Here is a 42,603-nt window from a genome sequence, read left to right on the forward strand (position 1 = left end):
AGCATCCATGCCCGGAACGATTGGGCACTTTCGTTTACGGTATGCCGGAGTTAAACAGCGAAGCCATAAAATCAGCAAAACACGTTGCCAGTCCAGGTTGTTTTGCCACAGGCATTGCAATGGGATTATTACCTTTGGCCGACGCCAACCTGTTAACCAACGCGAATATACGTACTGTTGCCATGACGGGCTCTTCCGGTTCAGGCGTTAAACCGCAAGCAGGCACTCACCATGCCGTTAGAGTTAATAATTTAAAAGCTTATAAAATATTACATCATCAGCACCGCGCAGAGATCGTACAAACGTTAAAGCAGGCAGGCGCTCAATCAATCTCGCTAGACTTTGTTCCGGTTTCTGCACCATTAGTTCGCGGCATTCTGGCCGTTTCACAAATTGACTTGCCGGCCGAACATGATCAAACCACTATTCAAGCAATTTATGAAAAGTATTATGCCAATCACAAACTAACAACCGTTCGCCCAGCCGGCGCACCAGCAGAAGTTGCGGCAGTTAGTGGTACAGCCCGAGTTGAAATTGGCATAGATACTCGCATAGATGAAGATACCAATAGCCGAACATTATGCATTACCAGTGCCATTGATAATTTAATTAAAGGTGGTGCGGGACAAGCAATTCAAAGTTTTAACCTGATGACAGGCAAACCAGCCCACTTTGGACTGGATAACCCTGGATTATGGCCTTAATCCCTTTATTTCGGATAAGACCAGATTTTATCAGGAGACAAAAATGCAAAAATCACAACCAGTTGCCGTCATCAAAGTGGGCGGAGATGTATTACTCGACCCTCAGGAGCTAACCGGATTATGCAGTAACATTGCCGACTTGTTTAACAACAATTGGCAAATCGTTGTATTGCATGGTGGTGGCCCCCAAGTTAATGCCTTACAGCAACTTCATGGTTTAACACCAAACAAAATAGGTGGACGTCGGATTACTTCCAGCGAAGATTTAGTCGTTGTAAAACAGGCAATTGCCGGAGAAGTTAATGTTAATCTTACCAGCGCATTGCTTGGCGCAGGCCTTCCAGCGTTTGGCTTTCACGGCGCATCAGGCCATTTAATTGGAGCCACCAAAAGACCCCCGACGCTAGTCTCTGGGCATGAAGACCAGGGCCCTATTGATTTTGGTGAAGTGGGAGACATTACTCAGGTTAACGTCAGTTTATTAAATGGTCTGTTAACACAAAATATTATTCCTGTTATCGCGACACTTGGGGTTTCCGATACAGGCAAAATATTTAATATTAATGCAGATACCACAGTCACCAAAATCGCCGAAGCACTCGATGCAGATTTGCTGCTGTTAACGACGGCTATAGGTGCAGTGTTTGAAGACTTACATAAGCCGGAAACTCGTATTCAAACGGTCAACCCTTCGCAGGCTCATGAGTTAATAGCCAAAGGCATTATTCAAGGCGGAATGATCCCCAAAGTTGAAGAGGCATTAGCTTCGTTAAAACATGGCGTTAAATCAATCGCTATTGTCTCAGGCAGACAACCAGGGGCGTTTATTGCGGTAGCAGAAGGAACTGGAGAGTTTGGAACAAAAATAATCAACTGATGATTATTTTAATAACCGTTTTGCAAGCCAAAGCATTTTATAACTTACCGTAACTAACCTTCAAACAGATTAACTTCCATCTTGTCATCAAGCTATTCGACAAGATGGGAGCTGATTACCAACAGCCTTAATTGATCATAGGCTTAACCTACAAAGGCTTAACATTTGATGGATTTGCACGACGCTGTGCCATTCGTTTTCTGATAGGATTGATCAAATAAAGTATCAAACCAATCCAAATAAAAATGAAACTTAATAGCTGTTTAATGCCAAGTGGTTCACCGTAATATTGTGTTGCCAGGATAAAGGTTAGTGATGGCGCAATAAATTGCAAAAAGCCCACACTATTCAATGGGATTCGTTTCGCTGCTGCTGCAAACCAGATTAGCGGTACAGCAGTAATAATACCACCACACACCAATAGCCAGTCAGTCGTGCCATTTGCCGATAAGAACTGCGCATGGCTCATACTCAGTGAATACAAAATAAACCCAGCGGCTAACGGAAACGCAAGCACCGTTTCAACCAATAATCCATTTAAAGCATCAACTTGCAGTTGCTTACGAATAAATCCATAAAGAGCAAAAGTTGTCGCCAGACTCAACGCAATCCAGGGTATTTCACCATAATTAATAATCTGATTCGCGACGCCGGCAACCACCGCAATTACAGCGGCCCATTGAAGGCGAGACAATTTTTCAGCAAGAAAAATAACACCCAGCAAAATCGACATAATCGGATTAATAAAATACCCAAGGCTCGTATCTAAAATTTGGTTATGGGTTACGGCCCAGGTAAAGATGTACCAATTGCTGGAAACCAATAGCGTTGAAGTAATTAAACCTAAAATCAAACGCTTATTTTTAAAAATTTTTACTAACTCAACTTTCTTGCCTAATACCAACATCAATAACAAGGTGACAGGCACACACCAAGCAATACGATGCGCTAAAATTTCATCAGCTTCAACATGCTGTAATGCTTTAAAATATATCGGTACAAGCCCCCACCAAATAAAGGCGCCAATACCCAAAAACCAACCACTGGTTTCATTTGTTGAATTCATTTACTACCTCTAGCCGCAAACTTGCTGACAAAATTATCCAAAGTGGTAATTCAGTACGCTTGTTTTAAATTAAGTGATTTCCAGGTTAAATGATTTATCGATTAAAACGTTGATTTTATCAACGTTCTTCTTAAATAAATAAAAGTTTCGAGAATTTAAAAATTATCCGGTCAAATAAGTCCCAGTTCCCAGTGCAATAAGCACATCATCTTTGCCGTGCAACTCCATTCTTACAACAGCTACCTTATTGCCACTTCTTAATAATCGGGCATTCGCATAAAAATGCTCTCCTCGCCCTGGCCTTAAGTAGTCGACTCGCAAATCAATGGTACTGACTTTCGCAAGTTTTCGTCCAACTTCCTCATCATTAGTCTGCAAATTTTTACTTAACATCGCTGCGGCAGCCATCGTGCCACCAACCACATCTAATGCCGTAGCAGTCACCCCACCGTGTAAAATACCATGTACAAAATTACCAACCAACTCAGGCTTTTTGGTAAAACTAATGCGACAAGCCTCTCGAGTTATCTGATCAAAATTAAAGCCAATTAACTGATGGAATGGTACTTTGTGATAAAAAACATGTGCCAATCGCTCGGTCAACTGACCAAATCGAATAAGCTCTTTTTCAGAAAAATCAGTTAATTGCTCATCATTCATCAGGGATTCATCTCAGTCAAATATCCTAAAAACCAGTTAAATTTGCCAATAACATTTTACTTAATAATTTTAAAGTCTTAATTTTCAAAGAGTTAAATTTTGGCAAAGTAATTGCTTTATCGTTTAACAGCAGACCGTTCTGCAATAATATGCTACCCATAAATTTTCCATTTTAGGCATATAAAATTTGTTGAATGGCATCAACGAACCTTTTTTAATAAACAATATCCTAACCATTAACAATTATCTGAAAAGTTTGTAATTATCAGTTTGGAGCATCGATGCAGTTAGCGCATATTCGAAACATTTGTCTATTAGGCTTACCCCTATTACTTATCCTTTCACTTTTTTGTTATCACAGCACGCTTTTCGCTCAGTCTGCTATTAATTTATGGCTCAATCAACAGCTTACAGCCAATTGGCGAGAGTACATTTATATTGTATCACTGACCGCTAATATCGGGTACTTTACCAATTTTATCGCCATAAAAATGTTATTTAAGCCCTATGAAAAAACGGCCTTTGGACATCAAGGTCTCATTCCTAAAAACCAACCTAAGCTGGCTCAAGCATTATCTGATACTTTGAGTGATCATTTTTTATCTTCAGCCCACTGGCAAGAATACCTGCATCAATCACAACTGATTACAAAGTCAACCCACTCATTACATCAGTATTGTCGAGATTGGTTGGAAAACCCAGCATCCTCAAAAGTTTTACAACAAATTAGCTATGAGCTACTTACCAATAATCAACAAACGGTTGAACAACTCTTAAAACAATTGCAAACCCATCTGGTACATCATCTTGCCCAAAAGATCGAGCCGCAACAATTACTGACGGAGGGATTTAATTGGCTGGAAAAACAATTTACCGAAAAGCCAGAGCAAATGGAGAACTTGATAGAGCCAATTATCAAGACAATCGCAGGTAATATACCGCGAATTTCCCGGCACTTGCTTGAAACCATTGATCACCATATCGAAAAGCAGGACACCTTCAAACGAAACTTTGCGAAAGCCGCGCGTTGGTCAATGAATTTATCTGAAAGTGATATCCAGGATTATCTGTTCCGCATGGTAGCCAGTTTCGAATTTAGACAAACACTATTTGAGGGTCTTCAATCACTGATTACTGAGTATCAAAAACGACAACTCAACAATCCTGCCCAATCGTCAGAATTTAAGTTAGAGCAACTAATCAACAAAATAATTAATTACCAATTGACCAAGGTAAGTATCAATGAGGTTTTAATTCATCAGCTCAATCAGTTTATTCGATCATCAAATTGCCGAGCGCTGTTAATTAAAATTATCGACACATTATTTCCCTGGTTAATAGCTCGGCTGAACCAGCCCGCAGTCGAAAAAAAGGTCTACCAGGCAATCATTAATGTTATTGAACATATTGATTTAAGGGAGTTGATTAAAGAAAAAGCCGCGGGGTTTTCGCCAGCCCAAATGGAGGGAATATTTCATCGTATGATAAAGGATCAGCTAATATTTATAGAATTACTTGGCGCATTGCTGGGTGCTCTATCAGGCTTAGCACTGATTAATCTCAAAGCATTTTTAACTTTTTCAGTCCTATTTGCCGCATACTATCTAGCCGATCGCTGGTTCACCTCGCGTCAGAACAAGGCCAGTTAACCATGTCAACTTGAATAGTCAAAATAAAAAGTTAACTCTAAAATCTGAGACAAAATACGCAACAGTCAGCGGATAAGCATCTAAAAGATACGCTCAAAAATTCATCAAACTGACATAAAAATATCACTATCCTGTCATATTGCTTTTTAAGACTAGTTTGTCCGAGATTATGTTTAAAAATCGCGGAAAACTTATATTGTCAATATAGCTAAAACAAATACTCGTTTTTTAAAACAGGTGAAAAATGATCAATGTAGATAACTTATTAACCGAACAGCTCCCCAAACTAGAGCAACGCCCTAAGCTAAAACGTACGCTTAGCCGGTTTGTAAAAAAGCTACTCCATGAACAGGAAATCAACCTCTTTTTAGAAGAAAATGCTCACTTGGGAGCAACGGAGTTTCTTGATAAAGCCATGCACTTACTCGGCTTAAGCTATTTGGTCGATAATTGGGAACTGGAAAATATTCCTACAGAAGGACGGGTTGTCATCATCGCTAACCACCCACTTGGCTCACTTGATGGCATTGCTTTACTGAAGCTCTTTAGTCAAGTACGTAGCGATATTAAAATAGTCACTAATGAGTTACTTAATCATCTATCGCCCTTAAAACCGTTTTTTTTACCGGTTAACAATATGAGTGGTGTAGCCCGAAAGTCACAATATACACTTATCGAAAACGCATTAAAAAATGAAGAAGCAGTAATATTTTTTCCTGCGGGAGAAGTTTCTCGATTTCGCTTGTCGGGTATTAAAGACTGCCAATGGCGCAGTGGCTTTTTACATTTGGCGCAAAGAACAAGCTCACCCATTTTACCCGTACATGTTGGCGGAAAAAACTCTCGATTCTTTTACGGTTTATCACTCATCTCAAAACCAATGAGCATCTTATTACTGGTAAAAGAAATGTTTCGCCACACAAAAATCACACTGCCCATCACTATTGGCGAAATCATTTCGAGTCAATCGATCCAAAATCTCCCATCAAATCACCGCATCACTGCACAGTTGTTCCGTAAGCACGTTTATGGATTAAAAAGTGGTGTTAAGAGAAAACTCGTCTTTGATACAGAAAAACCCATTGCCCACCCTCAATCACGTAAATCATTATGTGCCGAATTAAAAAGTTGTGAGCTACTCACTACTACACAAGATAATAAGCAAATATTTTTATTAAACAATCCCAAAGGAACAAGTCTACTAAGTGAAATAGGACGACTCAGAGAAGTTTCATTTCGTGCAGTTGGAGAGGGCACTGGTAAACGTATTGACATTGATGGGTATGATAACGATTACCAACATATTGTACTTTGGGATCCGCAAGCGCTAGAAGTCGTTGGTGCATACCGCGTAAGACAATCAAAAAATATTCCGTTAGAAAAACTTTATACCAGTACTCTATTCGACTACCAACCAAACTTTTCAAGTATTCAACAAAATGGATTGGAGCTTGGGCGTAGTTTTGTTCAGCCTCGTTACTGGGGGAAAAAAAGTCTTGACTATCTTTGGTTTGGCATTGGTGCTTACTTGGTTAAAAACCCAACTATTCGTTATCTATTTGGCCCGGTATCAATCAGTGCCGATTACAGTAAAGATCTAACCGAATGGCTAGTCTATTTTTATGGGCACTTTTATCAACCCGAGCACTTACTAGCAAAAGCAAAGCAGCCGTTTAATATTTCAAGTAATAGTACCCAGATTTTACAATCATCATTTAATGATAAAGATTTAAAGGAAGGCTTTAGAGATTTAAAACAACAGCTCAAGCGATTTGATAAAATGGTACCAACACTCTTTAAGCAATATTCCGAACTTTGCGAAGATGGAGGAGTAACATTCTCTGCTTTTAATGTCGATCCTGATTTTAATTATTGTGTTGATGGTTTAGTAATTGTTGATATTGATAAATTGCTTGCTAAAAAACGGGCGAAATATTTGTCAGTCACCGAAGTATAAAGTAAGCCTTTAGAAGATCAAAGCAGACAAAACTGTCTGCTTTATTATTAGTTTGATAATTACGCATTTTGTTGATTCAGTTGAATCAGTATCTTTAGATACATTAATGCCAGTACTCCCAAATCATTAATTGGTGCCCGCTCATTCGCTTGATGAATTCGGTGATTACATAAGCCAAGTTCAACCACCTGAGTACCTGTTTTTGCAAAAAAGCGCCCATCAGAAGTCCCACCAGCAGTAGACAATTTTGGTTTAAATCCTTGAGTTTGCAAAACGACTTGTTGAACGACTTCGCGCACCAAGGAGCGGCGCGTAATAAAGGGTTCAGCATCAATTTTCCATGTAGCCTCATAGGTCAATCCCGTTGCTGCAGATTTTTTCTCAATGTAATTTATCAATTTTTGAGCCGTTTGTTTGGGAGAATATCGAATATTAAAACAAATATTAACACTGGCAGGAGAAATATTTTCTGCCCCACTATCACATTGATATTTGACAACCTGAAAACTGCTCGCGGGGAAAAAACGACTAGGAAAATCCCATTGTTTGTTTTGAAATTTATAAACTATTTTACTCGCAGCTTTCACCGGGTTAATGATATGCTCCGGGTAACCAACGTGACCTTGCTTACCAATAAAGGTTAAATAACCAGTCAGCGACCCTCTTCGCCCAATTTTAATTGTATCACCAACTTGTTCATCACTACTTGGCTCACCCACTAATGCCCAACAGACCTTTTGCTGTTTTTTCTCTAGCTCAGCTACAACATGATTAACACCATCAATTGCATCGCCTTCCTCATCGCTAGTTAGTACCAAAGCAATATCGATATGCTTTTGCAGACCCAGTTTTTCAAATTGCTCAATTGCAACAACCATTGCAGCAACTGCAGTTTTCATATCGACAGAGCCACGCCCATATAAATACCCCTCTTTTTCGACAGGTTTAAATGGATCGGTATGCCAATTATTAATATCACCCGGCGGTACAACATCGATATGACCAACAAAACAAAAAACGGGTTTACCGTTATCAAAACTTGAATATAAATTGCTGACTTCGCCTTTATCCATGCGTTGATTATTCATACTGAGTTTTGTTAACCGGTTTTCAATTAAAGTTAAGCACTCTGCCTCTAATGGCGTAATCGAAGGCTTTTCTATCAACGCATGACTCAAACTAAGCGTAGCTTGTGTCAGTTCTCTGGCAGAAGGTAGATCAATCGATTCAATTTGTCCCTTTTTAAACGTACGAATTTTTTTGGTTAGTTTCATCATTTATTAACGGCTACAGAAATGCAAACTTAGCCAGCCTAGATGATTATTGTGACAATAATCTTACAAAAAGAAGTGATTTGTGACTTTATTTCTTCGAGTTAATATTTGCCCTACGGATGATACAATCTCATAAAAAAGTTACGTCATTGAAATTTAACGTTCATCACAAAAATAATTATCTCTGAATAAATCATTTTATGTCCTAAATAAATTCAGTTAGAATTTAAATTATGACTGCATAATGACAAAATCAATTAAACTGGTTTAAAGTGAGCTGCTAGCTATATGTATACTGTCTATGGTGATATCAAATCAGGCAACTGTTACAAAGTTTATCTTTTGATGAATTTATTACAGCTTGAATTTAAATGGCAACATGTAGATATTTTGAAGCAGGAAGCATCAACGGCTCAATTTAAAGCTATGAATGCTAATGCTAAAGTCCCTGTATTAAAAATACATCCTAATCAATATTTGTCAGAATCAAATGCGATTTTGAATTTTCTTGCTAATGGAACCAACTGGTTACCTCAAGATCCTTTCACTCGCGCCAAAATATTAGAATGGCAATTCTTTGAACAGTATAGCCATGAACCTTATATAGCTGTTGCACGATTTATTAATCAATACTTGGGATTACCCAAAGATCGTGAGGCTGAGTATGCCAGTAAACAGGCTGGAGGAAATAAGGCGCTCACTATTATGGAAGCCCATCTCAGTAAGCAGGATTATTTTGTTAACCAGCAATATACCATTGCAGATATCTCGCTATTTGCCTATACCCATGTTGCTCATGAAGGCGGGTTCAATTTGTCACAATATCCGGCAGTCGGCGCATGGATAAATAGAATTCAATCTCACCCATTTCACCAACCAATGGCATTAAAAACAACACACAATGATTGAACATCAATTAATCAATTCAGTGAAATACTGGATTGAGAAAACGATAATTGGCTATAATTTTTGCCCATTTGCGAAGAAAGAATTTGAAGCAAGGCGAATTCATTATGAGGTCGTCAATGATTACAACCTGGAAGAACAACTCCATGCCATAGTCAATGAATTCAAGCGATTAGATGCCAACTCAGAAATTGAGACGATAATACTTATTCTTCCCGTCGGCCTGGAAAGTTTTTTTGATTATTTAAATTTTCTGGATATTGCCAACGAACTCTTAGTAGAGCAAGGGTATGACGGAGTCTATCAGTTAGCTAGCTTTCATCCTGACTATTGTTTTGAAGGAACCCGCCAAGACGATGCAGAAAACTTTACTAATCGCTCTCCCTATCCTTTAGTACATATATTGAGGGAATCGACTGTCGAAAAAGCCATTGCTAAGTATCCCGATCCTGAAAAAATTCCTGAGCGAAATATTGCAGTAGCCCGGCAAGCGACCAAAGTACCTTTTTTAAAAATACTACAGGAAAGTAAAGATTACTCTGGCAATCATTGATCCATGATACAAGCCAGAGGATAAAAGATTTTCCCCATCAACCGATGGGGAATGATTAATCTTTGTTGTTATCTCAAGCCTTTTCCAGAGCTTGTGAAACATCCGCAATAATATCACTAATATTTTCAATACCAACAGATATCCGTATTAAATCTTCACTCACCCCAGCCGCCGCCAATTCTTGAGCATTCAATTGACGATGCGTTGTTGATGCAGGATGACAAGCTAAAGATTTAGCATCGCCAATGTTAACCAGTCGCAGTATCATTTGCAGGCTATCAATAAAACGAGCACAGGCTTCAATACCTCCTTTAATACCAAAACTCAATATACCTGAAGCTTGCCCCTGGGTGATAAGCTGACAGTTTTCATAATAAGGACTATCCGATAATGCCGCATAATTCACCCAGTCAACTTTTTCATGGTTTTGCAAAAAGGTAGCCAGTTCAAGCGCATTTTCGCAATGGCGCGCCATTCTCAGTCCCAATGTCTCTAGACCTTGTAAAATCTGGAAGGCATTCATCGGCGAAATAGCTGCACCAGTATTTCTTAGCGGAACCACTCGGCATCGCCCGATAAAGGCAGCAGGCCCCAGTGCTTCAGTATAAACGACGCCATGATAAGAAGGATCGGGCTCATTTAGCATTGGATATTTTGCCGCTTGTGCTACCCAATCAAACTGGCCTGAGTCAATGATTATCCCACCAATTGAAGTACCATGCCCACCAATGTATTTGGTGAGTGAATGAATCACAATATCTGCACCAAACTCGATGGGACGGCATAGATAAGGTGTTGCCACCGTATTATCAACGATTAACGGTAGGCCATGACGATGAGCGATTTCAGCTAATTTTTTAATGTTTACGATGTTGCCAGCAGGATTACCTATCGACTCACAAAAAACAGCTTTGGTTTGAGCATCGATTGCTTGCTCAAATCCATCAAAATCACCGGCATCTACCAGTTTGACTTGAATACCTTGATTCGGCAAAGAATGTGCAAATAAATTATAAGTACCACCATAGAGCTGACTGGTACTGACAATATTATCACCGACTCGGCAAATTGCCTGAATTGCATAAGTGATTGCTGCCATCCCCGAGGCCACAGCTAAGGCCCCAATTCCCCCTTCCATTGCAGCTAGGCGTTGCTCCAAAACATCGGTGGTCGGGTTCATAATTCGCGTATAAATATTACCAGGAACCTTCAAGTCAAACAGATCAGCACCATGCTGAGTATCATCAAATGTGAACGAAGTTGTCTGGTAAATTGGTACTGCCGCGGCTTTTGTTGTCGCTTCTGATTGATAGCCGTGATGAAGCGCTAGTGATTCAAGTTTCATTGTAACTCCCACAGTTTTAGTTGCTTTTTTTAATTAAGATTGATTGCTTTTGGTTACCAATACTGACGATATTACTCATCTTCAGTTTTAGCATATAGTTCAACGCCATTTCCTGAATCGATAGTCACATCGAAGACAATCGGCCGACAACAAACCTGGCAATCCTCAATATAGTTTTGTTGTGTCTCAGAACAATCCACCAATACCTCAATGATTTCCCAACAATAAGGACACTGAATCGATGTTTGCTGCTGAATGAAATCGTTCATTTTATGGTCTAAATTTTACATTTTCGAATAGCTCAACTTGAACATTAATTACGATTTAATTCAAGTGAATTACCAATCTACTTACTTAATAAAAAAGAATAAAGGCTATTTTTTTAACTTGCTCACAAATAAATAGTTTGCGATTTTATTGCAAAACCTTATTTTATTGATAATTGTCTGCAACTTTCTTACAGTTCAGATGGCAGATCTCGCACAAAATTCAACGGGTATTTCGCCTAGTGCTCCTCCTATATTTATATTTAAATAACCGCCTTAACGATTACCAGGGATGTTAATGGCACTCTCAATCATTTATACAAGAGCAGGTGTTGGCATCGAAGCTCCGCCAGTCACCGTCGAAACCCACCTGTCAAATGGTCTTCCAAGTTTGAATATTGTGGGATTGCCTGAGGCTGCCGTAAAAGAAAGTAAAGATCGAGTCAGAAGCGCATTAATCAATGCTCAATTTGAATTTCCAGCAAGACGCATCACCATTAATCTTGCACCAGCCGATCTCCCTAAAGAAGGTGGACGTTATGATTTGCCTATAGCTTTGGGCATTTTACTTGCTTCAGAGCAAATCCAAACAGATCAAATTCAGCAATTTGAATTTATGGGGGAATTGGCCTTATCAGGCAAACTTCGCCCGGTTAATGGCGTGTTGCCAGCGGCGTTAGCAGCCAAAAAGGTTCAACGGCGTTTACTGGTTCCCACTGCAAATTTAGTCGAGGCACAACTGGCAGGCGAAGAACATGCTATTGGATGTGACCACTTACTTAATGTGTGTGCTTTTTTACAGGGCAAAAAACAGCCAGCAGCTCTCCCTCAATCTGTTATTTCGAGTTCGCCTCCCCCCCATCCTGACTTACTCGATGTTAAAGGACAGTATGCCGCAAAACGAGCGTTAGAAGTTGCTGCAGCAGGCAGACATAACCTGCTGTTTATTGGTCCGCCCGGTACGGGTAAAACGATGTTGGCAACCCGGCTGGCAGGGATTCTACCCGAAATGACTGAACAAGAAGCGATTGAATCAGCAGCAATTACCTCTGTTAGTCACCAAGGGCTGGACACCGCTCACTGGCGTCAACGCCCTTTCAGGAGCCCGCATCACACCGCATCGGCAGCAGCGCTAGTGGGTGGCGGCAGTAACCCTAAACCGGGGGAAATATCTTTAGCCCATCATGGCGTACTATTTTTGGACGAATTGCCGGAATTCGATCGCAAGGTACTTGAGGTATTACGTGAACCACTTGAATCAGGCAATGTAACAATTTCTAGAGCCACCAGACAAGCAGAGTATCCTGCCAAATTTCAATTTTTAGCCGCTATGAATCCTTGTCCTTGCGGCCATTTTGGTAATCCCAAAGGGATATGCCGATGTACATCCGATAAAGTCAGACGTTATTTGCTCAAACTGTCAGGCCCGTTTATCGACCGAATAGACATGCATGTTGATGTACCTGCAATGACGCCTAACGAACTGAAAAAGGCACCAGTTAATAATACCGAGTCATCAAGTCAGGTCAGAAAACGAGTTGTTCATGCGATGCAAAAACAACTATCACGCAGTGGTAAAAGTAACGCTTTACTGACACCGCATGAGCTGGAAAAAGTAGTTAATTTTGCGTCAGGTGCGGAGTCATTTATCTTGTCAGTTCTCGAAAAATTACGTTTTTCAGCAAGAGCTTACCACCGCATTTTAAGAGTTTCTCGTACCATCGCAGACTTGGAAGATTCACTCGAAGTGACACAGCAACATCTCGCAGAAGCATTAAATTACAGAAGACTTGAAAGAATGATCAACCAAGTTGCGTAAATGTTCTATATTTAAATTTTGCTGCCAAACACAGGTTAGCAATCGATGAAAATTATATGAAAAAAGAGATACAAAACGGAAAGGAGCAGACAGAGATGGAAAGACTTTCACCATCAATATTAACCCCTGGAGATTACCAGTTCAGGCCAAACCCTTTTGTTCCCTGGATTGATGTAAAAGTGTTTAAAGAATCATCCAATGAAGATAGTGGCCTGCTGGTTAATTGGGCAGGAGAAATTATTGACGCTGATAAACTGGTTAATCGAGGCGAATGGAAACCTATTCAAAAACAACGCAGTAAGCCTTAAACCTTAACTTTTATTACTAACCTCTAAGAGATTTTAATTCGCAATACACTTGGTTAAATCCGCTCATTCGCCTAAAATGGCTCCTCAATCATCTTTTCAAATATAAAGTACTTCACTTTGTCAGTCGTCCGGTTAAATGAACAACAAAGCATGGCCGTCAAGCAGACTTCTTCTCCACTGCTTGTGTTGGCAGGTGCCGGTAGTGGTAAAACGGCTGTTATTACCCAGAAAATTGTTCATTTAATTACCCGCTGTGGTTATCAACCGAATCAAATAGCCGCTGTCACCTTTACCAATAAAGCGGCTAAAGAAATGAAAGCCAGAGTTGGTAAACTACTAGGAGACTCATCGGTTAAAGGGTTGATTGTTTCAACCTTCCACAATCTGGGGCTCAACATCATTCGTCGAGAACATCGCACAATAGGTATTCGTCAAAACTTTACCATCTTCGACGATCAGGACTCACTGGCGCTTATGCGCGAACTCTGTAAAAAGGATGTCGACGCAGACAAAAGTGAACTCATTGAAATACTTAATCGAATTTCGGCCTGGAAAAATGATCTCAAACTCCCCGATCAGGCGATAGCTCAGGCAAAAGATAATGATGAATTATTAGCCGCTAAACTCTATGAAGCCTATACACGTAGTTTAAAAGCCTACAATGCCGTTGATTTTGATGATCTGATTCTGGTACCAACATTATTATTTCAGCAAAACGAAACAATTCGCGAAAAGTGGCATCATCGGATCCGTTATTTATTGGTTGATGAATATCAGGACACCAACACAAGTCAGTATGAATTGGTTAAATTGCTGACAGGCAAACTTGGCAACTTTACAGTGGTAGGTGATGACGATCAGTCGATCTATTCCTGGCGTGGTGCTCAACCAAAGAATCTAGAGCTTTTACAAAAAGATTTTCCTAATTTAAAAGTGGTAAAACTCGAACAAAATTATCGCTCATGCGGCCGTATATTAAAATCAGCCAATGTGCTAATTGCTAATAACCCTCATTTATTTGACAAAAAACTCTGGTCCGATAAAAACTACGGAGAACCCATTCGAGTTCTGTCGGTAAAAGAAGATAACGATGAAGCAGAACGCGTCGTTAATGAAATCCTCTCAAGAAGAATCAAACAAAATTTAAAATATCGAGATTTCGCCATACTGTACCGTGGAAACCATCAATCACGGCTCATTGAACGCGCGCTGGTCATCAAGCAAGTCCCTTATAAAGTTAGTGGTAGTACTTCATTTTTTGCGCGTGCCGAAATCAAAGATATTATGGCATATCTCAAGTTACTGATAAATCCAGATGATGATAACGCATTTATCCGAATAGCCAATGTACCTCGCCGAGAAATTGGGGCAACAACGCTGGAAAAACTGGGTAGCTATGCCAATCAACGCGGCATAGGTATGTTTGCTGCGATTTTTGAGCTTGGCCTTGAAGAACATCTAACAGGCAAAGGTCTCAGTGCGGTGCGCCGATTTGGCCAGCTAATTGTCAAAGCCAGTGATAACTTAAAACGAGGCGATACCCTAGCAGTACTGAACGAATTATTGGCCTATATCGGTTATCATGGTTATTTATTCGAAACATCAAGCTCACCTAAAGCTGCAGAGTATCGTTGGAGCAATGTTGCCGAACTCCTCAAATGGATTGAAAAAGGTATCGAAGATAATGCGCAAGCAGAAGATCCCTTTGCCACAACAGTAACCAAAATTTGTTTACGAGAAATGCTTGATCGAAATAGCGAAGAAGAAAGTGAGCAAAACGAAGTGCAGCTTATGACACTTCATGCGTCTAAAGGTCTTGAATTTCCTCATGTTTATTTGCTAGGCATGGAAGAAGAGCTATTACCACATAAATCAAGTATTGAAGAAGACAACATTGAAGAAGAACGGCGCTTGGCTTATGTTGGTATTACTCGAGCAAAAGAAACCTTGTCGATTATGGTCGCTAAACAGCGCCAACGCTACGGCGAGATGATTAACTCGGTTCCGAGCCGATTTTTAGAAGAGATGCCTCAAGAAGATCTGGACTGGGAGGAAGATCGTCAACAGCTCAGCGATGATGAAAAACGTGAACGAGGTAAAAATAATCTGGCAAATCTGCGAAAAATGCTTTCTTCGTGATTTCCCTGCAAATAGTGCTGAGATATAATGTCCAGCTCAACAATGTGGGTTGAATGTTTAGTTTTGTCAACTTGCAGTACGATTTTCAGCGATTCGACAAAAGGTAAATGATTTTGAAATCAATTGAGCATTTAATGCAGCGTAATCAAAACTGGGCAAGCTCTATTAAAGAAAAGCACCCGGATTTTTTCCTTCAATTATCTGAACAACAATCCCCGGAATATTTATGGATCGGTTGCTCTGACAGCCGAGTTCCAGCCAATCAAATTATTGACTTACCCCCTGGTGAAGTTTTTGTTCATCGAAATATCGCCAATGTAGTCGTACATACCGACTTAAACTGTCTTTCTGTTATTCAATATGCGGTAGAAGTTCTTAAAATAAAGCATATTATTGTTTGCGGGCATTATGGTTGTGGTGGCGTTAAAGCTTCTATGGAAGATCAACAATATGGGTTAATTGATAATTGGCTACAACACATTAAGGATGTTCAACGAATTCACGCCAGTGAGTTAAAGTCGATTGAAAATGAAAATGAAAAGTTTAATCGTTTATGTGAATTAAATGTTATTGAGCAAGTAAAGCATGTCGCAAACACTGCAATTATTCAATACGCTTGGAAAAAAGGCTATGAGCTCAGTGTACACGGTTGGATTTACAGTATAAAAAATGGCGTAATTAGGGATTTAGATGTTACGCTTAGCGGACAGGAAGAACAAGTTTAAAAATTATAAACAACTGGCAAATGATTCGATTTGAATTGCTATTGAATCATTTGTTTAATTATATTTTCTGCTCAATCATAAATCGTTTAGCCAAATCGTTCTCTCTCGATTTTAAATAAATTTTGAGTGCCATTTTAAAATACAGACTTTTACCTGCCTAAAAACTGATTCAAGCAGCATTTCTAATAACCAAAATGAAAATTTTCTAAATTAGTCGAATGGCCACCTTCATACCATCGACTATCCAGTGTTGTTTTATTTCATTAAAAATAACTCTAGCAATTAATTTTTCTGAATTACCATTTTCATATTCAACATGCATATAACAAAAGTGATCATGTTGTTTTAAAAAATCAGCTAAAAAAACTGATTTTATTTTTTCTGTTTTATCCTGAACACGTCGTTTTGACCAGGACTTAGTCATAATTTCATAATCCATTTTATCGGACTTCTCCTTCAATATATTTAATAAAAAAACCTGCTAAAACGCAGAACAATATAATAAAATAGTAATTCTTGTGCAAAATTTAAAAGGCGAAGAAAAACTGGAAAAGTAAACTAATGGGGAAGCGCCTGCTTATCACATCATTCCTTTGAACAAACGGTTAAAATGATATCTTGATTAATTCTTTTAACCTTTGCTTTTAAACATTGTTTTTTAAAACCTTGAGGTAACGATAATTTTATCGCATTGACACTTTTTCTTAATAAGCTTTTATTCTAATAAATTTATTATTATAGAGTTACTATTTTTATACTTTGATTAAGTAATCGGCGATCAATATAGCTTAGTTGTTCATTCTTTGTCACGTTAATTTTAGTTTTTTACTAGCTGGTGAATCAAAGGTTAACCCCGCCTCATAAGAACCGCTCCCCAATATGATCATCGAATATCTTTCCTATATTGGCTTAAAACTGCTCGAAAAATAGGTAAAATTATCATTGAATAATATTCCCCTCAGCAGAACATATGAGTACAATCGCAAATATTATTTCAACATCAGGATATCAAGATATGGGTCGAGCTTTTCAAAATCGTAAAGAGTCGATGGCAAAAACATCAGATGCCAATGCCAAACTTTACAGTAAATACAGCCGCGAAATTTATGTCTGCGCAAAATCTGGCGGGCATGAGCCAGAGAGTAATCTGGCACTTAGAGGACTGATCGATAGAGCAAAAAAAGACCAGGTACCAACTCATGTCATCGAAAAGGCCATTGATAAAGCCAAAGGTGGTGCCGGTGAAGATTTTGCATTAGCGCGCTATGAAGGTTTTGGCCCAGGTAACTGTATGGTCATTATTGACTGTTTAACCGATAATCCCAATCGAACTTTTGGTGACGTGAGAGTTTGTTTCACCAAGACCAAGTGTAAAATCGGTGCGCAAGGAAGTGTGAGTCATATGTTTGATCATTGTGCTATCTTGGCATTTAAAGGTGATGATGAAGAAAAAGTGCTTGATGCGTTAATGGAAGCAGATATTGATGTCACCGACATTGAAAATGAAAATGAGCAAATCACCGTTTTTGCACCAAATACTGAATATTTTAAAGCCAAACAGGCATTGCTTGATGCGTTTGGGGAAATTGACTTTATCGTCGATGAAATTCAGTTTATCCCTCAAACAGAAACAGAAGTTAGTGGTGATGATGTAGCACTGTTTGAGAAGTTTACAGAAATGCTAAATGACTTGGACGATGTTCAAAACATTTACCACAATGCTAAAATCATTGACTAAAAATTTACCTCAGCAAAAAGGATTTTGCTGTGCACTCAAACAGATTTACTCTGCTTGAGTTTCTTGCCACTGCTGAACCATAGCCAAATCAAAAACCCAATCGTGAAATTGATCACCACGCTGTTCAACAGGCATACCGTCGCGAATCCAGCGTTCGACACAAGTGACGGTTACATCCATTAAATTAGCCAGAGTATCTTTACCAATAACTTTATCATCTATATGAAAATCACTAGAATGACTAACAAATGAACGGTTTTGTCGTCTTTTTGATTGCCGTAAAAAATTAGAACTTCTCATATTTAACTCGTCTGACCAAACTATTATTTTAACTATAGAACATTTAATACGAGTCGGTGAAAAAATAATAAATTTATCAGTTTTATTAATACGCTATTCTTGAATTTTATTCCAGAGCTTGGCAACCAATTGATATAAACTTTTCATTTTATTCAATTTTTCCAAATCGATTTTAATTCCATTTTTTTCAGAATAGTTAAGAATAAGATTATTCTGTCGCTCTTCATTTAATTCAAAATTAACACAGATACCCGCTAAATCAAAAAGTGGATCACCAACCGAGACGTACTCCCAGTCGATAACCGTCAATTTTTCGCCATACAATAAGTTGCCAGACGATAAATCATTATGACATAAACTTTTAGTTTTAAAGTCATGTGACAACAATAAAGCTTCTTCAAGAATACTATCGAGCCGGGATCGGCTTTCAGGCGAATGAGCCAGCGCTTTTCGATAATATTTATAAAGATGATTTTCAATATTTAAGGAAGGCAGCTCAATTTTGCAATGATGGAGTTGGCTTAAAAAAAGGCTCATTTGGTGAACAAATTCTGGCTCATCAAATAAATGCGCTTGTACTTCGTCACCAATAATCCAGTCAAATATTCGAATTTTTTTAGATTCATACCAACATTTTCTAAGCCAGTCTCTAATTTTATGCTGCTTGGTTAAAAACTGATTAACTGCCAAATAGCCATCTTCAGGCAATAGTGCATAGTTTTTTTCATTCACCACTTGAACAAATAAATAATGATTAGCAATTTTTAATTGATAATTATAATTGCTCAGTCCTCCAATCACTTTTTGCCAGTTTTGTTGATTACGAATATCTTGCTCAATTTCAGTCCGCGAAATATTCAATCGAAATTGATGTTTGATTAAATGAGTAACAACTTCAACAACCTGGCTCCAACAAATAGTGTTATGTAGCCACCAAACTGGTTGATTCAATTTGTTTTTCATATCGTTGTTTCCACTTTAACCAACCTATAAACGCTAAAAGAAGATAACTGACAAATAACACCGCAGTTAAAGCAAATCCTTTTTGCAAATAAATAAAAATAGAAACACTATCAATTACAATCCAGTAAATCCAGTTTTCAAGTACCTTTTTTGCAACCATGTAAGTTGTCGCGATAGCAAACCAGGTTGTTAATGAATCTAAATACGCAAAGTCCTGGTCAGTATAATTTTCTAAAAGCCAACCTGAGGCAATGACCAAAATCAAGATGCCTATAATTAATTTCAAATGCCACGAAACGGGCCACTTAATAATCGGTTTTATTATCTCGCCCTGTGTTTTGTATCGCCATTGATAATATCCATAAATAGCCATAACTAAATAATAAATATTTAAAACAGATTCCATGTATAAATTGACATCAAAAAATAAAACACTATAAATTGCCGTACTAAAAAATGCTGCGAGCCAACAGCCTATATGTTCTTTAATTGCTAGCAATAAATAAACAACCGCTAAAATAACCGCCACCCATTCAGCAATTGAGGTTGCTATTAATTGTTCAACAAATTGCTTAAAAAAATCACTCATGACTATTATGCTGGTAATAAAATTATAGTTCAGGCGTTAAATCATTATTTATAAACTTGGCCACAAAAACCTGATGGCCATAAGTAGCAAAGGAATATTCGATTGTTTCTGTGAGTAACGCCATCACTAATCGATAATCACCAAAGATTTGAGTGCTCATGGTATTTGTTATTACCCGAATATCTTTAGCCGCATTTAGCTTTTCAACAATATCTTGAATGATTGATAAAAACTTATCATCTAACGGGTATAAACTTAGCTCAACAGAAATTTTCATTTTAGTATTCCTCTCAATACTGACAATGGTGTCAAATCATATCAGCAGAAGTGACACCAAATTCATATGATGCTGTAAACTCAAAGCAGCCCACAACGCTTAATGCAATTTAACTTGCTGTTCTGTTAGTGGGCATTAGTTAGGCAATAGCAGATAAAATATTAATCAAACTCAATTTGTGCGCTAATTCCAATAACTCGAGGCGCAGCAAACTGATAGTAAGGCTCGACTTCGTAAAGTTTACGAGGGTCATTACCAAAACTGCCAAAGCCACGAGTTTGAATATCTTCATCGGTCAGATTATTCGCAAAAAGATTTACTTGCCAATTATCTTGCTGGTAGCTCACTCGTAAATTTAATAGTTGGTAGTTATCTGATTTTTCATTATGTCGATCTGAAAAATAAAACTCATCTTGTAAGACGACTTCGGGATTAATCATCCAGTTTTCATCTAAATAGAATCGACTGCCGAAAGTGATTTTGTAATCAGGTGAATGCGCTTGGGCGCGTCCATTTAAATCATAAGGAACTGGCGGCGTCGCTTCCAAATCGGCTAAAAAGTGGGTATAACTTAAATATTCGCCAAATTCAGCTTTTAACCAGCCAGCGGAAGCATAAGATTCAATATCATCAGTATGTCTCCACAACGCATCAATTTCTAATCCATAGCTGGTTGAAGATGCAGCATTACCAATATAATCAGTAAAACTACATGGACATGCGCCGCCTTCTTGCAGCAAACGGCCATCCGCCATCGAACGAACTAATGATTGCTTGGTTTGTACATCATCTCGATCTTGATAAAAAGTAGAAATTTGTAAGCGCAACTTTTCTTCTAACCAGTAGCCCTTAATGCCCATTTCGTAATTCCACATAAACTCAGTTTCAAACAACCGTTGATTATCGTTTAAATCACCACTGGCATTAAAACCACCTGCTTTGTAGCCGCGAGAAACCAGTCCGTAAAACATTTTACCTGGCGCATAATGATATTCAGCAGAAACTTTCATTCCCCAGAGATCCTCATCAGGGTGATATTCTGCCTGATTACTATCAGCATAGTCAGCATCACGACTTTCAAAACGACTACCAGCAGTAATCTTCCATTGATCATTTAAAGGAATTTTAACCTGGCCATATAGTGCGCGGTTTGTAGTTTCAAATTGACTGAAGAAATCTTCGCTCTGGTAAGTATATTCACGCTTCAAATCAACCTCTTGATCACGTTGATATACACCCAAGACCCAGGTTAAATCATTTTTTTGATCATATGCTGTCGATGAGTGCAGGCGAATATCAATGCTTTGATTTTTATTATCTCTGATATAATTATCAAAAGACGAATACCACCAGTCGAATCCCCATTCGTCAAAATCACATGCGGTGTTATCACAAATACCTGGGTGACTCCAGTCTTCATCGTAACCATATTCCAGTTCGGAATCAGCGACACTTAATACCGCTTCCAAGCGAAACTGTTGGTTTAACTGCCAATCAACGCTAAGTGCTCCGGCATCTGTTTGCTGACGATCATGGCCGGGCTTATCTGAGTAAGTATTACGATTAGCATCCAAACTAAAAGCATCATATCCATTATCAATATCAACCCAATAATAGTGTCCTTTAATCGTTAAATCTTCAGCCGGTTTGAAAACCAATTGGCCTTTAAAGGCCGACTCTTCAAAGTTATTAGTATTGTCGCGATTTAAAAAGCTATTCTTCATATAACCATCACTTTGATAGTCTTCAAAGGCGGCGCGAAAAGCGAATTCTTCGGTTAAGGAATTACTGATAACACCCGATATTTTACGGCCATTATAATCTTCAAATCGAGCACCTAACTTAGCGTAAAATTCGCTTTCTGGTGAATGAGAAACAATATTGATCAAACCAGCCAAACCATTGGCACCATACAATGTCCCTTGTGGCCCACGCAGAATTTCTACCTGCTGAATATCGAGTAAAGTTGCCGCTGAAGCAATACCGGTTAAATCAATCCCATCAACTACAACACCGACGGAATAATTAACTGGCTCAGCAAACTCACTGCGCTCACCGATTCCTCTAATTTGTACAAAACGTCCTCTCGATGCACCGGTCGCAATATTGACATTCGGTGCTAAGTGAATCAAATCTGCAAAGTGGTTAGCTTGTTGTCTTTCAATCATTTTGCTGTCAATTAACGCGATACTACCAGGCAGAGTCAACAGATTTTCATCTGAGAGTTCAGCGGTAATAACCAGCAAATTTTCTGCCGTCGAGTCGTCTAAAGAATTGCTATCATTACTGGTAAGCGAGTCGGCCGCTTGCGTAACACTGACGATTGTCCCCAATAACATTGCGCTGCTTAGCTTAACAGCTTTTCGCTGTTGAAATTGATTAAGTACTTTCAATGCATTGCTCCAAAATAGTTGTATTGACATTTAGTCTAAAAAGCCGGCCAGTTGACGTTGTAGCGCAGGATGAAGGTAACAAAAGATAGGTTGGCCAATATGGGCCATAATGGTCAAAATCATTTGCACGCCTGTCCCTACGCCGGTATTAACCGGATCAGGTTCAAAGGGTCTGACAGTAAAACAGTGCGGAGCAAACCTTGATGTGTAACCTAACAAATAATAATGATAAAAATCAGTATTTTAAGTGGTAATTTAACACCCGCAACCAACTGAAATCTCAGGTCTTTTAGACCTCCCCTCAGGATTTGGGTGCATTATAACCAAGTCAGATAGGCAAACCTAGTACAAATCGATCTATCCGGTATTGAGCGCTCAATTTCACCACGTTATGGTGAACACCAGTAAGCCTGATTGATTAAACGGTTTAATTCAGCAAGATTGAATGGCTTACAGTATTATTCAGGTAATTCTTGCTTGTATTTCATTTTTTACATAAATATGGCTACGCGCAGCTTATAATCTAGGTTAAAATTCAGAGTTTGAATTTTAACAAAGCGCATTATCTTAATAGTAATTGGTTAATTTGCACTCAAAGCTGATGCTAATAAAACCACTACATACGAACGACGGTTTGCGTCTCGTATCGGATAGTAGCCTTGAAATTAAATCAAATAAATTAATCAATCACCAATAACCGACAAGAGACCGACTGAATCATGAGTACAGAAGCCCCAAAACCGGCCAACTTTATTCGTAATATTATTACTGCTGATCTGGAATCAGGTAAACACCAGTCGGTTCAAACACGTTTCCCCCCTGAACCAAACGGTTTTTTACATGTTGGTCATGCAAAGTCAATCTGTATTAATTTTGGATTAGCCGAAGAATTTAATGGCAAATGTAATTTGCGTTTCGACGACACCAATCCGGCTAAAGAAGAAACAGCTTATGCTGAGGCAATCGCAGAAGATGTCAGCTGGCTTGGTTTTCAATGGGCTGGGGAAATTCATCATGCGGCGGATTATTTTGACGAATTATATGCTTTTGCCGAAGAGCTAATTAATAAAGGACTGGCTTATGTTGATGAGTTATCGGCCGATGAAATGCGCAGTTATCGTGGCACATTAACCCAACCTGGCAAAGACAGCCCTTATCGAGATCGACCAATTGCAGAAAATCTCGATCTATTTGCGCGCATGAAAGCAGGTGAGTTTGCTGATGGAACGATGGCTTTACGCGCCAAAATCAATATGCAATCACCCAATATGAATATGCGCGATCCGGTTATCTATCGTATTAAAAGGCAGCATCATATTCGAACGGGCGACAAATGGTGCATCTATCCTACTTACGATTTCACTCATTGTATCTCGGACGCACTCGAAGGCATTACGCACTCTTTATGTACTTTGGAGTTTGAAGATCACCGCCCCCTTTATGACTGGGTATTAGATAACATCACAATAGCCTGTCATCCTCAACAAATTGAGTTCTCCCGACTAAATCTGGAACATACCGTTACCAGCAAACGCAAGCTCAACCAATTAGTCACTGATGGTCTGGTAAATGGATGGGACGATCCGCGTATGCCAACAATTTCAGGTATGCGTCGTCGCGGTTATACACCAGCAGCCATTCGTGATTTTGTTGTACGTACAGGTGTCACCAAAAAAGTACACACTGTCGAAATGAGCTTACTGGAAAATTCAGTACGCGAAGATTTAGGAGAAACCGCGCCCCGAGCGATGGCGGTATTAAAGCCGTTAAAAGTGACAATAACCAACTACCCAGAAAATAAAGTCGAAGAACTGTCAGCACCCAATCACCCGCAAGATGAATCAATGGGTAATCGTTCATTATTTTTTACTAAAACCGTATTCATTGATGAAGAGGATTTTCGAGAGTCTGCCAACAAAAAATATAAACGACTGGTGTTAGGCAAAAGTGTACGCTTACGCAACGCTTATGTTATTACTTGCGATGAAATGATTAAAGATGAACAAGGCAACATCACTGAATTACTTTGTCATTATGACCCTGACACTCTCGGCAAAAATCCCGAAGGCTATAAGCCTAAAGGCGTTATTCACTGGGTTTCGGAAAGTCACTCTAAAACCGCAGAGATCCGTTTATATGATCGTCTGTTTAATGTTCCAAACCCTGGTTCGGCAGAAGATTTTCTAACAACAATTAATCCCGAGTCATTACAAGTGATTAGTAATGCGAAGGTAGAAATGAGCTTGGCAGAAGCTCAACCGGAACAAACATTTCAGTTTGAGCGAGAGGGTTATTTTTGCGCCGATCGCTATGAGCACCAAAAAGATAAACTGGTATTCAATCGCACAGTTACTTTACGTGACAGTTGGGCAAAAATTGAAGCGAAAGTAGCCAACAATGATTAATTGTTATGGTATGTAAGCATGAATAATTTAATTTATTCATTGAAAAACTAACCTGTTTAACAGCCTTTACTTGAAAAGAGTGACAACAATTTAATTTTGAGTAAGGGCTTTTAAAGTTAGCGGGGTAATTGAGTTACTATTCTCTATTAAAAATAGACAATCCAATTGGTGTTTTAATTTGCATACCTTAAGGTGAATTTTATTCTTTTCCAAGTAATTTCTTATTGGCCAAACTTAAGAAATTTTGGTACTTTACCAGCTTCAATCCAGTGACCACTGTCAGACCAATTACGTTGATTTCTGCACTTCTCTTCTCATACTTCTCTTCTCATACTTCTCTTTCGAACCTAGTGAGCTGAACCCGGTTGGCTTTATTTGTAGATGTTGTCAATTTCGAATTAATTTTCGATATGATACTTTTGAATTAGAATCGTATGAATAATTTTTCATATCATATTGTTTAGTCAACAACAAATAAGCCAAAACATTATTTTCTCTATTTTTTAATTTTTAAATTGCGTGTTCGCTCACACTAAATAAAATTCACTTCATGAATTTGTCATAATACTTCTTTGAAATTTTATTAATTTAAGAGATAAATTCACTCCCCTGTCACAAATTTAAGCAACAGTAGCCTCCAGATATCCGTTTGGTTCTCAGTCATTTTTCTGGAGATGTATATGAAATTTTCATTAATAACGAGTTTAGTGCTTGGTGCATTGGGCTCAACAACACTTACTGCAGCCCCGCAGGATTTATTTATATCTGAATATATTGAAGGTAGTAGCAACAATAAAGCATTGGAAATTGCCAACTTATCTGGTAGCAGTATTGATTTAAGTCATTATCAGATTCGCATGTATTTTAACGGCAAGACAACCGCTGGTTTAAGTATCAACTTAAGCGGCACGTTACCTTCTGGTGAAGTTTATGTTTTAGCGCACGCCAGTGCCAATAGCAGTATTTTAGCCGTTGCCGATCAAACACAAGGTTCAGGTTGGTTCAATGGTGATGATGCCGTTGTACTAACTCGTGGCAATGCAGTCATAGATAGCATTGGGCAAATTGGTGTTGACCCAGGCAGTCAATGGGGAAGCGGTTTAACCAGCACACAAAATAATACTTTGCGACGTAGTCTCAATATATCAGCGGCCGACACCGATCCAAGCGACACTTATTCACCCGAAGCGCAATGGATTGGATATGATACAGATAACAGTGATAACCTGGGAATGCTCGAAGAAGATGACACCGGCAGTAACCCCAGTGAAAGTCAGTGTGGTGATGACGCAACTTATATTCATCAAATTCAGGGAGCAGGTGAAGTTACGCCAATGTCGGGTGAGGAAGTTACTATTGAAGGCATAGTCGTTGGTGACTTTAATGGTTCTAATGCTTTAAACGGATTTTTTATTCAAGAAGAAGCCAGCGACTACGATAATGATGAACTCACTTCGGAAGGCATGTTTGTTTATTATCCAAATGGTGAAGTTACTGTACAAGACGGCGATCAAGTTCGAATCACAGGACGTGTTGGTGAATATCGTGATATGACACAACTAAGCAATGTTACCAATTTAAAAGTATGTGCAACAAATCTGTCAGCAACACCACTTTCAATTTTGCTTCCCTTTACTCAAAGAGAAAATAACGAAGCCATCGAAGGAATGAAAGTTATTTTTGAACAAACCCTGACAGTTTCTGAAAACTATAATTTGGGTCGCTATGGTGAACTTATCCTATCCAATGGTCGTCTTTACAATCCCACTAATGTGGTTGCACCAGGAGAAGCCGCAGTTGCCATGCAAAATGCGAATAACTTAAATCAAATTATTTTAGACGATGCCAGTACACGTCAAAATCCTTGGGTTATTCCTTATCCACAACCAGAATTAACGGCATTTAATACCGTACGCGGTGGTGATACTGTATTTGGATTAACAGGTATTATGCATCAGGCATTTGGCGCTTATCGTATTCAAGCCACTCAACAACCAGACTTTATACCGACTAATTCGCGGACAACACAGCCAGCATTAAACGATTTACTCATCAATGAATCGTCAATCAAAGTTGCCAGTTTTAATGTGTTAAATTACTTCAATGGTGATGGTCAAGGCGGAGGATTTCCAACACCGCGTGGTGCTAATAATCTAGAAGAGTTTAATCGCCAAAGTGCTAAAATCATTGCGGCAATAGCTGAAATGAACGCAGATATTATTGGCTTAATGGAACTCGAAAATGATGGATTTGACAGCGATAGCGCAATAGCTAATCTGGTTAATGGTATTAATCAATTAACAGGTAAAAACTACCAGTTTGTCCAGCCCACCGAAAATCTGGTTGGTAATGATGCAATAACGGTTGGAATTATCTATGATAACAATACCGTTACCGAAAGTGGTCGCGCCGTCAGCTTGGCAACCGGCGCATTTGCAGATAGAAATCGCCAGCCAATTGCCCAAACATTCCGCTCAAATTTATCAAATGGAGAACTAACGGTTGTTGTTAATCACTTCAAGTCAAAAGGAAGCTGCCCGAGTGATGCGACCGATCCAAATGCTGATCAACAAGATGGTCAAGGATGTTGGAATCCGCTGCGAACGCAAGCGGCTGTTGAACTAAATCACTGGCTTGAGAGCAATCCAACCAAGGCAACCTTTACGGTTGACAAATTAATTATTGGTGATTTGAATGCTTATACCAAAGAAGATCCGGTGACGACTTTAGAAGCCCAAGGCTATACTAATCTATTAACCCAATTTGTTGGCGATAGCCATTACTCTTATGTCTTTTATGGTCAGGCAGGGGCACTTGATCATGCCTTGGCAAACGCCGAATTAACCGCTCAAGTTGCCGATGTAGTTGAGTGGCATATCAATGCCGATGAGCCTAGAGTTCTGGATTATAATCTTGAATATAAATCAACGGCCCAACAAACTTCACTATATAATGCGGATCCTTATCGCGCATCCGATCATGATCCTGTTATTGTTGCAATAAATCTACAACCAGAAGTCGATGTTAATTTTGATAAGAAAGTTAATGTTAAAGACATCGTTGCGGTTGCTAAAAATCTACACAAACCAATCAACGCTGCAACTCAACGTTTTGATTTAAACCAAGATAATAAAATTGATTTTAGAGACTTACGTCAGGTAATTCGCGCAGTATTTAATTATCGTTTCAAGTAACAACAAGCCAGGTGAGTATCCTGCCTGGCTATTGATTTTTTATTGCTGACGATTTAATGCTTGTATTATTTCGTCAGCATCTTCAACGACAACCGCCGTACCATAAACCATTAGTTCAGCGGCACCAGCGGTTATTTGTGATGTTGAAAATTGTAATCCAACAATGGCATTTCCACCAAGTTCATGAGCATCCTGCATAATTCTATCCAATACCTGTTCACGGCTTTCAGCAAGCAATTTTGTATATTCATGAATTTCTCCACCAACCATGTTTCGAAAAAATGCCATGAGATCATGTCCAACATGTCGTGCTCGAATACTGGTACCACGTACCAGTCCTAAATGTTTAATAATTTTTTTACCGTAAATAAACTCGGTAGTTGAAAGAATCACTTTATTCATATTTTTACTCGCTTATATTTATCATTTTTCGCGCTCATTATTCGCTGGCGTAAAACACTGAACAATAACAGCAATCCACCTCCCCCTATCGCGCCAACCAGGACTTTCTCTAAAAGGCCAATTTCAGGATTAAGAAATATTTTATAAAAGGTAATCAAGACTAAAACAACACCGCTTAACCCAATTAAAGTTAACCCTAAAATACGTGATGTTTTTGCGACTGGCTCTTTAAAAAGCCGATCCAGATGAATCAGTTCCTGCTCTTGCAAACTTAATGACTGTACTTCATGTCGCATAGTCATCAGCTCTTCATATAACTTTTTGTAGGTAACATCTGTTTCAATTAACAGCGCAACCTTTTGTGCCTCTTGTTGTGTCAATTCACCATCAAGATAGCCTGATATTTTTTCCAACTGGTCATCATTAATATTTGAAAAGTTTTCGCTCATTGCTCTCCTCCCAGGGAAAATCCATCTTTGATGAGTATTTCCCGTAATGCCATTCGAGCACGGTGCAGACGTGACATTACCGAACCATTGGCAATACCGAGTATTTTAGCTATATCTGCATAGCTAAAGTTGTGATAGTCCCTGAGTAAAATAATTTCTTTTTGCTGCATATTCAGTTGATTAATCGCATTTTCCAAAGATTCTTTCAGTTGTAAGCGCTGTAAGGTTTTATCGGGCTCTGAAGATATTGGTGCACTTGAATGATATTCCTCGTGCTCAACTTTTTGCACCCGTTTTTGATGACGCAATATATCAATCGATTTATTACGCACCACGGTAAACAACCAGGGTTTAAATTCTGAATGATCTAATGCTGGTGCACCGGGATGATTGATGCCCTTTTCAATAGAGGACTGAACAACTTCTAATGCATCATCATGATTGTTAAGTAGCCGATAGGCAAGCGCATAAGCCTGCCGTCGGCATTCTTCAAATTCTTCGGATACCTGCATGGTATATTCCTTAAACTTCGTCATTTGTGAAATCACCATCAAATATTACGCGATATGTACTGAAAGTGGTATTTCAAAATAATATCTCTCACGGCTTGGCCGTAAACGACTATACGATAAACTAACATTTTAGCGAGATCTGAAACATAACGGAAAACTTTGTCTGAAATTCCATTGCATTCAATAAAATTGTAAATTTTTACTTATTCACCAGTTGCCAGCTTTAAATTTTCGGTTTAGTATAGTGCTCAATCATTGAACTTTTCGACTGATGAATCAATCGTTTATGTTTTTCATTTCAAAAGAAAAAACATCATTAAATATCTTTGCCAGCCAGCAAGGCTGCAAATTCATTCTTAATTAAATACCTTATCTTCTAGGTTTAATCTGATTAGTCTCTATTTATTGCGTGATTAATCTGGTAACACCTCTCGCACTTATACGCCTTGTGCTATTCTTTTTTTAATTTGCTTTTTAAAATCTCGAATCACTCGTTATAAGCTGCAAACCGATTTAAAAATTTTACAACAGACTGATTTATTCAATTAAATTTTATTTTGAAACAATAAGTTAACGGAATTTTCTATGACCTACGACCCAAATGTTATCCGCACGAATAAAGCCCCTCAACCTGTCGGTCTTTATCCACATGCCAGAGCTGTTGGCAATTTATTATTTCTTTCAGGGGTAGGCCCAAGAAAAGCGGGTAGCAAGCAAATACCCGGTGTCACATTGGCAGCCGACGGTCAAATTCAAGCCTATGATATTGCGACCCAATGTCGCAGTGTCTTTGAAAATGTGAAAACTATTTTAGAGGCATCCGGATCAAGCTGGATGAACCTGGTAGATGTCACTGTTTTTCTAACCAATATGAAAGATGACTTTGCAACTTACAATCAAATTTATGCAGAGTATTTTGCCGACAACCAACCTTGCCGGACAACGGTCGAGATAAATTGTCTACCAACCCCCATAGCTATCGAACTGAAGTGTATTGCGACTATAAATGACAATACGCATTTGTAATGTATTTTTGTAATTTAACTTTTTAATTTTGAGGGAATAATCATGAGTGCACCTATGCAAGTCATCCAGTTTCAAAAGTGGATTGATGAAAATCGCGACAAATTAAAACCACCAGTATGTAACAAAGAAGTCTATCGAGATGGCGACATGATCATCATGGTAGTCGGTGGCCCAAATGGCAGAAAGGATTATCATTTAAATGAAGGTCCCGAATTTTTTTACCAGCTGGAAGGCGAAATGCTGTTAAAAACGCAACAAAATGGCAAAGTTGTTGAGTACCCCATCAAAGCCGGCGAAGTGTTTTTACTACAACCCAATACACCGCACAATCCAATACGTTATGCCAACTCGATTGGTCTGGTTATCGAGCAAGTCAGACGCCCAGATGAAATTGATGCACTAATGTGGTTTTGTGAAAACTGTAACCACAAACTATATGAAGAACGCTTTCCTTTGCGTGATATAGAAAACGATTTTGGTGCGGTATTTGGTCGCTTTTTAAATAGTGAAGCATTACGCACTTGTGATAAATGTGGAAAGATCATGCCACATAATAAACACGAATTTGAATCAGTGGAGTAATTTAACGATTATGCTGACTATCGATATTCATACACACATCCTGCCTGAAACCTGGCCCGATTTAAAACAAAAATATGGTTACGGCGGATGGATTCATCTTGATCATCATAAATGCGGATGCGCTCGCATGATGAAAGATCAGCAATTTTTTCGAGAAATTGAAGCAAATTGTTGGGATCCAAAAGTGAGAATTGATGAATGCAATCAACATCAAGTGGATATTCAAGTTCTTTCGACTGTCCCAGTGATGTTCAGCTACTGGGCCAAACCATTGGATGCGCTGGATATTTCTAAGATACTCAACGAGCACATTGCCGAAATTTGTGATAACCATCCCACTCGATTTGTAGGACTCGGCACAATTCCACTGCAATCTCCCAGTTTAGCAATTAAAGAACTTGAACGTTGTGTTAATGACTTGGGGCTAGCAGGCGTGCAAATTGGCTCACATGTCAATGAGTGGAATCTAAACGCGCCAGAGTTATTTGATGTATTTGCCGCAGCTCAAGACTTAGGTGCAGCTATTTTTGTGCATCCATGGGATATGATGGGCAAAGAACAAATGAAAGATTATTGGCTACCTTGGCTGGTAGGTATGCCCGCCGAAACCTCTTTGGCAATTTGCTCAATGATATTCGGTGGAATTTTCGAACGCTTACCCAATCTCAAAGTAGCGTTTGCCCATGGCGGCGGTTCATTTCCTGCAACTATTGGACGCATTGAACATGGCTTTAATGTACGCCCCGATTTAGTGGCTATTGATAACCCTAATAATCCGCGCGAATACCTTAACAAATTTTATTTAGACACATTGGTCCATGATCCAGCCATGCTGCAATATTTAATTAACTTAATGGGTGCAGATAGATTGGCTTTGGGTACAGACTATCCTTTTCCACTCGGCGAGTTAGAGCCAGGCCAATTAATTCATAGCAGCATTACCGAAGAGTCGGTTAAAAAGCGACTCTTACATGGTACAGCGCTAGAATGGTTAGGCTTGGATGCTTCTCGCTTTATGCAAATTCATCACGCCTCATAAAGGTCACTATCGTTATGAAAATTACCGTTGAAATTGCCGGTCAATCTTATCAAGCAAACTTAAGTTCTCCAGCCAGTATTGCCATAACTCTCCTACCTGATGGGCAACAGCCTTCACACTTTGGCGCACCAGCATGCACCAGCCAAACATTAGCAGAAGAGGGTTTTATCGGTGATACCAAACAAGGTGGAAGCTGTAATGTCAATCGGTTAACAATCATTCCTCATTGCAACGGTACGCATACTGAATCAATTGCACATATTACTGACCAGCCTTTTCCGGTTCATCAAGCACTTAAACACTCTCACTTTCCATGTGTTGTAATTACCATTGAGCCGGTACCTGCCAGTGAAACAGAAGACAGTTACTTGCCGCATTTTGATCCCACTCATGCAGTGATTACTTATCAGCAAATACATAACTGTCTTGCATCATTTAGTGACGAGCAACTAAGAGGCGTGGTGATTCGTACTTTACCTAACGCCGTTGACAAACAGTTTCAATGCTATAACACAGATAATTATCCAGTGTATTTAAGTAACGATGCGATGACTTATTTGCAACAGCGAAATGTCAACCACCTGCTGGTTGACTTTCCATCTGTTGATAAAATGTATGACGAGGGATATTTAAGTAATCATCATATTTTCTGGCAAATTGCCCAACAAACCCATCAACTAACAGCGAGTGCAGATAAATATAAAACAATTACTGAAATGGTATTTATCAGCAACGATATTAATGATGGATTTTATTTATGCAATCTGCAAATTCCTGAAATTGACACTGATGCGGTGCCCTCAAGACCAGTTTTATATGCGCTAACTCCGCAATAAACCATATTTTGTTATGAATCTAACATGAGATACGAAGCCAGTTATGAAATTTGAAAACAGTTTAGCTTTTGCTCAAAAGATGGATGAACAAGATCCACTGCATAAAATTCGCTACGAATTTTCAATTCCCAAAATGCCAAATGGACAAGAGGAGATTTATCTATGTGGTAATTCACTCGGATTACAACCTCAGTTAGCCGCGGAATATGTCAATCGAGAACTGAATCAATGGGCAAGTCTTGGCGTAAAAGGCCACTTTAGCGGTGATTTTCCTTGGATGCCCTACCATGAATTTTTAAGCGAAGGGCTTGCCGAACTGGTGGGGGCAAAAAAAGAAGAAGTTGTTGCGATGAATACATTAACCGCAAACTTACACTTGATGATGGTGAGTTTTTACCAACCCACCAAGCAACGGTACAAAATATTAATAGAAGATCACGCATTCCCTTCTGATCATTACGCCGTTGAATCACAAATTAGATTTCATGGGTATGATCCTGATGATGCAATGATATTGTTAAAACCACGAGCAGGTGAAGAATTGCTACAGCCACAAGATGTTTTGGATGTTATCGAACGACACGGCGATTCAATTGCATTGATTTTACTACCTGGTGTTCAATATTACACGGGTCAAGTATTTGATATGCAAGCGATCACCCAACTGGGTCATCAGAAAGGATGTAAAGTGGGTTTCGATCTGGCACATGCAACCGGCAATATTGTACTTAACCTGCATCACTGGGGCGTTGACTTCGCCTGTTGGTGCACCTATAAGTATTTAAATTCAGGCCCGGGTTCAGTTGCCGGTTGTTTTGTTCACCAACAACATCACGCCAATGAAAAACTGCCACGCTTTGCCGGATGGTGGGGGCATGACAAATCAACTCGTTTTAAAATGGAAAATAAATTCAAACCGATTCATTCCGCTGAAGCATGGCAATTATCGAACCCGCCTGTTTTATCTTTAGCAGCAATTCGCGGTTCTCTAGATACATTTAAAAAAGCCGGGGGTATAAAACCACTTAGAGAAAAATCTGAAAAACTAACTGGCTATATGCGATATTTATTAGAAGTTCAATTAAGTGATTGTGTTGAAATTCTTACCCCTGAAGAAAAAAAGTATTCAGGCTGCCAACTATCCTTAGCGGTTACATTAAATACCCAAAGCGATATTCAACTCGGTAAAAAAATATTTGATCATATTGAAGCAAACGGTGTAACAGGCGACTGGCGTCATCCAAATGTTATTCGTGTTGCTCCTGTACCGCTGTATAACTCCTTTGAAGATGTTTACCACTTTGTTGAAATTTTAAAGCAATCTATTGAAATCAATCGGGAGTAAAAATGAACCACTCAATACATAAAGAAAAAATTACTATTATTGGTGCGGGCCTGGTTGGTTCATTGTTGGCGGTGCTTTTAGCTAAGCGAGGTTATCGCATAGCTTTGTATGAAAGGCGCCCTGATATGCGTCGCACCGACATTAGTGCGGGACGCTCAATAAACTTGGCACTTGCCAATCGAGGTATTTATGCTTTACAACAAGCTGAACTAATGGAGAAGATTTCACCTATACTAACTGAAATGAAAGGAAGAATGGTGCATGATATTGAGGGACAGTTAAATTTTCAAAGTTATGGGCAAAAGCCAGAAGAAGTTATTTATTCAGTCTCACGCGGAGAATTAAATAAAATTTGTTTAAACGCCGCAGAAGAAACTGGACTGGTCGATATATTTTTCAATCAACGTTGCGAATCAGTGGACTTTAAAAATAATCAAATTACTTTTGTTGATGAAAATACTGCAACTCAAACTTTGCAACAGTTTTCTCAAATTATTGGTACCGATGGGAGTGCGTCGGCTGTGCGGGAAGCCATTCATCAGCAAACCTCACAACAACATGAGATCATTCCACTAGGGCATAGCTATAAAGAGTTGCGTATACCACCGGGCAGAAACGGCGAATACTTAATTGAAAAAAATGCCTTACATATTTGGCCACGAGGTGGATTTATGTTAATCGCCTTGCCCAATGCTGATGCATCATTTACAGTCACGCTATTTATGTCTAATGAAGGTAATATCAGTTTTGAAAATATTAACTCCGCAGAAAGCGTAAAAGCTTTTTTTGATGAATATTTCACAGATATTTTGCCGCTCATTCCGCAACTGACTAAAGATTTTTTTAGTAACCCCACAGGAAAACTTGCGACCGTTAAATGTTCGCCCTGGCACTTTAAGGATAAAGCCTTATTATTAGGTGATGCCGCTCATGCGATTGTACCTTTTCATGGACAAGGTATGAACTGCGGTTTTGAAGATGCCTGGGAACTGATTAAAAGTATCGAGCAACATGCCGGCGATTTTGCCAAAATATTTGCGCAGGTCAATCAAAATCGTAAGATTAATGGCGATGCAATTGCCGATATGGCCATTGAAAATTACATCACAATGCGAGACTCAGTGCGAGATAAAAAGTTTTTACTCAAAAATGCATTGGCATTTGAACTTGAAAAACGATTTTCAGGCTATTTTTGTCCACGCTATTCAATGGTAATGTTTCATAGACTACCTTATTCAGAAGCAAAATCTCGCGGTATTATTCAAGAAGCTATATTAAATCAGTTGACCGAATCCATTCAGTCAATCAAACAGGTAGATTATGCATTGGCAGAGCAACTCATCAAGGAAAAGCTATCACCGGTCAGTTTAAATCCTAATTAAGCCGCCTATTGCGGCTTTGTTGCTTGTTTATTAACAAATTGGGGCGATCATATAAAACATAATTTTTTATGTTCAATAGCAGTTTAATTGCAGTAATAATACTATCCGCATAAATATAAAATAGGCCAGTATCATTAAAAATAAATTGAAAACTCATTAAAATGTTGTTATTTGTAATTCAAGATTAACGAATAAAGAGTTGCTTTATGCATAACTGTCCTAGTTGCGGTACAGCCAATCAGTCCGGTGCAAAGTTTTGCTTGAACTGTGGCAATACGCTGACAAACTCAACACAATCCCCTTATCAATCTCCGCATTCCCAACAGTCTCCACCAATGATTAGTGAATTTCTTTATGCCGGATTTTGGAAGCGACTTCTTGCCTATATTGTTGATGCAATTATCATTTATTTGGTTATCATCGGTTTATCAATTGCTTTTGGGCTATCAAATCTTTCAAATAACCTGATGGTAGAACAAAATCCAGCATCAAGTATTACTAACGGGTTTATTTTTTTAGTGGCGTTCTATTTCATCTGGTGGATGTACTTTGCAGTTCAAGAAGGCTCTGCAGCGCAAGCGACACTGGGTAAACGATTATTGGGTATTAAAGTCGCTGATATGCAAGGTATGCCGCTGAGTTTTGCACATGCTGCCGGCAGACAGCTCGCTGGTGTTGTTTCGTCAATTACCTTTTCTATTGGCTATTTAATGGCGGCATTTACCGGTCGCAAACAAGCACTACATGATATTATCGCCAGCGCCGTAGTGGTCAATCGACGATTTGCTCCTCAACAAATTGCGTTAGTTAACCAATCGCCACCTGCAGGAATGAGTCTGGGCGGGGTAATTGCTGTTGTTTGCCTAGTGTTAATCATACCCGTCGGCGGAATTGTCGCAGCTATTGCAATCCCTGCTTATCAAGATTATGTCACGCGCGCCCAGCTAAGTGCAGCAATCATTCATGCCTCTTTAACGCAACCAGCAATTATTCAATACGCTGAAGAAAATGGGAATTGGCCAGTCAGTTTTGAACAAATATCCTTGGTTAGCGCAAATATGAAAGATGATAATTATTATATTAAGCTGGAAAGAGAAGGAACATTAGTCATTTATTTTTCGGCGCCAACTGCAATCAGTCATGGTTCAATTGCATTATTACCCGAATTAAATACTACTGGCGAGTATACTTGGCAATGCCAAGCGAATAATATTCAGGCCAAATTATTGCCTGCTAATTGCCAATAATCTTATTTTTAAAGATCTTATTTTTATAGTGTTTGCTTGAGCCAATGCTCAAGCATTTGCTGCATTTTTTTCAGTTGAACAGGTTTATTCAAAATATCATTCATGCCTGCATCACGGCAGTCATTTTCAATACCGCAAACGACATTAGCTGTTAAGGCAATAATCGGCGCATTCCGGCTTGGCCCATCTGTCGCTCTGATTTTTCGTGCCGATTCAAAGCCATCCATGACGGGCATATGACAATCCATAAAAATTAAGCAATAGTGATTTTCTAACGCAAGCGCCAGCGCTTCGCTACCATTTTCAGCAATATCAACTTCATAACCTAGTTTTTTCAAAAATAAACTGGCAACCCGCTGATTGGCAAAATCATCTTCAACAACAAGAATTCGACCTGACATATGCTAATCCTAACAATTTTAAAAACTCTTTGAGAGTAAAATTCCACAAAATATACTGGCTCCAACCCAGTTATTATTTAAAAATGCAGCAAAACAATGTTCTCTGGCTCGATCTCGGCATGAATACAGTTGCTTGACAATCAGCGCTGCTGCGATAATTAAGCCAAGATAATACCAAAAATTCAGTTCAAATTTGGTACCAACTAATATCATTCCAAAGATAAAAAAGCTTTGAATTATGGCAATAATCTGTAAATCCGCTTCGCCAAATAAAATTGCCGTAGATTTAATACCAATTTTTAAATCATCTTGCTTATCAACCATGCCATAAAGCGTGTCATAAGCCAGAACCCATAATAAATTTGCAATATATAACACCCAGGCAGTATCGGGGATGGTATTTGTTGTTGCTGCGAATGCCATTGGAATTGACATTGAAAACGCTGCGCCCAATACGACTTGCGGGAAATAAGTAACTCGCTTCATATAGGGATATGCCGTTGCAATAATAATGGCAATTATTGATAAAATAACAGAAAGCGTATTTAGCAATAATACTAGTCCAAATGCGACGAGAGATAAGACTAAAAATAAAATTATCGCTTCTTTTTCTGGTAATTTTTTACTTGCAAGTGGCCGCAATTTTGTTCTTGTAACTTTACCATCAAAATTTCTATCAGCATAATCATTGATGACGCAACCGGCAGAACGAGTTAGAAAAACACCGAGAGAGAAAATCAGTACCAGAAAAAAGCTTGGTGTTTCTTCTGCGGCCAACCATAAAGACCATAGAGTTGGCCAAAGCAAAAGTAAAATACCGATAGGTTTATCTACTCTCATTAATAAGCCATATTGATGCAGTCGATATTTTTGTGCTTTGGTTAGCTTGATATTCGCTTTAACAATATTGAAATATTTTTTTAAAACTTGTTTAACATCTACTAGCAATTCCAAAAAGGTTTGCCAGAAAAGTTTCCAAAATGAAAGCTCGCTAGGTTTTTTAATCGGCATAAACAGGACAGTCCGGTAAAAATATTTCACTGACCATTAGAGGGCCACTGGAAAATTCAAATATTGAGCTTCGCCGCCATAATTTATGGTTAACTGATATTCCCATCTCAAAAACTGCATTTGGAATTTGGTTTGTGAGTTCCAGATCCATATTTTTTCTGACTGCACCATTTCGGCCAAATAGTATTTTTCCAATCGGTGTATTATTAAGCATGACAATTCGACGAGCAGGTCCAGACAAGGTTCTAATAGGCACTACAGTACGTGCATACAGCCACTGCTGTTTACCTTTACCCATTTTTATTTCTCTTACAAGTGCCAGTTCTCGTGGTTGAATATTCAGCTGTTTTCTTTCGCTATAATCAACAAACTCCATCCGCTGGCTTAACCTTGTTAAACGAGGTGTTACCCCCATTAATTGTTTAAAACGCTCTGTTAGACTGCCTCGGTCACAAAGTAGCGCAAAAGTCTTCGGATTCAATAGCGGGTTCGACTCAAATGACTAAGTTGCGTGCGATTATATCAAAACGCTCTCCGTTTATGAGAATTTTTACCTGTTACTTGCGGTTTCCCTTAAAAATCTTTATAAATGCGCCTTAATTCATCAACGACCAATTTAAATGAGATAGCTATGAGAAAGTGGGAATGTATAGTCTGTGGCTGGATTTATGATGAGGAAAAAGGCTGGCCTGAAGATGGCATTGCGCCAGGAACCAAGTGGGAAGATGTCCCCGAAGACTGGTTATGTCCTGATTGTGGAGTCGGCAAAGAAGATTTTGAAATGGTACAAATAAAAGCCTGATACACCAGAAAATAAGCAATAATTACTAATCGTTAACACGGATTATCCCCGGTTTTATCGGGTCAAAGATGGATTTTGAGCTATAATTAAGCCCAAAATCGAATAAACGAAATTATAAAATGTTGAACAAAATCCGACTGTTAATTATTTTAATTATTGCTTCATTTTTATTATTCAGTGCAAAATCTTTTGCATTCGAATCCGAAAAACCTCCCCTAAAGTATTTTCAGATTGACCCGAACATTCTGACCTTCTATCAGTCTAGCGGACGAAAATTTGGCTATATAGTTGTGCAAATCCAAATTGTTGTACGAGGACAGGAAAATTACGATCGGGTAGAAACACATCTACCACTAATTCAAGACTCATTAATCGACTTTTTTAATCGTCAGAGTAAAGAGACGATACAAGACTTAAAGCAACGGGAACAACTTCGTTTAGATGCGAAACAAAAGGTAGATGATATCCTGAAAGAAGAACTAGGTATCAGTATTGTTGAAAATTTATTATTTACACAGTACGTGTTTCAATGATCTTCAAGACAGATATTTGACCAATCTATCAAAAATCGAAAGTCAACAACATGGTAATATTCACATATTCAGATTACACTTTTTAACATTTATGTTGCTGTGCAACCGTCAAAATATTGACGGTTACTATAATTTCAGGATTATTACGCAATGAATATTTTTTTATAATTTTAAGTTATTTCCAATTTAAAATTACTTTTCCAGAGAGTCCAGATCGCATGACATCGAATCCTTGCTGAAAATCATCTACATCAAACTGATGAGTAATAATTGGTGAAATATCTAATCCAGATTGAAGCAGCGAAACCATCTTGTACCAGGTTTCAAACATCTCCCGGCCATAAATTCCCTTAATTTGCAGACCTTTAAAAATCACCTGATTCCAATCAACCCCCATATTGGCAGGCGGAATGCCTAACATGGCTATTTTTCCACCATTATTCATAGTGGCAAACATTGACTGTACCGCAGATGGCACACCCGACATTTCAAGCCCAACATCAAATCCTTCGGTCATTCCCAACTCGTCCATCACATCCTTCAAGTTTTCTTTTGAAACATCAACGGTTCGAGTAGCCCCCAGCTTTTTAGCCAAATCCAGTCGGTAACTGTTCACGTCGGTAATCACCACATGCCGCGCTCCAACATGGCGACAAACTGCCGCAGCCATTATGCCGATAGGGCCTGCACCAGTAATTAACACATCTTCACCGACTAAATCGTAAGACAAGGCGGTATGCACGGCATTTCCGAAAGGATCAAAAATAGCAGCCATCTCATCAGAAATATCATTTGGAAGCTTAAAAGCATTCACTGCCGGAATAACCAAGTACTCAGCAAAGGCTCCAGGGCGATCGACCCCAACACCGTATGTGTTACGGCATAAATGTCGGCGTCCGGCACGGCAGTTTCGACAATAACCGCAAGTAATATGGCCTTCTCCCGAAACACGATCTCCAATTGAAAATCCTTGGACTTCCTGACCAATTTCTTCTATTACACCAACAAACTCATGCCCAACAGTCATTGGAACAGGGATCGTTTGCTGCGCCCAATCATCCCAGTTATAAATATGAATATCGGTACCGCAAATAGCCGTTTTGCGCACACGGATCAATACATCGTTGTGACCAAACTCAGGCTTTTCTGCCTGCTCCATCCAGATACCTTCTTTGGCGAAGCTTTTTGATAAAGTTTTCATGGTTTTAATCTCAATAAAAAATTAATTATCGTGTTCATGATTTGAAGTGTTTAAATGACACCCAACTTCTTACCAACCTTCTCAAAGGCAGCAACAGCTTTATCAATATGCTCAAATGAATGTGCGGCAGACATCTGAGTGCGAATTCGCGCTTGCCCCTTTGGCACTACAGGGAACGAGAATCCAACAACATAAATACCTTCTTGGAGCATTTCATCTGCAAAAGCCTTTGCTAAAGAAGCATCGCCCAGCATGACAGGTATTATGGGATGCTCACCAGGGAGTAAATTAAACCCTAGAGCCGACATTTTTTGTCTGAAATATTCAGCATTCGCGGTAAGTTTTTCACGGAGCTCATTACCACTTTCCAGCATATCCAAAACTTTAATGGTAGCCGCAGCAATAACTGGTGCTAAAGTATTAGAAAACAAATAAGGACGTGAGCGCTGTCTTAACCACTCGATGATCTCCTTGCGGCCAGAAGTATAACCGCCAGAAGCCCCGCCTAAAGCCTTACCTAATGTGCCAGTGATAATGTCAACGCGATCCATAACACCACAGTACTCATGAGTGCCGCGGCCATTTTCACCAATAAAACCAACCGCATGTGAATCATCTACCATAACTAAAGCATCATACTTATCCGCTAAATCGCAAATAGTCTTTAGATTAGCTAAATATCCATCCATTGAGAAAACGCCATCGGTCGCAATCAGTTTATATCGCGCGCCCGCTTCATTAGCGGCAATTAACTGCGCTTCTAGGTCAGCCATATCGTTATTGGCGTAGCGGAATCGCTTAGCTTTGGATAATCTTACGCCATCTATAATAGAAGCATGGTTCAACGAATCAGAAATAATGGCATCATCAGCAGTCAAAATTGTTTCAAACAAACCGCCATTGGCATCAAAGCAAGATGAATATAAAATTGTATCTTCCATTCCTAAAAAGCTGCTAATTCTCTCTTCTAATTGCTTATGAACGGCTTGCGTTCCACAAATAAATCGAACCGATGCCAACCCATAGCCCCATTGAGTTAATGCCGCCTGACCCGCCTTAATTAGATCAGGGTGATTGGCTAATCCTAGATAATTATTCGCACAAAAATTAAGAACATTATTTCCACTAGTGACGTGAATATCTGCCTGTTGTTGTGAATCAATTATCCGTTCATCTTTATATAATCCCGCTTCGTGAAGCTCGTTAATTTGTTGTTGTAGATTTTCAAGAAATGATTTGCCCATGAGTTACGCTCTGATTTGATAAGTTATAGGTATGAAACATTCAATGAGGAATTGAATCGTCAGTTCAAGTAGCACGAATTTTACCCGATAAGCAGTGAATTCTAAATGTTTTTCAAAAAAGCAATAACCTCGATAGGTAAGCAGTATGAAGGCTAATAAATTGGTAAAAGGTGAGAGTTTTACAAAAAGAAAAACCTCAAACGTTACTGGACGATATCGCTTGAGGTTGTTGTTTTATTGATTATTCAATCTTTCATCCTTGGTATTTAACGGCTTTTCAGCTAAAAGTCATACTTCACTTTTCCATTTGAAGTATTTAACCAAATATAATTATGCAATTTGTGATGGTTTATCTCCGTTACATAAAGTACTGACTTTAACCGATGGGTCGATACGACGGGTTTCTAACTGTTGCGCAGGGTCAATGCGGCGTGTTTCCAGTTGATAACTCGGATCAATACGTCGTGTGCTCACTTTAACCGAT

The 42,603-nt window shown here is 39.0% G+C and carries 42 protein-coding genes (1 of these 42 cut by a window edge); 22 read left to right on the forward strand and 20 right to left on the reverse strand.

Going from position 1 to position 42,603, the window contains the following annotated elements; genetic code table 11:
• Positions 1-704 carry the 3' portion of an N-acetyl-gamma-glutamyl-phosphate reductase gene (argC, locus tag ABVT42_RS15850; RefSeq protein ID WP_353895785.1) on the forward strand. It extends 355 nt beyond the left edge of the window, so 704 of the gene's 1,059 nt are visible here — the last part of the coding sequence; its start codon lies off the left edge, out of view; it ends in the stop codon at positions 702-704.
• 43 nt (positions 705-747) lie between these two features.
• Entirely contained in the window at positions 748-1,581 is an 834-nt protein-coding gene (argB, locus tag ABVT42_RS15855) for an acetylglutamate kinase (RefSeq protein WP_353895786.1), read from the forward strand.
• Positions 1,582-1,729: 148 nt separating this feature from the next.
• Here argB and rarD read toward each other — a convergent pair whose 3' ends face one another.
• Together rarD and ABVT42_RS15865 are read right to left on the reverse strand one after the other, a co-directional pair.
• The gene (gene rarD / locus ABVT42_RS15860; protein WP_353895787.1) at positions 1,730-2,647 is read right to left on the reverse strand and encodes an EamA family transporter RarD; all 918 of its coding nucleotides are present in this window, start codon (positions 2,645-2,647) and stop codon (positions 1,730-1,732) included.
• A 162-nt stretch (positions 2,648-2,809) separates the two neighbouring features.
• Positions 2,810-3,307, reverse strand: coding sequence for a thioesterase family protein (locus tag ABVT42_RS15865; RefSeq protein ID WP_353895788.1), 498 nt, complete (start codon positions 3,305-3,307; stop codon positions 2,810-2,812).
• Positions 3,308-3,588: 281 nt separating this feature from the next.
• Here ABVT42_RS15865 and ABVT42_RS15870 point away from each other — a divergent pair, with 281 nt between their 5' ends.
• Together ABVT42_RS15870 and olsF are read left to right on the forward strand one after the other, a co-directional pair.
• Positions 3,589-4,956 (forward strand): DUF445 family protein, encoded by a 1,368-nt coding sequence (locus ABVT42_RS15870; RefSeq protein ID WP_353895789.1) that lies wholly within the window; start codon positions 3,589-3,591, stop codon positions 4,954-4,956.
• Between the two features lie 244 nt (positions 4,957-5,200).
• The gene (olsF, locus tag ABVT42_RS15875; protein WP_353895790.1) at positions 5,201-6,913 is read left to right on the forward strand and encodes a bifunctional ornithine lipid synthase OlsF; all 1,713 of its coding nucleotides are present in this window, start codon (positions 5,201-5,203) and stop codon (positions 6,911-6,913) included.
• Between the two features lie 59 nt (positions 6,914-6,972).
• Here the strand turns inward: olsF and dapE are convergent, their stop codons facing one another.
• Positions 6,973-8,190, reverse strand: a complete 1,218-nt coding sequence (gene dapE, locus ABVT42_RS15880; protein WP_353895791.1) for a succinyl-diaminopimelate desuccinylase — start codon at positions 8,188-8,190, stop codon at positions 6,973-6,975.
• Between the two features lie 285 nt (positions 8,191-8,475).
• Here dapE and ABVT42_RS15885 point away from each other — a divergent pair, with 285 nt between their 5' ends.
• Both ABVT42_RS15885 and ABVT42_RS15890 read left to right on the forward strand, forming a co-directional pair.
• The gene (locus ABVT42_RS15885) at positions 8,476-9,096 is read left to right on the forward strand and encodes a glutathione S-transferase family protein (RefSeq protein WP_353895792.1); all 621 of its coding nucleotides are present in this window, start codon (positions 8,476-8,478) and stop codon (positions 9,094-9,096) included.
• Positions 9,089-9,646, forward strand: a complete 558-nt coding sequence (locus ABVT42_RS15890; protein ID WP_353895793.1) for a DUF1415 domain-containing protein — start codon at positions 9,089-9,091, stop codon at positions 9,644-9,646. Before ABVT42_RS15885 ends, ABVT42_RS15890 begins: the two co-directional genes overlap by 8 nt.
• A 73-nt stretch (positions 9,647-9,719) precedes the next feature.
• Here the strand turns inward: ABVT42_RS15890 and ABVT42_RS15895 are convergent, their stop codons facing one another.
• A complete protein-coding gene (locus tag ABVT42_RS15895; protein ID WP_353895794.1) occupies positions 9,720-10,991 on the reverse strand; it encodes an O-acetylhomoserine aminocarboxypropyltransferase/cysteine synthase family protein in 1,272 nt (423 codons plus the stop codon).
• Positions 10,992-11,062: 71 nt separating this feature from the next.
• Entirely contained in the window at positions 11,063-11,260 is a 198-nt protein-coding gene (locus ABVT42_RS15900; RefSeq protein ID WP_353895795.1) for a CPXCG motif-containing cysteine-rich protein, read from the reverse strand.
• A gap of 295 nt (positions 11,261-11,555) precedes the next feature.
• Between ABVT42_RS15900 and ABVT42_RS15905 the strand changes: the two genes are divergently transcribed.
• From ABVT42_RS15905 to can, 4 genes are all read left to right on the forward strand, one after another.
• Positions 11,556-13,076, forward strand: coding sequence for a YifB family Mg chelatase-like AAA ATPase (locus ABVT42_RS15905; RefSeq protein ID WP_353895796.1), 1,521 nt, complete (start codon positions 11,556-11,558; stop codon positions 13,074-13,076).
• A gap of 56 nt (positions 13,077-13,132) precedes the next feature.
• The gene (locus ABVT42_RS15910; RefSeq protein ID WP_353895797.1) at positions 13,133-13,384 is read left to right on the forward strand and encodes a hypothetical protein; all 252 of its coding nucleotides are present in this window, start codon (positions 13,133-13,135) and stop codon (positions 13,382-13,384) included.
• A 117-nt stretch (positions 13,385-13,501) separates the two neighbouring features.
• The gene (rep, locus tag ABVT42_RS15915) at positions 13,502-15,523 is read left to right on the forward strand and encodes a DNA helicase Rep (RefSeq protein ID WP_353895798.1); all 2,022 of its coding nucleotides are present in this window, start codon (positions 13,502-13,504) and stop codon (positions 15,521-15,523) included.
• Between the two features lie 107 nt (positions 15,524-15,630).
• Entirely contained in the window at positions 15,631-16,248 is a 618-nt protein-coding gene (gene can, locus ABVT42_RS15920; RefSeq protein WP_353895799.1) for a carbonate dehydratase, read from the forward strand.
• A 205-nt stretch (positions 16,249-16,453) separates the two neighbouring features.
• Here can and ABVT42_RS15925 read toward each other — a convergent pair whose 3' ends face one another.
• Positions 16,454-16,687, reverse strand: a complete 234-nt coding sequence (locus ABVT42_RS15925) for a hypothetical protein (protein ID WP_353895800.1) — start codon at positions 16,685-16,687, stop codon at positions 16,454-16,456.
• Between the two features lie 576 nt (positions 16,688-17,263).
• On the opposite strand from ABVT42_RS15925, the gene ABVT42_RS15930 reads away from it, so the two are divergent.
• Positions 17,264-17,986 (forward strand): YebC/PmpR family DNA-binding transcriptional regulator, encoded by a 723-nt coding sequence (locus ABVT42_RS15930; protein WP_353895901.1) that lies wholly within the window; start codon positions 17,264-17,266, stop codon positions 17,984-17,986.
• A gap of 45 nt (positions 17,987-18,031) precedes the next feature.
• Here the strand turns inward: ABVT42_RS15930 and ABVT42_RS15935 are convergent, their stop codons facing one another.
• The 6 genes from ABVT42_RS15935 to ABVT42_RS22460 all read right to left on the reverse strand — a co-directional run bounded on the left by ABVT42_RS15935 (position 18,032) and on the right by ABVT42_RS22460 (position 22,727).
• Positions 18,032-18,286, reverse strand: a complete 255-nt coding sequence (locus ABVT42_RS15935; RefSeq protein ID WP_353895801.1) for a terminase small subunit — start codon at positions 18,284-18,286, stop codon at positions 18,032-18,034.
• 93 nt (positions 18,287-18,379) lie between these two features.
• Positions 18,380-19,249, reverse strand: coding sequence for a phosphotransferase (locus ABVT42_RS15940; RefSeq protein ID WP_353895802.1), 870 nt, complete (start codon positions 19,247-19,249; stop codon positions 18,380-18,382).
• Positions 19,209-19,838: a nicotinamide riboside transporter PnuC gene (pnuC, locus tag ABVT42_RS15945; protein ID WP_353895803.1), complete on the reverse strand. Its 630-nt coding sequence runs from the start codon at positions 19,836-19,838 to the stop codon at positions 19,209-19,211. The genes ABVT42_RS15940 and pnuC overlap by 41 nt, the downstream gene beginning before the upstream one ends.
• A 22-nt stretch (positions 19,839-19,860) precedes the next feature.
• A complete protein-coding gene (locus ABVT42_RS15950; protein ID WP_353895804.1) occupies positions 19,861-20,115 on the reverse strand; it encodes a hypothetical protein in 255 nt (84 codons plus the stop codon).
• A 161-nt stretch (positions 20,116-20,276) separates the two neighbouring features.
• Entirely contained in the window at positions 20,277-22,538 is a 2,262-nt protein-coding gene (locus ABVT42_RS15955) for a TonB-dependent receptor (RefSeq protein WP_353895805.1), read from the reverse strand.
• Positions 22,539-22,727, reverse strand: coding sequence for a hypothetical protein (locus ABVT42_RS22460; protein ID WP_465251059.1), 189 nt, complete (start codon positions 22,725-22,727; stop codon positions 22,539-22,541).
• A gap of 500 nt (positions 22,728-23,227) precedes the next feature.
• Between ABVT42_RS22460 and ABVT42_RS15960 the strand changes: the two genes are divergently transcribed.
• Positions 23,228-24,913, forward strand: coding sequence for a glutamine--tRNA ligase/YqeY domain fusion protein (locus ABVT42_RS15960; protein ID WP_353895806.1), 1,686 nt, complete (start codon positions 23,228-23,230; stop codon positions 24,911-24,913).
• Between the two features lie 680 nt (positions 24,914-25,593).
• The gene (locus tag ABVT42_RS15965; RefSeq protein WP_353895807.1) at positions 25,594-28,107 is read left to right on the forward strand and encodes an ExeM/NucH family extracellular endonuclease; all 2,514 of its coding nucleotides are present in this window, start codon (positions 25,594-25,596) and stop codon (positions 28,105-28,107) included.
• Between the two features lie 39 nt (positions 28,108-28,146).
• On the opposite strand, the gene ABVT42_RS15970 is transcribed toward ABVT42_RS15965, so the two are convergent.
• Genes ABVT42_RS15970 through ABVT42_RS15980 form a run of 3 tightly spaced genes read right to left on the reverse strand, consistent with a single transcriptional unit; the run spans position 28,147 to position 29,494 of the window.
• Positions 28,147-28,509, reverse strand: coding sequence for a YbjQ family protein (locus ABVT42_RS15970; protein WP_353895808.1), 363 nt, complete (start codon positions 28,507-28,509; stop codon positions 28,147-28,149).
• Complete coding sequence (locus ABVT42_RS15975) at positions 28,506-28,958, reverse strand: anti-sigma factor (protein WP_353895809.1); 453 nt, start codon at positions 28,956-28,958, stop codon at positions 28,506-28,508. Before ABVT42_RS15975 ends, ABVT42_RS15970 begins: the two co-directional genes overlap by 4 nt.
• Positions 28,955-29,494: an RNA polymerase sigma factor gene (locus tag ABVT42_RS15980; protein ID WP_367024089.1), complete on the reverse strand. Its 540-nt coding sequence runs from the start codon at positions 29,492-29,494 to the stop codon at positions 28,955-28,957. The genes ABVT42_RS15975 and ABVT42_RS15980 overlap by 4 nt, the downstream gene beginning before the upstream one ends.
• A gap of 561 nt (positions 29,495-30,055) precedes the next feature.
• Between ABVT42_RS15980 and ABVT42_RS15985 the strand changes: the two genes are divergently transcribed.
• The 7 genes from ABVT42_RS15985 (at position 30,056) to ABVT42_RS16015 (ending at position 36,927) form a co-directional block, all read left to right on the forward strand.
• Positions 30,056-30,496, forward strand: coding sequence for a RidA family protein (locus tag ABVT42_RS15985; RefSeq protein WP_353895811.1), 441 nt, complete (start codon positions 30,056-30,058; stop codon positions 30,494-30,496).
• 42 nt (positions 30,497-30,538) lie between these two features.
• A complete protein-coding gene (locus ABVT42_RS15990; protein WP_353895812.1) occupies positions 30,539-31,078 on the forward strand; it encodes a 3-hydroxyanthranilate 3,4-dioxygenase in 540 nt (179 codons plus the stop codon).
• 10 nt (positions 31,079-31,088) lie between these two features.
• A complete protein-coding gene (locus ABVT42_RS15995; RefSeq protein WP_353895813.1) occupies positions 31,089-32,117 on the forward strand; it encodes an amidohydrolase family protein in 1,029 nt (342 codons plus the stop codon).
• 14 nt (positions 32,118-32,131) lie between these two features.
• Positions 32,132-32,953: a cyclase family protein gene (locus tag ABVT42_RS16000; RefSeq protein WP_353895814.1), complete on the forward strand. Its 822-nt coding sequence runs from the start codon at positions 32,132-32,134 to the stop codon at positions 32,951-32,953.
• 43 nt (positions 32,954-32,996) lie between these two features.
• Complete coding sequence (gene kynU / locus ABVT42_RS16005; RefSeq protein ID WP_353895815.1) at positions 32,997-34,298, forward strand: kynureninase; 1,302 nt, start codon at positions 32,997-32,999, stop codon at positions 34,296-34,298.
• Positions 34,299-34,300: 2 nt separating this feature from the next.
• Positions 34,301-35,680, forward strand: a complete 1,380-nt coding sequence (locus tag ABVT42_RS16010) for an FAD-dependent oxidoreductase (protein WP_353895816.1) — start codon at positions 34,301-34,303, stop codon at positions 35,678-35,680.
• A 206-nt stretch (positions 35,681-35,886) separates the two neighbouring features.
• Entirely contained in the window at positions 35,887-36,927 is a 1,041-nt protein-coding gene (locus tag ABVT42_RS16015) for an RDD family protein (RefSeq protein ID WP_353895817.1), read from the forward strand.
• A 23-nt stretch (positions 36,928-36,950) separates the two neighbouring features.
• Here ABVT42_RS16015 and ABVT42_RS16020 read toward each other — a convergent pair whose 3' ends face one another.
• Genes ABVT42_RS16020 through ABVT42_RS16030 form a run of 3 tightly spaced genes read right to left on the reverse strand, consistent with a single transcriptional unit; the run spans position 36,951 to position 38,820 of the window.
• A complete protein-coding gene (locus tag ABVT42_RS16020; RefSeq protein ID WP_353895818.1) occupies positions 36,951-37,328 on the reverse strand; it encodes a response regulator in 378 nt (125 codons plus the stop codon).
• A gap of 18 nt (positions 37,329-37,346) precedes the next feature.
• Positions 37,347-38,339: a 4-hydroxybenzoate octaprenyltransferase gene (gene ubiA, locus ABVT42_RS16025; RefSeq protein ID WP_353895819.1), complete on the reverse strand. Its 993-nt coding sequence runs from the start codon at positions 38,337-38,339 to the stop codon at positions 37,347-37,349.
• A complete protein-coding gene (locus tag ABVT42_RS16030; RefSeq protein WP_353895820.1) occupies positions 38,329-38,820 on the reverse strand; it encodes a chorismate--pyruvate lyase family protein in 492 nt (163 codons plus the stop codon). Before ABVT42_RS16030 ends, ubiA begins: the two co-directional genes overlap by 11 nt.
• A gap of 150 nt (positions 38,821-38,970) precedes the next feature.
• Here ABVT42_RS16030 and ABVT42_RS16035 point away from each other — a divergent pair, with 150 nt between their 5' ends.
• Positions 38,971-39,141, forward strand: a complete 171-nt coding sequence (locus ABVT42_RS16035) for a rubredoxin (RefSeq protein WP_353895821.1) — start codon at positions 38,971-38,973, stop codon at positions 39,139-39,141.
• 119 nt (positions 39,142-39,260) lie between these two features.
• A complete protein-coding gene (locus tag ABVT42_RS16040) occupies positions 39,261-39,674 on the forward strand; it encodes a flagellar basal body-associated FliL family protein (protein ID WP_353895822.1) in 414 nt (137 codons plus the stop codon).
• A 175-nt stretch (positions 39,675-39,849) separates the two neighbouring features.
• On the opposite strand, the gene tdh is transcribed toward ABVT42_RS16040, so the two are convergent.
• On the reverse strand, positions 39,850-40,875 hold the full coding sequence (gene tdh / locus ABVT42_RS16045; protein ID WP_353895823.1) for an L-threonine 3-dehydrogenase: 1,026 nt from the start codon (positions 40,873-40,875) through the stop codon (positions 39,850-39,852).
• Positions 40,876-40,925: 50 nt separating this feature from the next.
• Entirely contained in the window at positions 40,926-42,119 is a 1,194-nt protein-coding gene (locus ABVT42_RS16050) for a glycine C-acetyltransferase (RefSeq protein WP_353895824.1), read from the reverse strand.
• Between the last annotated feature and the right edge of the window lie 484 nt (positions 42,120-42,603).

The sequence above is a fragment of the Aliikangiella maris genome (genome assembly GCF_040719265.1).
Lineage (GTDB): Bacteria > Pseudomonadota > Gammaproteobacteria > Enterobacterales > Kangiellaceae > Aliikangiella > Aliikangiella maris.

What these genes read in the sequence shown, in the direction of transcription:
- argB (WP_353895786.1), top strand. Translation starts at nt 748, where the DNA reads ATGCAAAAATCACAACCAGTTGCCGTCATCAAAGTGGGCGGAGATGTA.
- rarD (WP_353895787.1), bottom strand. Translation starts at nt 2,647, where the DNA reads ATGAATTCAACAAATGAAACCAGTGGTTGGTTTTTGGGTATTGGCGCC.
- ABVT42_RS15865 (WP_353895788.1), bottom strand. Translation starts at nt 3,307, where the DNA reads ATGAATGATGAGCAATTAACTGATTTTTCTGAAAAAGAGCTTATTCGA.
- ABVT42_RS15870 (WP_353895789.1), top strand. Translation starts at nt 3,589, where the DNA reads ATGCAGTTAGCGCATATTCGAAACATTTGTCTATTAGGCTTACCCCTA.
- olsF (WP_353895790.1), top strand. Translation starts at nt 5,201, where the DNA reads ATGATCAATGTAGATAACTTATTAACCGAACAGCTCCCCAAACTAGAG.
- dapE (WP_353895791.1), bottom strand. Translation starts at nt 8,190, where the DNA reads ATGATGAAACTAACCAAAAAAATTCGTACGTTTAAAAAGGGACAAATT.
- ABVT42_RS15885 (WP_353895792.1), top strand. Translation starts at nt 8,476, where the DNA reads ATGTATACTGTCTATGGTGATATCAAATCAGGCAACTGTTACAAAGTT.
- ABVT42_RS15890 (WP_353895793.1), top strand. Translation starts at nt 9,089, where the DNA reads ATGATTGAACATCAATTAATCAATTCAGTGAAATACTGGATTGAGAAA.
- ABVT42_RS15895 (WP_353895794.1), bottom strand. Translation starts at nt 10,991, where the DNA reads ATGAAACTTGAATCACTAGCGCTTCATCACGGCTATCAATCAGAAGCG.
- ABVT42_RS15900 (WP_353895795.1), bottom strand. Translation starts at nt 11,260, where the DNA reads ATGAACGATTTCATTCAGCAGCAAACATCGATTCAGTGTCCTTATTGT.
- ABVT42_RS15905 (WP_353895796.1), top strand. Translation starts at nt 11,556, where the DNA reads ATGGCACTCTCAATCATTTATACAAGAGCAGGTGTTGGCATCGAAGCT.
- ABVT42_RS15910 (WP_353895797.1), top strand. Translation starts at nt 13,133, where the DNA reads ATGAAAAAAGAGATACAAAACGGAAAGGAGCAGACAGAGATGGAAAGA.
- can (WP_353895799.1), top strand. Translation starts at nt 15,631, where the DNA reads ATGATTTTGAAATCAATTGAGCATTTAATGCAGCGTAATCAAAACTGG.
- ABVT42_RS15925 (WP_353895800.1), bottom strand. Translation starts at nt 16,687, where the DNA reads ATGGATTATGAAATTATGACTAAGTCCTGGTCAAAACGACGTGTTCAG.
- ABVT42_RS15930 (WP_353895901.1), top strand. Translation starts at nt 17,264, where the DNA reads ATGGGTCGAGCTTTTCAAAATCGTAAAGAGTCGATGGCAAAAACATCA.
- ABVT42_RS15935 (WP_353895801.1), bottom strand. Translation starts at nt 18,286, where the DNA reads ATGAGAAGTTCTAATTTTTTACGGCAATCAAAAAGACGACAAAACCGT.
- ABVT42_RS15940 (WP_353895802.1), bottom strand. Translation starts at nt 19,249, where the DNA reads ATGAAAAACAAATTGAATCAACCAGTTTGGTGGCTACATAACACTATT.
- pnuC (WP_353895803.1), bottom strand. Translation starts at nt 19,838, where the DNA reads ATGAGTGATTTTTTTAAGCAATTTGTTGAACAATTAATAGCAACCTCA.
- ABVT42_RS15950 (WP_353895804.1), bottom strand. Translation starts at nt 20,115, where the DNA reads ATGAAAATTTCTGTTGAGCTAAGTTTATACCCGTTAGATGATAAGTTT.
- ABVT42_RS15955 (WP_353895805.1), bottom strand. Translation starts at nt 22,538, where the DNA reads ATGTCAATACAACTATTTTGGAGCAATGCATTGAAAGTACTTAATCAA.
- ABVT42_RS15960 (WP_353895806.1), top strand. Translation starts at nt 23,228, where the DNA reads ATGAGTACAGAAGCCCCAAAACCGGCCAACTTTATTCGTAATATTATT.
- ABVT42_RS15965 (WP_353895807.1), top strand. Translation starts at nt 25,594, where the DNA reads ATGAAATTTTCATTAATAACGAGTTTAGTGCTTGGTGCATTGGGCTCA.
- ABVT42_RS15970 (WP_353895808.1), bottom strand. Translation starts at nt 28,509, where the DNA reads ATGAATAAAGTGATTCTTTCAACTACCGAGTTTATTTACGGTAAAAAA.
- ABVT42_RS15975 (WP_353895809.1), bottom strand. Translation starts at nt 28,958, where the DNA reads ATGAGCGAAAACTTTTCAAATATTAATGATGACCAGTTGGAAAAAATA.
- ABVT42_RS15980 (WP_367024089.1), bottom strand. Translation starts at nt 29,494, where the DNA reads ATGACGAAGTTTAAGGAATATACCATGCAGGTATCCGAAGAATTTGAA.
- ABVT42_RS15985 (WP_353895811.1), top strand. Translation starts at nt 30,056, where the DNA reads ATGACCTACGACCCAAATGTTATCCGCACGAATAAAGCCCCTCAACCT.
- ABVT42_RS15990 (WP_353895812.1), top strand. Translation starts at nt 30,539, where the DNA reads ATGAGTGCACCTATGCAAGTCATCCAGTTTCAAAAGTGGATTGATGAA.
- ABVT42_RS15995 (WP_353895813.1), top strand. Translation starts at nt 31,089, where the DNA reads ATGCTGACTATCGATATTCATACACACATCCTGCCTGAAACCTGGCCC.
- ABVT42_RS16000 (WP_353895814.1), top strand. Translation starts at nt 32,132, where the DNA reads ATGAAAATTACCGTTGAAATTGCCGGTCAATCTTATCAAGCAAACTTA.
- kynU (WP_353895815.1), top strand. Translation starts at nt 32,997, where the DNA reads ATGAAATTTGAAAACAGTTTAGCTTTTGCTCAAAAGATGGATGAACAA.
- ABVT42_RS16010 (WP_353895816.1), top strand. Translation starts at nt 34,301, where the DNA reads ATGAACCACTCAATACATAAAGAAAAAATTACTATTATTGGTGCGGGC.
- ABVT42_RS16015 (WP_353895817.1), top strand. Translation starts at nt 35,887, where the DNA reads ATGCATAACTGTCCTAGTTGCGGTACAGCCAATCAGTCCGGTGCAAAG.
- ABVT42_RS16020 (WP_353895818.1), bottom strand. Translation starts at nt 37,328, where the DNA reads ATGTCAGGTCGAATTCTTGTTGTTGAAGATGATTTTGCCAATCAGCGG.
- ubiA (WP_353895819.1), bottom strand. Translation starts at nt 38,339, where the DNA reads ATGCCGATTAAAAAACCTAGCGAGCTTTCATTTTGGAAACTTTTCTGG.
- ABVT42_RS16035 (WP_353895821.1), top strand. Translation starts at nt 38,971, where the DNA reads ATGAGAAAGTGGGAATGTATAGTCTGTGGCTGGATTTATGATGAGGAA.
- ABVT42_RS16040 (WP_353895822.1), top strand. Translation starts at nt 39,261, where the DNA reads ATGTTGAACAAAATCCGACTGTTAATTATTTTAATTATTGCTTCATTT.
- tdh (WP_353895823.1), bottom strand. Translation starts at nt 40,875, where the DNA reads ATGAAAACTTTATCAAAAAGCTTCGCCAAAGAAGGTATCTGGATGGAG.
- ABVT42_RS16050 (WP_353895824.1), bottom strand. Translation starts at nt 42,119, where the DNA reads ATGGGCAAATCATTTCTTGAAAATCTACAACAACAAATTAACGAGCTT.